Below are 56489 nucleotides of genomic sequence, written 5' to 3' on the forward strand. Positions count from 1 at the left end.
ATTTCTGCGACCTCCGAGAAGATGGCGGCCAGCAGTTCTGAGCCGAAGAGTTCGTCACCTCCCTGGCCTTTCAGTTTCCGCCGTTCGCGCTGCAGATAGGTGTCGACGACGAATTGCAGAAACTCGAGCGGTTTCTCGGATCGTGCCCAAGCCGCGAAGGCCAGACAGAAGAACGGTGTGGTCAATAGCTGCCGGACCTCCGGGGACGTAGCCTCCCCCGTCACATGGAGTGACAGCCTACTGGTGAGCTCCTCTAACTGCTCCGGTTGCCACGGCAACAGCTCGAGCGTCGTTACGTAAGGCGGCCAGTCTAGCGTGGCGTGAAACTCCAAATTCTGACGGAGCCGGGCTTCCGAGTAGCTTGATCGCGCCGACAAGACGACTGTCCCCTTGCCACGCAGCGGATCCAGAATTTGCTTCAAGCCAGTCAGCGGATTGTCGTAAGTACGGAGACCGAGTAGCTCGTCGAAGCCGTCGATCACTAGGATCGCAAGACCCACGCGGCACAACGCCAGCACGGAGCTCTTGTTAAGGATCAGAGTGGGAGCCATTCGAGCTTCGAGAAGGGTGTCGAGGCTGTTCGCGCTGGTCCCACTCGACGAAATGTAGATCGCAATAGGACGGAGCTCGCCACCGGGGGAGAGTGACTCTCGAGCGAACTGAAGCAGGCTGTGTGTCTTGCCCGATCCGGCTTCGCCGGTCAGCGTAATAAGGTTCGTGTATGAGCTGTAGATGCCGGTCCGAGCAGTGATCCGCTCACACGCCTGCGTAATCGTGATGTCGCCGCCATCCCCAAGCGGGCCGTCGGCAATACGGACCCGAGCGGGAACATCGGGAACATGCCGCTTGAGATCCGGGAATAGCTCGTCACTAATCAGACCTTCGGCCTTGATTCGCTCCTCAAGCTCCTCCAAGAGCCGCTCCTTGAGGAGATCCCAATTGCAGATATCCGCCAGGAAAGCCTTGTACGGCTTCGGGCCCGACTCGGTGCACCAAATCCGGTCATGGTCAACACCTATTTCGAATCGATCGACGCGTTGGATCGTCCCGCTGGAGGTGCGCAGATCCCAGCGCGCCACGATCGGCTCGGGCGGAACGACGAGGGTCTGGATGGAATCTCGTTCGGCGAAACCGCGAAGATCCTTCTGGATGTCCAGCGCGAAGCTCTCTAGCAACCGGTCGCCGCTCTGTGGGCCCAGCTTTTGGAGCGCTTCGAGGATTTCCGGCCGGGTGACATCGGTCACTTGCCCATGGCGGGGCCAGTAGGTCGCAGAACCCTCGGAGTAATCGTTCAGGGCGGCGAGCTCACCGTCGATCAGAATAAACAATGGCTCCAAGTGAGTGACGTGCCCGTGCTCGTAGATCGCCACGATTCGGTCCGCGTTATCCGAGACCACCCGATAGAGAGCGTCGAGGTCAACGTTCTCTGGGTCTGGGCCGCCGTGGAACACCTGATTGCGCATCTTCCGGATCGATGTGCCCGTAGCCACTTCGACATCAAGGCTGTCGGCGACGTCGAGTGCAGCGCGCTCGCAAGCAGCACAACCCAGAGAGCCGCGCTGCAGCGTGATGTAGCGGGACCACACATCAAGGGATCCCGGTGTGGTCAACTTGGTTGGTCCCTCGGCTGCGGCAGCACAGAGCAATCCCAGTACCCGCAGTTGATACTCAACGTGGGCCAGAGTCTTGAGCGGCGTCTGCCGCCGGGTCGGCGCAGCTACGAGTTCGGCGATAGTCACATCGTCTCCTCTGGGCACGGCACCGGCCGGGGCAGCATGTCGCAAGCCAATGTCAGTGTACGAGCCAGCGAGACTCACGACGGCATTCAGAGATCCTTGATGCGGAGTGCGACTGAGGAGCAGTAGGAAGCCACTGGTAATGCTGGCGCTGGCCACACGCGACCCCCCAGGTACAGGCTGGCCCAGAGGTTCTCTACGTCGACAGCGGCACCGTGCTCACTTCCGCTGGGCAAGCCCGCGGCGATGGATTTGTGCCGGCATCTGGTCCGATGCGACCCCGGCTCGTCGATTGCTAACGTGGCGCCCGCCGCCTGGCGTGCCGCCGCACCGGAGTTTTGATCGTACCTGGCCGCTGAGGACTGCAGCCTCATGCTCGGAACGTACGGCGGTAGGCGTCCGGCGGTACGCCGATCGTGCGATGGAAGTGGCGTCGTCGTCGCCGTCCACACGCCCGCAGCCGAGGCGACGGTGTAGACGCTGTCACCGTGCTCTCCAGCAGCCCCTGCGCGCGGCGGATCCGCTGCGTCAGCCGCCACAGTAGTGAGGTGGTGCCGGTTCTGAGTGGAAGGGCCGGGCCAGGTGGCGCGAGTTCATGTTCGCCTGGCGGGCGGGATCCTCCACGGTGAGCGGCTGGGCCCAGCCGCCGCATCCCCCACGGCAGCAATTCGGCCAGTAGATGGCCGTCCTGGTCGGGTGCCGGTGTGGTGACGACTGGGCCTGGCCCCTGTGGCACCTGCTGTAGGGGAGCGTGGGCAGAATCGCCAGCTCACTTGGTTTTACTGCTGGAACATTGCAGATGTCTCGAGCCATCGCTTGATCATCTCGCGCATGTCCCCTTCCCGAAGTTCGTTCACCGTCTCCGTGCAAGCGCTGAGCAGGACCTGGCGCTGGCCCTGCTGCGGCACGGCTTCGTGGGCTACTCGCGCGACTACCAGCTCGTGGTCCTCCCGATGCCCGATCCCCGGACCGGGACCACACCGCCGCCGCTGCGTTACCTGTTCCGGTACTGCGTGCAGGCCACCTGCACCACCGCGCTACCGGCCCGAACCTGGCGGGTCTCGCTCGATGACCGGCTCACCACCTGCGAAACCAGGGTGGAGTACGACGGATACGTCTGGGGCGTCAAATGGCAGGCGCTTTATCCCGGCGCCACGCTCATCAGCGACTCACCCACCGCCCGCAGCTGGGCCGCAGCCATCGGCATCGACTTCCATGAAGTCCGGTTCGAGACCAACGTGCACGTCCTCACCCTGGTCTTCTCCGACCTGCACATCGAAGAACTTCCGCCCCCGCCACCGGGACACGGCCACCAATTCCCGGTTCAATAGGCACCAAGAGAACGACAGATCACCTAGCCGGAGTGTCACCCACCTCCCGAGCCGGATCTGTCACACGGGTCCTGAGACCTGACAAAAGATGTGTTGTCCCGGGACATGCTTGACGCAGGGGTCCCAAGACACCGATGACAGGTGCCGCTGTCGGCGAGCCTGGCGGATATATCCGTTGTCGAGCAGCGCTATCGGCCTGTGGTGGTCCGCAGCGTACTCGCACGCGCCCCGGACGGGACCGAACCTTTCGACGCGTCGCCGGCGTCCGTAACGGTCGAGAGGAGTCATTTTGGATCGCAATGACAGCTTCCGCGAGTTCGTCGCCGCCCATCAGCAAGGGCTGATGCGCACCGCGTACCTGCTCACAGGAGACGCCCACCAGGCCGAGGACCTGCTGCAGAGCGCCCTGCTGAAGGTGTTCGGCCGCTGGTTCAGGCTGTCGCGCGTCGAGTATCCCGAGGCGTACGCGCGCAAGGTGCTGCTGAATCAGTACATCTCGTGGCGACGGCGCCGGGTCAGAGCCGAGCTTCCGACCGCCGACCCGCCCGACCGGCTGTACTCGAGCGAGGACTCCACCATCGTGCGGCTCGTCATGCGCCGGGCTCTCATGCGGCTGCCGCCCCGGCAGCGGGCGGTGATCGTGCTGCGTTACTACGAGGACCGGACCGAACGCGAGACGGCCGAGCTGCTGAACTGCTCGGTCGGCACGGTGAAGAGCCAGGCCCACTACGCGCTGGCCCGTTTACGCGAGCTGGCGCCCGAACTGGCGCCGAAACTCTCAGACCTGGAAGCAGAGGAGGCCCGCCGATGACCTGGCTACGGGACGTGCTCGTCGATCTGGCCGACGACTCTCCGCAGGTGGACCTGGCAGAACGTACGATCGCGGCACATCACCGCAGGCGGCGTACGGTGGTCTCGCTCCTCGCGGCGGGCATGGTCGTGGTCGTCGCTCTTGGTGCGACGGCCGCCGTCCGGCTGCTGCCCGACAGGCGGCAGGAGGCCGCTTCCACGGGCGACCTGCCGGCGCGCGGGGTGGGGCCGCTGAGCCACGCGTACAAGACCTTCTGCGAGCCTGCCCGCGGGGAGGCGCCGAAGGGCTGCAGAGACGGAGGCTGGCGGGTGGTCACCCGGAGCGGCGAGACCTACCACGTGCCGGACGCGCTGCGCAGCCTCGCTCCCGGCCGCACCGGCCTGCGCGACAGCCCGCTGGCGATCAGCCGCGACGGCCGCAAGATCGCCTACTACAGCGCCGATGAAGGCACCTTCCAGGTCCGCGACCTGGCCTCGGGCCGGAAGACGACGGCCGCGCAGAAGGTGCCCAAGAGCCTGCTGGGCAGCGTCTCGCGACTGATGCTGTCGGACGACGGGCGGTTCGTCGCCTTCAGCAAGGTTCCGGACTTCAAGGATCCCGCGCTGCTCATCGACATGCGTGGCGGGGCCGTCCGCGAGTTGCCCAACCGCTGGGTCCCCATCGGTCTGTCCCCGGACGGCGCGACCATCACCCTCGCGGAGTACTCGCCGCGATCACGGCTGCGGACGATCTCCAACCTGTGGCCCAGTTCTTCCAAGGGCGACACCACGTCGGTCATCCTGCCGGTGGACTACCACTTCAGCCCTCTCGCCCCCGATGGCAGAACCGTCGCGGTGATCGAGAACCTCAGCACCGCCGAGCGGCCGTGCCGCCGCGGCGACCTGGCCCTCATGGACACGCTCACCGGTGAGAAGCGGAAACCGACCGTCATCAGCGGCCTGCCCGCCGATGTCTCCCAGATCTCGCTGCGCACCTGGCTCAGCGCCGAGGAGGTCACCGCTCTCACCATGTCCGTGCGGTGCAGGCCGGCGTCCGACGTGCCGGACGACGAGCCCGCGGTGATCGACCAGCCGTACCGGACCATGACCGCGTACGCGGTGAACGTCAGGACCGGCAAGGCCAGGAAGCTCGCCACGTACAGAGCGCAGGGCTTCTTCGAGATCGTCCTGCCCGGCCCCCCCGGGGCGCTATGACCTCAGGTGTGAACCGGGATCCCGGGACGACGAACCCCGCCCGTCCAGCGAGGCAGGCGGGGTTCGTGCACGTCAACGGCTACTTGAGGAGCTGCCGCGCCATCACCATGCGCTGGATCTGGTTGGTGCCCTCGTAGATCTGCGTGATCTTGGCATCGCGCATCATGCGCTCCACCGGGAAGTCCTTCGTGTACCCGTACCCGCCCAGCATCTGCACCGCGTCCACGGTGATCTCCATAGCCGCATCGGAAGCAGCGCACTTGGCCGCGCTGGACAGGAACGTGAGGTCCTTCTGCGGCTCACCCTTCATGGCCCGCTCCGACTTGGCCGCCGCGTGATAGGTGAGCTGCCGCGCCGCCTCCAGCTTCATCGCCATGTCCGCGAGCATGAACTGCACGCCCTGGAAGTCGGCGACGGCCTTGCCGAACTGCTTGCGCTCCTTGACGTACCCGACCGCGTAGTCGAGCGCCCCCTGCGCGATGCCCAGGGCCTGCGCGGCGATGGTCACCCGGGTGTGGTCCAGGGTGGCCAGGGCGGTCTTGAATCCAGTGCCGGGTTCGCCGATGAGACGGGACGCGGGGATGCGCACGTCCTCCAGGATCACCTGACGCGTCGGGGAGGCCTTGATGCCGAGCTTGCGCTCCTTGGGCCCGAACGAGACGCCCTCGTCCGACTTCTCCACCACGAAGGCGGAGATGCCGCGCGCCCCGGCCGACGGGTCCGTGACGGCCATGACCGTGTAGTACTCGGACACGCCCGCGTTGGTGATCCACATCTTGGTGCCGTTGAGCACGTAGTGGTCGCCGTCGAGGACGGCGCGGGTCTTCATGGCGGCGGCGTCGGAGCCCGCCTCCGGCTCGGAGAGCGCGTACGAGAACATGGCGTCGCCGCGGGCCACGGCGGGCAGGTACTGCTGCTTGAGCTCCTCGGAGGCCGACAGCATGATCGGCACGGTGCCGAGCTTGTTGACGGCGGGGATCAGCGAGGAGGAGGCGCAGGCGCGGGCGACCTCCTCGATGACGATGACGGCGGCCAGCGCGTCGCCGCCGGCTCCTCCGTACTCCTCCGGGACGTGAATGGCGTGCAGGTCGGATGCGACCAGGGCCTTATAGACGTCCCAGGGGAACTCCTCGGCCTCGTCCGCCTCCGCGGCGCGGGGGGCGATCTTCTCGTCGGCGAGGGCCCTGACCGTCTCCCGGAGCATGTCGTGCTCTTCGGCGGGCGCGTACAGAGGAAAGCTCATGCACAGATAGTAGGACGTCCGAGCATCTTGCTACCAACCGGTACGGTTTGTGCTTGAGAAGAGGTGGCACGAAGAAGGGTGGGCGCGGGCCTGTAGCATTCCTCCGCAATGGAAAGGAGCTCACTCGTGCCATATCGCCTGACGGTGATCGGGACCGGCTACCTGGGCATCACGCATGCGGCCTGCATGGCGGATCTCGGCTATGAGGTGCTCGGCCTTGACATCGACGCCGACAAGGTCCGCTGCCTCAACAACGGCGAGCTCCCCATCCACGAGCCTGGGCTCGAACCCGTGCTCCGCCGCGGCCTCGAGTCCGGCCGCCTGCGCTTCACCACCTCCTACGAGGAGGCCGGCGCGTTCGGCGACGTCCACTTCGTCTGCGTGGGCACGCCGCAGAAGAAGGGCGAGTACGCCGCCGACGTGTCCTACATCGACGCCGCGATCGACTCGCTGGCCCCCCATCTCGACCGCGCGTCCCTGGTCGTCGGCAAGTCGACGGTCCCGGTCGGCACCGCGTCCCGGCTGGCCGACCGGCTGGCCGCGCTGGCTCCGGCGGGCGAGCAGGCCGAGCTGGCGTGGAACCCCGAGTTCCTGCGCGAGGGCTTCGCCGTGCAGGACACGCTCCACCCCGACCGCATCGTGCTGGGCGTGCGCTCCGAGCGGGCCGAGAAGGTGCTGCGTGAGGTCTACGAGCCGCTCGGCGACGTGCCGATGGTGGTGACCGACTTCCCGACGGCCGAGCTGGTCAAGACCGCCGCCAACTCCTTCCTGGCCACCAAGATCTCCTTCATCAACGCGATGGCCGAGGTGTGCGAGGCGGCGCACGCCGACGTGCAGCAGCTCTCGCTCGCGCTCTCGTACGACGACCGCATCGGCGGGCGTTACCTGAACCCGGGGCTCGGGTTCGGCGGCGGCTGCCTGCCGAAGGACATCAGGGCGTTCATGGCGCGGGCCGGCGAGCTCGGCGCCGACCAGGCGCTGACGTTCCTGCGCGAGGTGGACGCGATCAACATGCGCCGCCGCGCCCGCATGGTCGACCTGGCCCGCGAGCTGGCCGGGGGTTCCTTCCACGGCTGCACGGTGGGCGTGCTCGGCGCCGCCTTCAAGCCCAACTCCGACGACATACGCGACTCCCCCGCCCTTGACGTGGCGGTGACGATCGGGCGGCAGGGCGGGCGGGTCACGATCTACGACCCGATCGCGCTCGACAACGTCCGCAAGGCACACCCCCAGCTCGCCTACGGCGAGTCGGCCCTCGACGCGGTACGGGGCGCGCACGTCGTGCTGCTGCTGACGGAGTGGCAGGAGTTCCTGGACCTGGACCCGGAGGCGCTGGGCGAGGTCGTGGCCACCCGCAAGATCGTCGACGGGCGCAACGCGCTCAATGCTGAGGCGTGGCGCTCCGCCGGGTGGCACTACCGGGCGCTGGGCCGCCCCTGACGCACCCACTGGGTGTGCACCGGCCGGTAGCCCTGGCGCGCCCAGAACGGGCCTGACAGCGGGTTCGCCACCGCGTGGTGCAGCAGCGTCGTCGCCACGCCCCACGCGTCCAGCCGGGCGTGCGCGGCGGCGGCCAGCGCCGCGCCGACACCCCGGCCCCGTACGGCGGGGTCGGCGTACATGACGCCCAGGTAGGCGGCCGGCATCCGGGTCACCATGGAGGCGATCCACCGCGACCGGGGCGGCGGGTCGACGATGACGACGCCGGTCACCGTGCCGTCGTGCTCGGCCACCCAGGCCCAGGAGCGGGGCAGCGTGCCGGTGAGATGCTCCCTGATCCTGGCGGGCGTCGACGGCCGCGGCGTGACCCAGCCGAACTGCGCGTCGTACGCCACCAGCGCCTCGTACAAACGCGCGATCCCGTCCAGGTCGTCAGCGGTGGCGGGCCGTACGCGCGGGTCCGTGGCCTGCCCGGCCGGGGGCCTGCGGGGGCGGGCGGCGACGGTGACCGTCGGGGCGAAGCCGCGGACGGCCAGGGCGCGGACGGCGGCGGTGTCGCGGCTGGGCCACAGCACCGCGAGCGGGCCGGGCTCCCGCCGGGGCGCTGCCGTCCACGCGTCCAGCAGCGCGCCGAGCGCCGCCTCCGGGTCGGGGCCGCCGACGCGGGCGTGCAGCCGGTGGACGACGAGCGGGCCCCAGGTGGCGTTGAGTGTGTCGAGGCCGGAACGGTCCATCGAGGCCAGGCCGACGGCGCCGGGCACCTCGACGAGCTGCTCCCCGAGGCCGGGCTTGGGCAGCCGGTCCTGACCGCCGGCCAGCGGGTCGGCGGCGCGTACCCGGGCGGCGTGGCCCGCGAGCACGTCCAGCACGGCCCTCTCCCGGGGCGGGCGGATCAATCGGCCGGCTTCAGCGCCGCCGCCTCGGCGCGCAGCCGTTCGCCCTTGGCGTGCGCCTGCTCCTTGAGCCGCTCCTGGAACTCGACCATGCGGGCGCGCAGGGTGGCGTCGGTGGCGGCGAGGATGCGTACGGCGAGCAGTCCGGCGTTGCGGGCGCCGCCGACCGCGACGGTCGCGACGGGCACCCCGGCCGGCATCTGGACGATCGACAGCAGGGAGTCCATGCCGTCGAGGTACTTCAGCGGCACCGGCACCCCGATCACCGGCAGCGGCGTGACCGAGGCGAGCATGCCGGGCAGGTGGGCGGCGCCGCCCGCGCCCGCGATGATGACCTCGACGCCGCGGCCGGCCGCCTGCCTGCCGTACTCGATCATCTCGGCGGGCATCCGGTGGGCGGAGACGACGTCGGCCTCGAACGGGATCCCGAACTCGGCGACCGCCTCGGCGGCGGCCTTCATCACCGGCCAGTCGGAGTCGCTGCCCATGACGATGCCGATGCTCACGTGTACTCCCCGGTCATCAGGTAGACGGCGGCGTGGCGGGCGCGGGCCCTGACCTCGTCGAGGTCGTCACCGACGGCGGTGACATGGCCGATCTTACGGCCGGGGCGCACCTGCTTGCCGTAGAAGTGCACCTTGACGGCCGGATCGTGGGCCATGACGTGCTCGTACCGCTTGAACAGGTCGGGGTCGTCGCCGCCGAGCAGGTTGGCCATGACGACCACCGGCGCCGTCATGGCGGGCGTGCCGAGCGGCAGGTCGAGCACGGCCCGCAGGTGCTGCTCGAACTGGGAGGTGCGGGAGCCCTCGATGGTCCAGTGGCCGCTGTTGTGCGGGCGCATGGCCAGCTCGTTGACGAGCAGCCCCTGCCCGGTCTGGAACATCTCGACGGCCAGCAGGCCGGTGACGCCCAGTTCGTCGGCGATCCGCAGGGCGACGCGCTGCGCCTCGGCGGCCTCCTCGGGGTCGAGCCCGGGGGCGGGGGCGAGCACCTCGACGCAGATGCCGTCGCGCTGCACGGTCTCCACGACCGGGTAGCTGACGCCCTGGCCGTGCGGGGAACGGGCGACGAGCACGGCGAGCTCGCGCTCGAACGGCACGAACGCCTCCGCGAGCAGCGGGCCGCCGGCGGCGGCGAACGCCTCGGCCGCGGCCTCCTCCGAGTCGCACACCCACACGCCGCGGCCGTCGTAGCCGCCGGTGATCGCCTTGAGCACCACCGGCCAGCCGTGCTCGGCGGCGAACGCGGCCGCCTCGCCGGGGCCGGAGACGCGGGCCCAGGCCGGGCACGGGGCGCCGATCGCGGTCAGCCGCTCACGCATGACGGCCTTGTCCTGGGCGTGGACGAGGGCGTCGGCGCCGGGGTGGACGGCGTGGCCGTCGTCGATGAGCGCCCGGATGTGCTCGCCGGGAACGTGCTCGTGGTCGAACGTGATCGCGTGACAGCCTTCGGCGAACGCGCGCAGGTCGTCGAGGGAGCGGTAGTCGCCGACGCGGGTGTCGACGATGACCCGGGCGGCGCTCTCGTCAGAGGACCCGGCCAGCACGCGCAGTTCGACGCCGAGAGCGATGGCGGGGGGCTGCGACATCCGGGCGAGCTGTCCGGCGCCGACGATGCCGACGACGGGGCCGATGGGACTGTATGCGTTCACGTGAGGTGAGCATACCGGCCGCATTCCGGAGCGCTCGCAGGTAGAGCGCCCTCCGTGCGAACCGCGTTATAACGGGCAGTCTTCAGGAAGGAAGATGCTGACACGCCACGGTAAGGTACCCCGGTACGCTGAAGTGGTCATGGCGTGACGAGGCGGAAGGGCCGAGCAGACACGTGCGGTTCGTCAAGAGCTTGTACCAGCGGTTCGCCGCCCTTCTGCATGAGCTGACGAAGTTCGGCATCGTCGGAGGGCTCGCCTTCCTGATCGACCTGGGCGCGCTCAACCTGTTCCACCTGGTCGTCGGCATCGGGCCGATGACCTCGAAGGTCTTCGCCACGACGATCTCGACCACCTTCGCGTACGCGGGCAACCGCTTCTGGACGTTCCGCCACCGCGAGCAGAGCGGGCTGGGGCGCGAATACTTCCTGTTCTTCCTGATGAACGGCATCGCGCTGCTGTTCGGCGTGCTGGTGATCGGGTTCACCACCTACACGCTCAAGCTCGACGACCCGGTGAGTCTCAACGTCGCCAACATCGTCGGCGTCGGCCTCGGCACCCTCTTCCGCTACTGGTCCTACAAGAAGTGGGTGTTCCTGGAGGCGACCACGCCGATCCCGGCCGAGCTGCCCGCGGTCGAGCTCAGGCAGGACCGCTGACCACGCGGTTCCTGCCCGTGGCGTCGGCCGGGCGCAGGAAGACGGCGAACGTCGCCGGCCTCCTCCGTACCAGCTCCAGCCGTCCGCCGTCGGCGGCGGCCAGCGCGCGGGCGAGCGTCAGCCCGAGACCGGTGCCGCCGCCCCCGCTCACGTTCCTGTCGAAGATCTTGGGTGCGATCTCGTCGTCGATGCCCGGCCCCTCGTCGGTCACCTCGGTCACCACGTAGTTGTCGCCGCTCGTGGTGGTGACGGTGACGGTGCCGCCGCCGTGGCGCAGGGAGTTCTCCAGCAGCGTGGCGATGACCTGACCGAAGCCGCCGGTGGTGGCCAGCGCCTTGAGGTCGCGGGTGCCTTCGAGCACGAGCCTGCGTCCCACGCCGCGGAAGACGGGGTCCCACTCCGTCACCTGCTGGACCAGCACCTGGTCGATGGAGGTCGGCTCGGCCTGGGAGTGACGCTGGCGGCGGGCCGCGGCGAGCAGCTCGTCGATCACCGCCGTGAGCCGCTCGGCCTGCACGATGGCCGCCTCGCCCTCCTCGCGCACGACCTCCGGGTGGTTGGAGGCGGCGACGATCTCCTCCAGGCGCATGGTGAGGCCGGTCAGCGGGGTGCGCAGCTGGTGTGAGGCGTCGGTGGCGAACTCGCGCTCACGGGTGAGCAGGTCGGAGATGCGGGTGGCGCTGCGGTCGAGGACCTGGGCCACCCTGTCGAGTTCGGGGATGCCGTAGCGGTGCTTGCTCGGCCGGGCGTCCCCGGAGCCGAGCCGCTCGGCGATCATGGCGAGGTCGCGCAGGGGCAGCGTGAGCCGGCGTGTCTGCACGATGGCCAGGCCGACGGCGACGGCGAGAGCCGCGACGGCCAGGGCGACGATCAGCAGCAGGCGCGCGTACACGTCCTGCTCGACCTGTGCCCTGTCGCGGCTCACCCGGACGAAGATGCCGCTGTCGGACTCCGCGTCCTCGGTCATCTGCTGACCGGACGGCGGTGGCGTGCCGACGACGGTGGCCTTCGGGGGGTTCCCGCGTTCGAATATCTGGATGTAGCGATCCGGATATTTCTGCTCCAGTTGCTGCGGGTCGAGCGGCGTCTCCTGGATCCGGGCGTACTCGACCTCGCCCACCAGGCGCGTCGCCTCCGCCCTGAGCTGCTGGGCGGCATCATCGACGATCAGCCGGCTGACGACGACGCCCAGGGGCACTCCGAGCAGAAGGACGGCGATGCCCGCGACGAGGAGGGTTGAAGTGAGCAGGCGTCGGCGCATGCCTACTCGCGTTCGAAGCGGAAGCCGACTCCCCGGACGGTCGTGATGTAACGAGGCTTCGCCGCGTCGTCTCCCAGCTTGCGGCGCAGCCAGGAGATGTGCATGTCGAGCGTCTTGGTCGAGCCCCACCAGTTGGTGTCCCACACCTCGCGCATGATCTGCTCGCGGGTGACGACCTTGCCCGCGTCGCGCACCAGCACGCGCAGCAGGTCGAACTCCTTGGTGGTGAGGTGGAGCTCCTTGTCGCCCATCCAGGCGCGGCGTGAGTCGGCGTCGATGCGGACACCCTGGACCACCGGGGTCTCGGACGTGCCGCGCCGCAGCAGTGCCCGCACCCGGGCGAGCAGTTCGGCGAGCCGGAACGGTTTGGTGACGTAGTCGTCGGCGCCGGCGTCGAGGCCGACCACCGTGTCCACCTCGTCAACGCGTGCGGTGAGGATCAGCACCGGAGTGCCGTGCCCCTCCGCACGTATGCGGCGCGCCACCTCCAGGCCGTCCATCTCCGGAAGGCCCAGGTCCAGGACGATGAGGTCGATGCCACCCGACAGTGCCCTCTCCAGGGCCTGCGGGCCGTCGGGGCTCACCTCAACCTGGTAGCCCTCGCGGCGCAGGGCGCGCGCGAGCGGCTCGGAAATCGAGGTGTCATCCTCGGCGAGAAGTACGCAGGTCATGAGGCGATCGTAGGTCCTTAGGCGATCGTTTCCCGGGCACAGCGCGCGGTTTGACTCGTAGTTGACCTATCTATTGACCTGGGCAAACGCGACTAAATGTCGGTTAGTCGTGATTAAATTACCGCGATACTCGGGGCTAAACCCTTACGTCCCCCAGAAACGCGCGCACCCGCCGGGAAAACCGGCGGGCGGGGGTCGCATTGACGGAAGTTCGGGCGCGGGCGGCGGGCTCAGTCGTCGCTGGACGGCGGCTCGGCGTAGCGGGCGAGGTAGAGCTGCTCACCGAGCGTCTGGATGAGTTCGAGCTCGGTCTCCAGGTAGTCGATGTGCTCCTCCTCGTCCTCGAGGATCTCCTCGAAGATGCGGGCGGAGGTGATGTCGCCCTTCTCGCGCATCAGCGCGATGGCGGGCCGCAGCCGCTCCACGACGCCCAGCTCGACGTCCAGGTCGGCCCGGAGCTGCTCGGGCACCGTCTGCCCGATGTGGAGCGTGCCCAGCCGCTGGTAGTTGGGCAGTCCCTCCAGGAACAGGATGCGATCGGTGAGCCGCTCGGCGTGTCGCATCTCGTCGAACGACTCCGCGCGGGTGTGCTCGGCGAGTTTCGTGTAGCCCCAGTTCTCCTGCATCTTGGCGTGCAGGAAGTACTGGTTGATCGCCGTGAGCTCCGCGGTCAACTGCTCGTTGAGCAGCTCGATGATCTGCCTGTCACCCTGCATGAAACAAGCCCCTTGTGCTATGCGGTCGTGAGTTCCTCCGACCTTTTCAGCATCGCACAGATCTTTCGTACACACCGGGCGCAGTCGCCCCCGGCGCCCGTGGTGTCGCGTACCTGCTTCGCGCTCTTGGCGCCCGCGGCGATGCAGTCGTGAACCTCGTTCTCGGTCACGGCACGACAGACACACACGTACATCCGGGGCAGCCTCTCAGGGGAACAACTCAGGTAAGGCACACCTAAGGTAGCCCACTGAGGTAAGGCTTGCCTATGTGAGGTCCGCCATAAGGCGGATTCAGTGACCTCGGGTGATCCACTCCTCCAGGTGCGGCGCCTCCGCGCCGATCGAGGTCGAGTCGCCGTGACCGGTGTGCACGACGGTCTCGGGAGGCAGCATGAGCAGCCGCTCGCGGATCGACGCGATGATCGTGTCGAAGGACGAGTAGGACCGCCCGGTCGCCCCCGGCCCGCCCTTGAACAGCGTGTCGCCGCTGAACAGCGCGCCCACCTCGGGCGCGTACAGGCAGACCGCGCCGGGCGCGTGGCCGGGGGTGTGCAGGACCTGCAGCTCGATCCCGCCGGCCTCGAACTTGTCGCCGTCGGCGAGTGGTTCGTACGCGACCTCGTCCCCGTAGACCTGCTCCCAGAGCACCTGGTCGGCGGGGTGCAGCCGGATCGGCGCGCCGGTGCGGCGGGCCAGGTCGGCGGCGGCGTTGATGTGGTCGTTGTGCGCGTGGGTGCAGACGATGGCCCGCACGCTGCGCCCGCCGACCCGCTGGGCGATGGCCCCGGCGTCGTGGGCGGCGTCGATGACGACGACCTCACGGGCGTCGCCGACCAGCCAGACGTTGTTGTCGACGTCCCAGGTGCCGCCGTCGAGCGAGAAGGTGCCGGAGGTGATGACCTTGTCGAGCATTTAGAGGATCACCACCGACCGCAGCACGTCGCCGCGCTCCATCTTGTGGAAGGCCTCTTCGACCTGGTCGAGCGCGATCGTCTCGGCGACGAACTTGTCGAGCGGCAGCCGGTGCTGCAGGAACAGGTCGATGAGCATCGGGAAGTCGCGGGTCGGCAGGCAGTCGCCGTACCACGACGACTTCAGCGCGCCGCCCCGGCCGAACACGTCCAGCAGCGGCAGGTCGATGCGCATCTCGGGGGTGGGCACGCCGACCAGCACCACGGTGCCGGCCAGGTCGCGGGCGTAGAAGGCCTGCTCGTACGTCTCGGGCCTGCCGACCGCCTCGACCACCACGTCGGCGCCGAAGCCGCCGGTGAGGTCGCGGATCGCCTCGACCGGGTCGTTCTCGCGGGAGTTGACGGTGTCGGTGGCGCCGAAGCCGCGCGCCCACTCCAGCTTGCGCTCGTCGACGTCCACCGCGATGATCTTGGATGCGCCGGCCAGGGACGCGCCGAGGATGGCCGCGTCGCCGACGCCGCCGCAGCCGATGACCGCGACCGTGTCGCCGCGGGTGACGCCGCCGGTGTTGATGGCGGCGCCGAGGCCGGCCATCACGCCGCAGCCCAGCAGCCCGGCCACGGACGCGGGCGCCTCGGCCGAGACCTTCGTGCACTGCCCGGCGGCGACCAGCGTCTTGCCGAGGAAGGCGCCGATGCCGAGCGCGGGCGACAGCTCGGTGCCGTCGGTCAGGGTCATCTTCTGGGTGGCGTTGTGGGTGTTGAAGCAGTACCACGGCCGGCCGCGCAGGCACGCCCGGCACTGGCCGCACACGGCCCGCCAGTTGAGGATGACGAAGTCGCCGGGCTCCAGGCCGGTGACGCCCTCCCCGACCGCCTCCACGACGCCGGCCGCCTCGTGCCCGAGCAGGAACGGGTAGTCGTCGCTGATGCCGCCCTCGCGATAGTGGAGGTCGGTGTGGCAGACCCCGCACGCCTGCACGGTCACCACCGCCTCGCCCGGGCCCGGGTCGGGGACGAGCACCGTTTCAAGTGAGACTTCCTGGCCCTTACCTCGGGCGATGACACCCTGAACTTCGTACGGCATGCCAGCCATCTTGTGTCCAGGAGGGTGATCTCCGCAAGACATGGGGCCGCACCACGCCGAGACCTCTCACCGGCCGCTGCCCGAGCCGCTGCACAGGCTACCGGCCGTCGATCTCGCCGTCGGAGGCGTCCTCCAGGAGCCGGAACAGCTCGGTGCGGACCTCCTGGATCCGCGGGATGTCGCGCAGCACGATCTCACCCCGCTCGCCGGCGGACTCGACGGTGAGGGTGCCGCAGCCCAGCAGCCGCTCGAAGAGCGTCTGGTCGGAGCTGACGGTGTTGACCTTCGCCATCGGGATCTCGTCGGTCGACTTGTTGAGCACGCCGGTGCTGATCGAGAACCGGTGGGTGGTGAGGACGTAACCGGTGTTCTTCCACTGCAGGTACGGGACGAACGACCAGATCGTCATGAGGATCAGCCCGATGACGACGACCGCGATGCGGGCGTAGGAGGCGTACTCCCAGGTGTCCGGGACGAAGTAGATCGCCGCGCCGGAGGCCGCGGCGATCAGGAGGAGCGCGATGAAGGGGACGACCAGCCGCTTCCAGTGCGGGTTGAAGGACCGGACGCGGCGCTCACCTTGTGTCAGGTGGTGGTCGGGAATGGTCATGGGCAAATGGTGCCACCTCGGCCGATCGGCGGCTACGTCGTGGCCCGAACATGCACGACGTCGCCCGCGCTCAGCGCGTAGGCCCGGTCCTCGGCGCTCACCTGAAGGTGGCCCGACCGGTCGACGCCGGTGGCGCGTCCGGTGAGCACGCTGCCGCCGGGCAGCTCCACCCGCACGTCGCGGCCGACGGTGGCGGAGCGGGCCAGGTAGGCGGCGCGCAGCCCGCAGGCGTCGGCGTCGCCGCCCGCCTCGTCCCACTCGCGGTAGTGGGTCTCGACCTCCCGCAGCACGGCCCGCAGCAGCGGGTCGCGGTCGACGCAGGCGGCCTTCTCCACGGCCAGCGAGGTCGCGGTGGCGACGGGCAACTCGTCCTCGCTCAGCAGCACGTTCAGCCCGATGCCGATCACTACCCCGCCCTCGACCCTCTCGGCGAGCACCCCGGCCAGCTTCCGCTCGCCGATCAGCAGGTCGTTGGGCCACTTCAGGCGCACGTCCACCTCGGCCAGGCGGCGCACCGCGGACGCGGCGGCCACGCCGAACAGCAGCGGCAGCCACCCGTACGCGGTGACCGGCGCCTCGGGCCTGAGCAGGACCGAGAACGTCAGCCCCACGTACGCCGGAGCGGTCCAGGGGCGGCCCAGCCTGCCGCGGCCCGCCACCTGCTCCTCGGCGGCCAGCACCGCGCCCTCGGGCGCGCCGTCCCTGGCGGCCTTGGCGAGGTCGGCGTTGGTGGAGCCGGTGCTGTCGACGACCCTGATGCCCGTCCACAGCGAGCCGGGGCGGACCAGGGCGCGGTTGAGCGCCGCCTCGGACAGGGGTGGCCGGTCGAGGTCGTGGTAGCGAGACATCCTCCCATCCTGTCGCATCCGCCTGCCGGACTCCGGAAGGGCCGGGCGGAACCACGGATCGGCCAGGAGCAAGATGGACGCATGAGCAAGCGACTGGATCCGCGCAACTGGGCCTCGTGGCGGCCGTTCGGCCTCGGGCTGCGCAAGCCGAACAACTACCTGGAGCTGATCAAGGCCTTCCGGTCGGTCAAGGGCAACAGGCGCTACGCGTGGCGGATCCTCACCCGGGGGACGTGCGACGGGTGCGCGCTCGGCACCAAGGGCATGCGTGACTGGACCATGCGGGAGGTCCACCTGTGCAACATCAGGCTGCGGCTGCTGCCGCTCAACACGATGCCCGCGCTCGACGTGTCGGTGCTGGCGGACGCTTCCCGGCTCGCCGGGAAGAGGAGCGCCGAGCTGCGGGAGCTGGGGCGGCTGCCGTACCCGATGCTGCGGCGCGCCGGCGAGCCCGGCTTCACCCGCGTGTCGTGGGACGAGGCGCTGCGGGTGGCGGCCGGCGGGCTGCGCGACGCGCGCTTCGGCGCCTACCTGACCAGCCGCGGCATGCCGAACGAGAACTACTACGCGGCCCAGAAGGCGGTGCGGGCGCTCGGCACCAACAACGTCGACAACGCCGCCCGCATCTGCCACTCGCCGTCGACGGTGGCGCTCAAGGACACCATCGGGGCGGCGGCCACGACCTGCTCGTATCAGGACTGGATCGGCTCCGACCTGATCGTGTTCATCGGGTCGAACCCGTCGAACAACCAGCCGGTGGCGATGAAGTATCTCTACCACGCCAAGAAGGCCGGCACCCGGATCGCGATGGTCAACGCCTACCGCGAGCCCGGCATGGAACGCTACTGGGTGCCGTCCAACGCCGAGTCGGCCCTGTTCGGCACGAAGATCACCGATGAGTTCTTCGGGGTTCACCAGGGCGGCGACATCGGCTTCCTCAACGGGGTGCTCAAGCACCTGATCGAGAACGACTGGATCGACGAGAAGTTCGTCGCCGGGCACACCACCGGCTTCGAGGAGGCCCGCCGGGCCGTGTCGGAGCAGTCGTGGGAGGTGCTGGAGGCGCTGTCGGGGTCGACCAGGGACGAGATGCTGCGGCTGGCCAGGATGCTGGGCGAGGCCCGCTCGGCCGTGCTGGTGTGGTCGATGGGCATCACCCAGCACACCCACGGCGAGGACAACGTACGCGCGATCGTCAACCTGGCGCTGGCCAGAGGCTTCGTGGGGCGCGACGGGTGCGGGCTGATGCCGATCCGCGGCCACAGCGGCGTGCAGGGCGGGGCCGAGATGGGGGCGTACGCGACCGGGCTGCCGGGCGGGCTGCCCGTCACGCCGGAGAACGCGGCGAAGTTCTCCGGGATGTGGGGGTTCGAGGTGCCTTCTTCGCCGGGGCTGACGGCGACTGACATGATCGACGCGGCGCACGCGCGGGAGCTGGACGCGCTGGTCTCCTCCGGCGGCAACTTCCTGGAGGTGCTGCCCGACCCTGACTACTGCCGGGAGGCGCTGTCCCGGCTCAAGCTGCGGGTGCACATCGACATCGTGCTGTCGTCGCAGATGCTCGTGCCTGCCGAGGGCGACGTGCTGCTGCTGCCCGCGCAGACGCGCTACGAGATGGCGGGCGGGGTGACCGAGACGTCGACCGAGCGGCGGGTGATCTTCTCGCCGGAGGTGGAGGGGCCGCGGATCGGCGAGGCGTGGCCGGAGTGGAAGATCTTCACCGAGCTGGCCGCCACCACACGTCCCGAAATTTCAAGACTCGTGAGGTTCACCGGCACGCCCGCGATCCGCGAGGAGATCGAGCGCGCGGTGCCCTTCTACGAAGGCATCGCCGGGCTGCGGCGGTTCGGCGACAGCGTCCAGTATGGCGGCCGCCACCTCTGCCCCGACGGCCGCTTCCCCACCCCCGACGGGCGGGGCGGGTTCTCGGCGGTCGATCCACCGGCGCTGGAGCGGCCCGACGGCGCGTTCTCCGTCGCCACCCGGCGCGGCAAGCAGTTCAACAGCATGGTCCACGAGCGCATGGACGGCTTCAACGGCGCGATGCGCGAGGCCGTGCTGATGAGCCCGTACGACGCCGACCGGCTCGGCCTGCCCGACGGCACCCCGGTCGAGCTGCGCGCGGGCGAGCGCTCGTACCGGGGCAAGGTGCTGCGCGCCCCGCTCGTGCCCGGCAACCTGCAGGTCCACTGGCCGGAGGGCAACGTGCTGCTGGACGAGACGCGCCGGTCACCGCAGGCGCGGATCCCCGACTACAACGCCGTCGTCACCGTGCGGGCACTGTGAGCAGGCCCGGCCCCACCAGCCGCGCCCGGATCCGCGAGCTGAACGGGCGCACGGCCCGCGAGCGCCGCGACAACCTGGCCACCGAGGAGCCGCTGGAGATACGGCTCGTCGGGCTCGGCGGGGCGCGCAAGACGGTGGCGATCACCATGCGCACGCCGGGGCACGACTTCGAGCTGGCCGCCGGGTTCCTGCACGGCGAGGGCCTGGCCGGGCCCGGGGAGATCGCGTCCATCGCGTACTGCACCGACGAGGACCTGCCGCCGGAGGAGCGCTACAACACCGTCACCGTGCGGCTGCGCGGGCCGATCCCCGACCTGCCCGCCCTGGAGCGTCACTTCGTGACCTCCAGCGCGTGCGGCGTGTGCGGCTCGGCGAGCCTGGACCGGCTGCACGAGCGGTGCGCCCCGCTCCCGCCGGGCGGGCCGCCCATCGACCCCGAGGTCCTGTACGGGCTGCCGGACGCGTTGCGCGCGGGCCAGGGCGTGTTCGGCAAGACCGGCGGGCTGCACGCGGCCGGCCTGTTCACCGCCGACGGCGCCCTTCTGGCGGTACGGGAGGACGTCGGCCGGCACAACGCCGTCGACAAGCTCGTCGGCTGGTCGGCCATGAACGACCGGCTGCCGCTGGCCGGGCACGTGCTCATGGTGAGCGGCCGGGCCGGCTACGAGATCATGCAGAAGGCGCTGGCGGCCGGGGTGCCGGTGGTGTGCGCGGTGTCGGCGCCCTCGTCGCTGGCGGTCGACCTGGCCATGGAGTTCGGGCTGACGCTGGTGGGCTTCCTGCGGGGGGAGCGGTGCAACGTCTATGCCGGCCATGAGCGGATTCTTATGGAATGAAGCATTCCGTTCTGCTATAGTTGGGGAACAGAACAAGCCGTTCCGTTCTCTTCCGAGGAGCCTCCCGTGATCCGTCCCTTCCGCATCGAGATCCCCCAGGCCGACCTCGACGACCTGCGGGCCCGCCTGGCCCTGACCCGCTTCGCCGACGAGATCCCCGGCGCCGACCAGGGCGTCCCGGTCTCGCGGGTCCAGCGGCTGGTCTCGTACTGGCGCGACGGTTTCGACTGGCGGGCCGTCGAGGCCCGCCTCAACGCCCACCCGCAGTTCGTCACCGAGATCGACGGGCAGGACATCCACTTCGTCCACGTCCGCTCCGACAACCCGGACGCGCTGCCGCTGATCCTCACCCACGGCTGGCCGGGCAGCTTCGCCGAGTATCTCGACGCCATCGAGCCCTTGTCGCGCCACTTCCACCTGGTCGTCCCGTCGCTGCCCGGCTACGGCTTCTCCGGCCCGACCAGGGAGCTGGGCTGGAACAACGTGCGCATCGCCCGCGCCTGGGCCGAGCTGATGGCCCGCCTCGGCTACACCCGCTACGGCGCGGTGGGCAACGACGCCGGCTCGATGATCTCTCCCGAGATCGGCCGGGTGGACCCCGGCCACTGCGTCGGCGTCCACGTGACCCAGCTCTTCTCCTTCCCGTCGGGCGACCCGGCCGAGTTCGCCGGCCTCTCGGAGGAGGACCAGCAGGGCCTGGCCGTCCTCGACTGGTTCTGGAAGGAGAAGGGCGCCTTCAACGTCCTGCACTCGCAGCAGCCGCAGACCCTGGCCCACGCCCTCATGGACTCCCCCTCGGGCCTGGTCGGCTGGCTGGCCCAGCTCTTCGACGAGGACCTGGACGACGACTTCGTGCTGACCCACGCCGCCATCCACTGGTTCACCGGCACCGCCGCGTCGGCGCTCCGGCTCTACTGGGAGAACGCCCGCGCCGAGCAGCCCAAGGAGCCCACGACGGTGCCGATCGCGCTGGCGATGGGCGAGGGCGACTTCAAGTCGATCCGGCCGTTCGCGGACCGCGACCACACCCGGATCGTCTCCTGGAAGACGCTGCCGGCCCCGGCCCGCGGCCACTACACGGCCCACACCGCCACGGACGCCCTCACCTCGGACGTCCGCGACTTCTTCCTCAGCCTGACCTGACCCCCGGCATCAGCCCGTGTTCTGCAGACCTGCCGCCACCCCGTTGACGGACAGCAGGAGGAGCGTGGACAGGCGGTCGCGTTCGTGGTCGGACGGGTCGCCGGTGCGCAGCACCGTCAGGGCACGCAGTTGCAGGTGTGACAGGGCGTCGACGTACGGGTCGCGGAGCTGGACGGCGCGCGAGAGGACCTTGCGGTTCTCCAGGAGGCGCTTGTGGCCGGTGACCTTCAGCACCAGCCTGCGGGTGCGGTCGTACTCCTCCAGGACCTGCTCGGCGAAGTCGTCCCTGCCGCCGAGCGCCAGGTAGCGGGCCGCGATGGAGCGGTCGGTCTTGGCCAGCGACATCTCGGCGTTGTCGAGCAGCGAGTTGAACAGCGGCCACTCGGCGTAGGCGGCCTGCAGCTCCTCCAGGGAGTCGGCGGCCGCCAGGCCGGTGCCGATGCCGTACCAGCCCGGCAGGTTGACGCGGGTCTGGGCCCAGGCGAACACCCACGGGATGGCCCGCAGGTCGTCCAGCGAGCGCGGGGCGCCCAGGCCCCGGCGGGCCGGGCGGGAGCCGAGGCGCAGGGAGCCGATCTCCTCCAGCGGGCTGACCAGGGCGAACCATTCAGGGAAGCCGGGGGCCTCGGTGAGCGCGCGGTACGCCTCCTCGGACGCGCGGGCGACCCGCTCGGCGAGCGGGCGGAAGCGTTCGGCGGCGGCGGCGGTGCGGGCGCCGACCGCCGGGGAGGAGGCCAGCAGGACGGCGTTGGCGACCTGCTCCAGGTGGCGGCGGGCGATCGCCATGTGGGCGTAGCGGGCGAAGATGACCTCGCCCTGCTCGGTGACCTTGAATCGGCCGGCGACCGAGCCGGGCGCCTGGGCGAGCACGGCGCGGTTGGCCGGGCCGCCTCCCCGGCCGAGCGCGCCGCCGCGGCCGTGGAACATCCGCAGCTTGACGTCGTGCGCGGCGGCCCACGCCGTGAGCTGCTCCTGCGCCTCGTACAGGCGGAGGGTCGCGGCGGCCGGGCCGAGCTCCTTGGCCGAGTCGGAGTAACCCAGCATGATCTCCATGCGCCGCCCGGTGTCGGCCAGCCGCTGCTGGACCTGCGGGATGTCGAGCATGCCCGTGAGCACGCGGGGCGAGTTGACCAGGTCCTCGCCCGACTCGAACAGCGGCACCACGTCCAGCGCCAGCGGGCGCGCGCCGAGGGCGTGCGACACCAGCTCGTGCACGGCGGCGACGTCGTCGGCGGAGCGGGTGAACGAGACCACGTAGCGGGAGCAGGCCTCGACGCCGAACCGGTCCTGGATCCAGGCGATGACCCGGATCGTGGCCAGCACCTCCTCGGTGCGCTCCGACAGCTCGCCGCCCGCGCGGATCTCCTCCAGGGCCGCCGCGTGCACCTGGGAGTGCTGGCGGACCTCCAGCTCGGCCAGGTGGAAGCCGAACGTCTCCACCTGCCAGATCAGGTGCTGCAGCTCCCCGTACGCCTGGCGTACCGCGGTCTTGGCGAGCGAGTCCTGCGCGAGGCGCAGGTCGGCGAGCAGCTCGGCGGGGCCGCGGTAGGCGAGGTCGAGGTCGCGGCTGCGGGTGGCGGCGACGCGGGCGGCGACGAACAGCAGCCACTGCCGGTGCGGCTCCCGCGGCGACCGGGTGGCCAGCTCGGAGACCAGGTCGGGGTGGTGGTCGACGGCGGCGGCCAGCGCGGCGCGCAGCTCGGGCGAGGCGGGGGCGAACTGGGCCGAGGCGGTGAGCGTGCGGCCGATCCGCAGGCAGGCGTTCTCCAGGGCGGTGAGCACGTGCTCGGCCTGGATCTGGATGGCCTCGCGGGTGACCTTGGCGGTGACGTTGGGGTTGCCGTCGCGGTCGCCGCCGATCCAGCTGCCGAAGCGGATGAACGGCCGGGCGAGCGGCTCGCCGACGCTGTCGTGCAGCGCCGCGTCCAGCGACCGGTAGACCTGCGGCACCACCCTGAACAGGGTCTCGTCGAAGGCCGCCATGGCGGTGCGGACCTCGTCGAGCGGGTCCAGCCGGGTGTTGCGGAGCTGCGCCGTACGCCAGAGCAGGTCGATCTCCTCCAGCAGGCGGCGCCTGGACTCGGCCCGCTCGGAGGCGCCCCGCTCGGGCGCGTCGTACTCGGTGAGCTGGTGGCTGACGCGCTGGATGGCGGTGGCGACGGCGCGCCTGCGCGCCTCGGTCGGGTGGGCGGTCAGCACGGGGTGCAGCTCCAGGTCGCGGACGAGCTCGGCGACGCGCTCGGCGCCCAGCTCCTGCACGGCGTGCGCCAGCGACTCGCGCTGCACCCCGTCCTCGGTGTCGCGGCGGCGCAGGGAGCGGATGCGGTAGTGCTCCTCGGCCAGGTTGGCCAGGTGGAAGTAACACGTGAACGCGCGGGCGATCTCCACCGCCCGGTCGATCTCCCACCCGGACACCATCTCGACGATCTCGTCGCCGGACACCTCGCCTCTGCGGGCGGCGATGACGGCCTTGCGCAGGCGTTCGACGTCGGCCAGCAGATCTTCGCCGCCCTGCTCGGCGATCACCTCCCCGAGCAGGCTGCCGAGCAACCGCACGTCTCTGCGCAGCTCGTCGGGCATCTCGGTCACTGCGGCACTGCGATGCTCCAGCCCCTGGTCAATCATGCTTCGAAGCGTATACACCGCTTCCTGGACGCCGCAGAGGGGTCTCACTTATTGGACTAGACCACTGGTCAGGCGGGCTTCGAGACGGCGGCCAGCAGCTCGGGCATCCTGGCGAAGCCGATACGCGCGCCGAGCCTGCGGCCGAGCACCTCCGCGGCCAGGCCGTAGAAGGGCGCGAGCGCGCACACCCAGAGCAGGCCGAAGAGCATCGGCACGATGAACGGCAGCGTCAGCAGGGAGATGCCGACCATCGCGCCCATGGACGAGGCGAACGCCTGCCCGCCCTGGCCGGGCGCGGCGCCGGTGAAGGCGTTGAGCCGCTCGGGGATCGTGTACGGGATGACGACGCTGGTCACGGCGCCGACGCCGCACCCGATGCCCAGCGCGCCCAGGCCCGCGAAGACCGCCCAGACGATCGCGCCCGGACTGCCGGTCAGCACCCCGGTGACGACCGCGATCGCCACCAGCATCGGCGCCGCGACCAGCGCGTTGGCCAGGTGGCGGCCCGCCAGGTCGACGCTGAGACCGCGCTCGGAGCCGATCGCCACGGCGTTCATCCACAGGGAGCGGCCGTCGATGCCGAACGCGTTGCACAGCTGCAGCGACACCATCAGCCCGCCGGCCGCGGTGAGCATGATCGGCACACCGGGCCCGCTGGGGCCGTCACCCCGGCCGAACGAGATCGCCAGCACGGCGGTCACCACCACCGCGGTGAACCAGACGACGCGGTAGCGGGGCTCGCGCCGGATGTACTTGAGCTCCTTGGTCACCACGGCCGCCAGCGGCCCGTCGGGCACGATCCGGTCGACGAGACCGCTGTCACGGCGTACGGTGGCGGCCTCGTTCGACACGTCGGGCGTGACCAGGGCGCGGCTCAGCGCCTTGATCCACAGCCAGGCGGCGGCGACCACCACGAGCGCCACGACGGCCAGCTCGGCCACGCCCACCAGGCCGCCGTCGGCGATCGCGTGCGCGGCCATGCCGGAGGGCGTCCAGCGCAGCACGGCGGCGGTGCCGTGCAACAGCGACAGCGGGTCGCCCAGGTCGCTGTTGATCAGCAGGTTGGGCAGCTGGAAGAGCAGCACCGCGCCGATCGCGGCCACCGCGAGCACGTCGCGCCCGCGCCGGGTGCGCAGCGCGCTGGACAGCGAGGTGGTCACCAGCCGGGAGGCGACCAGGCAGAGCGCGAACTGCAGCAGCACGGCCGGCACGCCGATCAGGAACCCGCCGGCGCCGGAGGCCAGCCCGGCCAGCGCGCCGGCCGTGACGATCAGCGTCGCCGCCGGCCACACGCCGGTGGCCGAGGCGGTGAACATGCCCACGGCCAGCCGCGCGGTCGGCAGCGGGAACAGCGCAAGCCGCGCCGGGTCGAGCGTGTCGTCCAGGCCGAACGCCAGCAGTGGCACGATCATCCAGCTCACCAGGAACAGGGTGAACACCACGATGACGATGTCGGCGGCGATCTCCGGCTGCGCCAGCCGGACCAGGCTCATCAGGAAGAAGCCGAGCGCGGCCAGGAACGCGGCCATGACGAGGGTGAAGACGAAGCCGAGCTTGCGCGCGAGGTCTCCGCGCAGGTTGCCGGCCAGCAGGCGGAGCTTGAGCTCGGCGAAGAGGCGGACGGTGGTCACGGCGTGTCCCGCTGCCCGAGCCAGGTCAGCCCGGTGCCGCCGCCGGTCTGCGGGCCGCCGACGAGCTCCAGGAACGCCTGGTTGAGACTGCGCCCGTCGCGCACCCGCTCCAGCGGGCCCTGGGCGACGATGTGGCCGCCGTTCATCACCGACACCCAGTCGCACAGCCGCTCGACCAGGTCCATGACGTGGCTGGAGAAGATCACGGTGGAGCCGGAGGCGGTGAAGGCGCGCAGCACCTCGGTGAGGGTGTTGGCGCTGACCGGGTCGACGCCCTCGAACGGCTCGTCGAGGAAGAGCACGGACGGGTTGTGGAGCAGCGCCGCCGCCAGGCCGATCTTCTTGCGCATGCCGGTGGAGTAGTCGACGACGAGCTTGTCGGCCGCGCCGGCCAGGTCCATCAGCTGCAGCAGGTCGGTGGCGCGCCGCTCGACCTCCGCCTTGGGGATGCCGCGCAGCCTGCCGTTGTAGAGGAGCAGCTCACGGCCGGACAGCCGCTCGAACAGGCGCAGCCCCTCGGGCAGCACGCCGATGCGTGCCTTGACCGCGACGGGGTCGCGCCAGACGTGGAAGCCGTCGATCTCGGCGTGGCCGCCGTCGGGCCGGAGCAGGCCGGTGATCATGCTGAGGGTGGTGGTCTTGCCGGCCCCGTTGGGCCCGACCAGACCGGCGAAACTGCCCGCCGGCACGACCAGGTCGACGCCCGCGACTGCGATCTGCGGCCCGTATCTTTTGAACAGGCCGCTGGTCCGAACGGCATCCTTCATGAAGCCACTCTATGAGCAGGGTTTACTCTTGCGCGCATGAGCGCTGCTGAACCTGTGCCGGCCATGCCGGACATCCACACCACGGCTGGGAAGATCGCTGACCTGGAACGGCGGCGGGACGAGGCGCTGCACGCCGGGTCCGCCGCCGCTGTCGAGAAACAGCACGCCAAGGGCAAGATGACCGCGCGCGAGCGGGTGCTCGCGCTGCTGGACGAGGACTCGTTCGTGGAGTTCGACGAGTTCGCCAGGCACCGGTCGAGCATGTTCGGCCTGGAGAAGAAGCGTCCCTACGGCGACGGGGTGATCACCGGTTACGGCACCGTCGACGGCCGGCAGGTGTGCGTCTTCTCACAGGACGTCGCCGTGTTCGGCGGCTCGCTCGGCGAGGTCTACGGCGAGAAGATCGTCAAGGTGCTCGACATGGCGCTGAAGACCGGCTGCCCGATCATCGGCATCAACGAGGGCGGCGGGGCCCGTATCCAGGAGGGCGTGGTCGCGCTCGGCCTGTACGCCGAGATCTTCAAGCGCAACGTGCACGCCTCGGGCGTGATCCCGCAGATCTCCCTCATCATGGGCGCCGCCGCCGGCGGCCACGTCTACTCCCCCGCGCTGACCGACTTCGTGGTCATGGTCGACCAGACCTCCCACATGTTCATCACGGGCCCCGACGTCATCAAGACGGTCACCGGCGAGGAGGTCACGTTCGAGGAGCTGGGCGGGGCGCACGCGCACAACTCCAGGTCGGGCGTGGCCCACTACCAGGCGTCGGACGAGACCGACGCGCTGGAGTACGTCAAGGCGCTGCTGTCCTACCTGCCGACCAACAACCTGGACGAGGCTCCCGCGTACGAGGCCGCCGAGGACCTGGAGCCCGACCAGGAGCTGGACGAGCTGATCCCGGACTCGGCCAACCAGCCGTACGACATGCGCCGGGCGATCGAGCACGTGCTCGACGACGGGGAGTTCCTGGAGGTGCAGGAGCTCTTCGCGCAGAACATCGTCGTCGGGTTCGGCCGGGTGGACGGGCGGCCGGTCGGCGTCGTCGCCAACCAGCCCATGCATTTCGCCGGATGTCTGGATATCAACGCATCCGAGAAGGCCGCCCGCTTTATTCGAACATGTGATGCCTTCAATATTCCGATCCTGACTTTTGTTGATGTCCCGGGTTTCCTCCCCGGCACTGATCAGGAATGGAACGGAATCATCCGCCGCGGCGCCAAGCTGCTGTACGCCTACGCCGAGGCGACCGTCCCGCTGGTCACCGTCATCACCCGCAAGGCGTACGGCGGCGCCTACGACGTCATGGGCTCCAAGCACCTCGGCGCCGACGTGAACCTCGCCTGGCCCACCGCGCAGATCGCGGTCATGGGCGCGCAGGGCGCGGTCAACATCCTCTACCGCCGCGAGCTGGCCGCCGCCGACGAGCCCGACAGCGAGCGCGCCAGGCGCGTCACCGAGTACGAGGACACGCTGGCCAACCCCTACATCGCCGCCGAACGCGGCTACGTGGACGCGGTGATCCGCCCCTCCGAGACCCGCGCCCAGGTCGTCAAGGCGCTGCGCGCGCTGCGCAACAAGCGCGCCTCCCTCCCGCCCAAGAAGCATGGGAACATCCCGCTATGACCGAGCAGTCACGTCCCCACCTGCGCATCGTGCGCGGCGACGCCACGCCCGAGGAACTCGCGGCACTGGTCGCCGTGCTCGCCGCCCGCCCCGCCGCGCCGGAACCTCCGGCGCGGCCCCGGACGCAATCTTGGCGAAACCCTGCGCGAAGCATGCGTAACCCACTCACACCGGGGAAGACGGCTTGGCGGATGAGTGCCCTGCCCTAGATCGATCCCGAGAATCGGGTGTCAAGTTCTCCGGTAGTTGGGACTATCTAGAGAAAGTAGGCGTATATAGTCGGCCGATCAACTAATGCTCCGGCCTGGAGGACATCATGGCCATCCCAGACCTGGTGCCGCACCCTGTGGCAGCGAAGTACGCCGTCCTGGTGGACGTCGGTTATCTCTACGCTGCCGCGGGTGAAGTGCTCCTTGGCGCCAAGGAACGCAAGGAATATCGTGTGGCCGCCGATGAGCTCATCCAGAGCCTTCAGAAACATGCAGAGGAACGTATTTCTGGTGAGCTGTTGCGGATCTATTGGTATGACGCCGCCCGTGACCGCGTGCCCACCGTCGACCAGCGGGTCATCGCCCAGCTGCCCTGGGTGAAGGTGCGGCTGGGCAACCTGAACGCGCGCGGCCAGCAGAAAGGCGTCGACGCGCAGATCAGGAGCGACCTGGAGGCGCTGGCCAGGCACCACGCGGTGACCGACACCATCCTGCTGGCCGGCGACGAGGACATGGTCCCCGCCGTGGAGGCCGCGCAGGCGTACGGGGTGCGCATCCACCTCTGGGGGGTGGAGCCGCCCTACGGCACCAACCAGGCCGAGCGCCTGGTGTGGGAGTCCGACACCGTGGAAGTGATCAGCGCTGATTTCCTGAGGCCCTTTTTCAGCCGTGCTCCGCAGCCCGTGGCGGTCGCCCCGCCGGCGGCGGCGCCGTCGCCCGCCCAGGTGTTCGCGGGCCGCTCGCCGGTCAAGCCGCACGTCAAGCCCGGCCAGGTGGCCAAGCTCGGGCCGAGCCGGCCCCGGGTGGAGGACGTCGGCGAGCACGTCGCGCAGAAGTGGATCCTGACGCGGGGCCGCGACAACATCCGCGACCTGCTGCCCGGCCCCATCCTGCCCACCGTGATCGACACCGAGCTGCTGATCGAGGCGGAGAAGGAGCTGGGCCACTCGCTGCGGCCCTACCCTGAGGCCCGGGTGTGGCTGCGTGACGGGTTCTGGGCGCGCGTCTACCGCGAGTTCGATCTCGGGGTGGGCGTCTCGTCCAAGTAGCTGACCTGGGCCTTCGCGGTCAGGTCCGATTCCCGCCAGTCGGTGCCGGTGAGCAGGCATAGTCTCGAAGCATGTCGCCCTTGGAGCTCGACTTCGACGCCTGCTACCGAGCCGTCTCGGCGCGGGACGCCCGGTTCGACGGGCGGTTCTACACGGCGGTGAAGACGACGCGGATCTACTGCCGTCCGATCTGCCCGGCGCGCACGCCGGCCGCCCGCAACGTGCGCTTCTACCGGCATGCCGCCTCGGCGGAGGCCGCCGGGTACCGGCCGTGCAAGCGCTGCCGGCCCGAGCTCTCGCCCGGCGACCCCGGCTGGGACACCCGCGGCGACCTCATCGGCAGGGCGCTGCGGCTGATCGACGACGGGGCCGCGGACGAGGACGGCGTCGCCGGCCTGGCCAGGCGGCTGCACATCACCGAGCGCCACCTGCACCGGCTGTTCGTCGCCGAGCTCGGCGCCGGGCCGCTCGCGGTGGCCAGGACCCGGCGGCTGCTGCTGGCCAAGCAGTTGCTGACGGAGACGGCGCTGCCGGTCACCGACGTGGCGTTCGCCGCCGGTTTCGGCAGCGTCCGGCAGTTCAACGCGACGATGCGGGAGACGTACGGGTTCACGCCGAGCGAACTGCGCGCGACGGCCGGCGGGTGGGCCAGGGTGTCCGCGCCCGTGCCCACCGCCGATCCCGTCCCCGGGGCCGCGTCGTTGCGGTTGCGGCTGCATCGGCGGGAGCCGTACGAGGTGGCAGGGGTCTTCGGCTTCCTCGCCGCGCGTGCCGTGCCGGGGCTGGAGGCGGCGGACGCCACCGCCTACAGCCGCAACATGCCCGGCGGGACGATCACGCTCACCGCGCACCCCGGCCATCTGGCGCTGGACGTGACGGTGGACGACACCCGGCAGCTCGCCCGCATCGTGGCACGCTGCCGGCGGCTGCTGGACCTGGACGCCGACCCGGAGGCCATCCGCGACGCGCTCGGCCGGACCTCGCTGGCCCCGCTCGTCGAGGCCAGGCCGGGGCTCCGGGTGCCGGGCACGTTCGACGGGTTCGAGCTGGCCGTGCGCGCCGTCGTCGGCCAGCAGATCTCCGTGGCGGGCGCCCGTACCCTGCTGGGCCGCGTCGTGGCGCGGGCGGGCTCGGACGGGCGGCTGTTCCCCACCGCCGCCGAGCTGCTCGACGCCGACCTGACCGGCCTCGGGCTGACCGGCAGGCGCGTCACCACCCTGAAAGAGCTGGCCGCCCGCGTGGCCGGCGGACTGATCGACCTCGACGGCGCGCAGGAGCCCGCCGAGGCGGTCAAGGAACTGCTCGCGGTCCCCGGCATCGGCCCGTGGACCGCCGGCTACATCGCCCTGCGCGCGCTGCGCGACCCCGACGCCTGGCCCACCGGAGACCTGGTGCTGGACCGGCGCATGGCCGAGCTGGGCATCCCGAAGGATCACCTTGAGCGGTGGCGGCCCTGGCGGGCCTACGCCGCCCTGCACCTCTGGAGTCATCGATGATCGACGCTCAGGTCCTGCCCACCCCGGCGGGCGAACTGTCCGTGCTGGTTCGCGACGGCGTGCTCGTCGCGGGCGGCTTCACCGGCGAGCCCAAGGAGATGTTCGTCAGGCTCGCCCCCGCCCTCCAGGCCGAGGGCATGACCGTGGTCGACGACCTCGGCCCGGTGTCGCGGGCGGTGCGCGACTACTTCGCCGGCGACCTCGACGCCCTGGACGCGGTCCCGGCCGAGCAGCCGGGCTCGCTCCGGCGCAAGGCGCTCCACCAGGCCCTGCGCGAGGTCAAGGCGGGCACCACGGTCACCTACGCGGAGCTGGCCGAACGGGCGGGGATGCCCAGGTCGGCGGCCAGGGCGGCGGGGGGCGCCTGCGCCCAGAACCTGATCGCCCCGTTCGTGCCCTGCCACCGCGTCCTGCCCAGCACGGGCGGCTTCGGCGGCTACTACTACGGCGTCGCCGTCAAGGAGTGGCTGCTCGCCCACGAGTCCGGACGTCACTGACCGCGTAACTAACAGCCGGGCAGCCGGCCCGGCGGCGCCGATTCCCGGCGGCGCCGCCGGACCGCGTCCTAGGGCCGGACGTTGCTCTGCACCTCGCCGACCGGAACGTCCCTGGTCGCCTCCACCTGGACCGGGTCGAACTGGATGTCGGCCCCGCCCGTCACCGTCACCGGCCACACGCTGGTCACCGTCAGCTCGTACACCTCGCGCGGCCGGTCGATCGAGGCCCGCAGGTAGCGCACGCCGCAGGTGAACTCCGCTCCCCGCGCGTACGGCCGGCCGGCCGCGCCGCAACCGTCCTCGCGCACCTCGGCCCGGTCGGAACCGGTGCCGGCGTCGATCCTGATGTCGCTCAGGGTCGCGGTCACCGTGGCGCTCATGACGCCGGGCAGGGTCGCGGTCACCGACCGGGTGGTGTCGCCCACGCCCTCCAGCCAGACGAACGTCGGCAGGTTGACGTAGCTCTTGGCGTCCGGGTTCAGCTCGACCTTGCCCTCCGGCACCGTCAGCGCGGCCCTGGCGATCTCGGCCAGCTCCTGGAACGTGATGCCACTCGGCGGCGTCTCCCCCGGCGGCACGAACACGAACTGCTCCAGCCCCGCCCAGCAGGCGGCGCCCCTCCGGTCGCCGCTGTTGTACGCGGGAGACCACCACAGCCCGGGTTGCCCCAGCTTGTCCTTGAACTGCTGGATGAAGGCGCGGAAGCCCTCCTCGTCGGTCTGCGCCCTGCCACGGTTGGCCACCGGGTCGGACATCTGCTCGAACATCTTCTCCGCGTCCAGGCCCGGCTCATACCAGCAAGGGCTTCTCATCTGGTAGCCGTCGTTGCGGCCGTTTCGCACGTCACCGGAGATAGTGATCTTGGAATGTTCGAGGACGACCGTGGACGTGCGGTCCTTCTGCGAGCCTCCGACCCTGACGTCCTCGCTCGGCGGGTCGAGAGCGCCGAACAGCAGCGACCCCGCGACGACCACGGCGACCAGCGGTTTCATCTCCCGCACCCTTCTTTGCCGTAACCGATCTGCTTGACGCGCCACACGCCGTCGTCGCCCTTGCGGGCGAGCACCCTCTGCAGGTACGGCGTGCGGATGGAGGTGGGCTGCGGCTTGACCGGCTCGCCCGTCTCCGCGGAGACGACCTTCATGTCCGTCTCGTCCACGCAGACGTCGACCTCGGCGCCCCGGCCGACGACCGCGTTCACCTTCATGCGGTAGAGCCGCGACCGGCCCGCCACTTCGAGCTTCTTGTCGGTGAAGGCCCGCGCCCATTTGATCGCGTTGACCCGGTACTCGAGCTCGACGTGGTCGAGGAAGCCGTCGTCACCGGAGATCACCGCCTCGTACTTGCCGAGGTAGAACGCGGGGAACAGCCGCAGCAGCGCGGTGTCCTTGGCGGGCCAGTCGAACCGCACCCGCAGGTCGCCGACCTCGGCGGTCGCAGGCCGCGCCCCGGTGGGCGCCGCCTGCGACGGGGTGGGTTCCGGCCGCGTCGCGCCGGGCTCCGCCCGCGCCGCACCGGTGGCGGGCGCGGGTTCTTCGCGCGGCTGGTAGGGCCGCTCGGCGGGCTGCCCGCAACCTGCCAGCAGCAGGAGTACGAGCGCGGCCGTGATCCTTTTCATGCCGTGGACTCCCTGACGAGGTGGACGCGCCACGACGGCAGCAGCTCGTCGATGAGCGCCTCGGTTTCCGGGGCGAAGCTGCCGGCGGCGCGCCTGGTCAGCCCCTCGATGACGGCCCGCAGCCGGACCAGGTCGCCGGTGGCGTGGGCGGCGCGCAGCAGGTCGCGCCAGAGACTCTGGTCGTCGGGGGCGAGCAGCAGCGCGGCCCGCACGGCGGCGATCGCGGCCTCCGGCTCCCCTTCGGCGAGCCGGAGCTCACACAGCCGGCGGGCCGCGTCGGCGACTTCCGCGGCCACGTCGTACTCCAGCTCGTCCGCCGCCAGCCACGCGTACCGGCCCCGCGGGCGGTCCCTCAGCAGCGGGCCCCTGACCAGGCCGAGCGCCTTCTCCAGCAGGACGGTCCTGGCCATCTGGTCGCCGTGCGAGCGGCGTACCAGCTCGCGGAAGAGCGCCCAGTCGGTGCGCACGCCGGGCCCGAGCGAGAGCCGGCCGGACTCGTCGGCGCGCAGGTGCTCGCGGCCGAGCCAGGACGCGACGCGGGCGATCGTGGCGTCCCTGACCGAGGGCTGCACGCCGCGCGGCCACAGCACGCCGCCGAGCACGACGGGGTGCACGCCGCCCGGGTGGGTGGCCAGGTAGACGAGCAGCTCGGCGGCGAGCGCCATCCGTCCTTCTTCGAGCGGCTGCGGGCCGGTGACCTGGACGGGGCCGAGGATCCTGATCTCGACCGCGGGCGGGCGGAGGTCGGCCAGCGGCTCGGGGCCGGGGATGGGCTCGCCGTCGACCCGGTCGGCGGTGCGGAACAGGTCGACCAGCGCCCGGTAGTGGCGGCGCGGCAGCAGCTGGGCCTTCACCTCGAAGCCCAGCTCCGGCAGCCTGGCCGTGCCGTCCTCGGTGATCTCCCAGGTCCAGGTGGCGTGCGGCACGTCGCCCGCGACCACGTATCCGGCCAGGTCGTTCCTGGCGAGCAGGGCCAGGCGGCGGGCCTCGTCGTGGGTGGGCGCCACCGCCGACAGCAGGTAGTGGGCGACGCCGGGGCGTCCGGTGACGCGACCGGTGAGCACCGCCTCGCGGGGGGCGGCGGTCGCCTCCAGCTCCGGCAGCACCTCGGCCAGGCCCCCGACGGCTCTGATCCGGTCGGGGGCGATCGCGGTCAGCTCCTCGCCGAACCCGACGAGCGTGACCCGCATGCGGTCGGACCACCGGTTGGTGGCCAGCTCCACGGCGAGCGCGGCGAGCGCGGCCGTGGTCTGCGGGCCGCGGATGTTGATCAGGCCCTGCGCCGCCTCCAGGTCGACCAGCACCCGGCCGCTCCGGTCGGTGCCGATCGACACCAGTCCGGGGTACGGTGCGCCGCCCAGGTGTGTGTGCCTGTTCGCGGGATCGTCTCCGGCCGGGCTCCCGTGGTCGGGCAGCAGGCGACCCTCCCGTGCGGGCAGCCGCCAGACCTGGCCGCCGTCGTCGGCCGTCCATGGGGCGGGCGGGTGGTCATCCTTGGGGTGGATCCACAGGTCGAGTGAACGGGCCGACAGGTGGGCGGCGTAGACGGTGGGCGGGGTGCGGCCCTGGGCGCCCAGCTCGGCGCCGAGCAGCCGGAGCCCGAGGTCGAGGATGCGGGCGCCGGGCATGTCCGCGCCCATCCTGAGCGCCACCTCGGCGTCGGCGGCGTCGCCCTGCGGGCGGGCCACCCGGCGGCCGGTCAGCCGGCGCCAGAGCTGCTCGCGCCGCCGCACGGCGAGCAGGGCCAGCAGGCCGGCGGCGGCCAGCGACGCCCCGGACAGCACGTCGAGCAGCGCCGACCCGCCCGCCTGCGCGTCGGCCGCGCCCTGCTCGCCGGAGCGCTGGTCGTTCGAACGCTCGTCACGCGCGCCCTGCTCACTCGAGCGCTGGTCGCCCGTGCCCTGGTCACCCGAGCGCTGGTCGCCCGAGCCCCGCTCGCCCGGCCGTTCGCCGGCCGAGCCGCGTTCGCCCTTCCGCGCGTCCGTGGACCCGCCCTTGCCCGCACGCTCGTCGCCGGAGCCTCGCTGGTCGCCCTCGGTGGCGGACTTCTTGGGCGGGCCGGGGTGCTCCTTGAGGGTCTGCGCCCTGGCCTGGCCGGCGGGGACGATGTGCGTGTTGCGCGCGTCGTCGGGCATGTCGAGCACCCATCCGGGCCTGATCAGGTCGGCCATCCGCAGGCGCGCCCCGTCGGGCTGCTCCTTGTGCTGGTTGAGCCGGAAGATCTCGGGATAGCGCCGGCCGTCGCCGAGGCACTTCTCGGCGATCTCCCACAGGCTCTCGTGGTGACGGCCGTGCGGGGGCTGCACCACGTACACCTTCTTCGTCCGCTGGTTGTCGACCACCTGCTGCTCGACGACCGGGGCCGTGAACGCGACCGCCGTCACCGGCGGCATGGTGGGCGGCGGGGTGGCCAGCCTGGCGATCGGCGCCATCGCGGCGCCCGTGGTGAACAGCACGAGCGCGGCCGTGACCAGCTTGTTCACCAGCGCCTGCGTGCCGCCCGACAGCGGCACCCTGGCCGGCATCCCGACCCGGCGCACGCCCGCGTACACCTCGACCACCACGCACGCGAACAGCTGCAGCCAGGCCAGCCAGACGAGCAGGATCAGCACCGCCGTGATCGTGCTGGGCCCGATGCGGGTGGTGAGCAGGTCCAGGTCGAGCAGCTCGGGGCCGATCGGCGGGCCGACGAAGAGCAGCAGCGCGTACGGGACGCCGCCGACGAGCGCCAGCAGTGACGCGAGCGCGCCGAGCCCGGCCAGCACGTCGCCCAGGCGGCGCCTGCGGGGTATGCGCGCGGGCGTCCGCCTGCGCGCATGCTGGGCCGGACCTGACATCGTCACTCCCCTTTCACGTCCAGCGTCCCGACTCGCCGGTTTCTTCTCCACCGACCGGCCCGAATCGGTCTGGCTCACCGCGCCTCAGGAGCCGCGGCGGCCTCGGCCTCCATCTCGGAGCCAGGAAAGCCGACGGCGCCCAGGAAGAAGGCCGTCCAGGGCACCCGGACGGCGACCACGGCCTGGTCGCCGTCGACGGTGCAGCTCGCCAGCGCGATGCCGTCGTCGCCGTGCGCGTCGAGCACCTCGCCGGCCCTGGCGCACACCTCGGCCTCGCCGAGCAATCGGACCTGGCCGCCCTCCCGCAACTGGTCGACGTCGACCTGGTCGGCGGCGGCCCTGGCCGCCTGCTCGGCGATGTCGGCGGCGCGCAGCCGGGCGTTGATCGCCGCCCCGCCGTCCACGAGCAGCCCGGCCAGCAGGAACACCACCACGGAGAAGAGCACGGTGAACACCGACATCGACCCGCGCTCGCGCCGCCTCAATCGACCCTCCTGAACTGCTCCAGCGGCACCACCGCGGTGCCGGTCATGGTCTTGGCCGCGCCGAACCCGAGGAAGCCCAGGTCCAGCTCGCAGGTGACCTCGGCGCGCACCTCGCCGCCCTCCTCCCAGCGGGAGCCGTCGAGCGAGACGGCGGGGCCCGCGCACTGCCCTTCGAGCGCGGCGGTGGCGATCTCCTCGGCCGCCGAGCGGGCCTCGTCGAGCGTCCGCTGGACGGAGGCGGCCCTGGCGGCGTCCCTGGCCGCGCCGTTCACCTCGCCCTGGGCCTCGACCAACCGCCCGGCCCCGGCCAGGAACAGCAGGAACAGCACGAAGATCGGGGCCAGCAGCACGGTCTCGACCGCCATCGAGCCGTGGTCCCCGGTGCTCAACCGCAGTCCTCTCCACCGTCGTCGGGCCGGAAGCACTCGACAGGCCCGCCGGCGGTGGCGGTGATCGTGAAGGCCAGCTCCGGCAGCAGCGGGATGACCTGGACGGCGCTGCCGGTCACGGTGACGTGGCGCTCGTCGGGCTCGCGTTCGGCGGTGGTGATCTCGGCACCGGACAGCAACCGCGGGCCGATGGCCGCGACCACGTCCCTGGCCTGGGCCCTGGCCTGCTCCTCCCAGCCGTCCGAGTCGGCGGGGGCGGCGCGCGCCACACGGGCGCCCTCCCGCGCGGCCGCCTCGGCGACCTGGCGGCCGTGGAACCAGAGCGCCACCTGCACGATCAGCAGCACCACGGCGAGCACGACGGGCATCAGCAGGGCGAGCTCGATCACGCTCGCGCCGCCGTCGCGCCGCCGGCTCACTCGTCGCCACCGCCACCGCCGCCGCCGCCCCCGCCGAAGGAGCCCTCGATCTCGGCCTGCTTGCTCTCGACGAGTGACCTGATCAGCGTGGCGAGGCCGAGCGCGACCCCGGCGACGATGGCCGTGATGATGACCCACTCCACGGCGGAGGCGCCGCGGCTCGGGGCGGTGCGGGCGCGGTGGATCCGCACGTGCAGCAGCGCGACGGTGTAGACGATCCACGGATGGTTCATTTATGACCCCAACATCTTCATAGCGGCCGGGAAACTGAGAAAGATCACGAAGCCGGCGCAGAGCAGGAGCTGGGCGACCAGCATCGACTGGGAGCGCTCGCCGGCCCGGCCCTCGATCTCCGCCAGCTCGCGGCGGCGCAGCGTGGCCGCCCGCGCCGTCAGGGAGGAGCGCACCTTGGCGCCGTCGTCGGCGACCAGGCCGAGCGCCGCCGACAGGTCGCGCAGCTCGTCGATGTTGATCTCCTCGCCGAGCTGGCCGAGCGCCTGCCAGGGGGTGATGCCGACGATCCTGGCGCCGCTGAGCGCGTCGCGGATGCGGGCCATGGCCCAGTTGGGCTGGTCGCCGCTGACGGAGACCGCCATCATGAGCGCCTCGGGCACGCCGCGGCCGCCGGCGAGGTTCATCGACACCAGGTCGAGGAACGCGCCGACGACGTGGCGGAAGTCGCGCCGCCGCGCCGCGGCCTCCTTGCGGACCTGCAGGTCGGGCAGGAAGAAGAAGACGGCCGCCGCCAGCACCGCCACCCAGAACGGGACGGCGGGCGACGCGCCCCACCCCATGAGCAGCAGCCAGCCGAACAGCAGCGGGAACGCCAGCAGCCCGCTGGCCGCCAGCAGCGCCTTGGTCGCCAGGAAGCCCTCGAACGAGCGGCCCACCAGCGCCAGGTCCGCCCTGACCGACCGGGCCTCCCAGCCGCGCGCCGCGTACAGCGCCGCCAGCCGCGCGCCGAGCCCGCGGCGGAACGCGCCGACCGACTCCTCGGGGAGCAGCAGGCTGATGCGCGGGGCGTCGGTGCTCTCGCGGACCGCGTCCAGCGCCAGCAGCCGCGCCACCAGCCCAGGCCGGGCCGGGAAGATGGCCCGTACGAGCAGGAAGAGGCCGAGGCCCGCCAGGCCGCCGGCCAGCACGCCCTCAACCATGGTCGCCTCCCATCAGCAGCCGGCTGGGTTTGTCGAACCTGGCCAGCCGCCGCATCCAGGCGAACCCGGCGCCGAACAGGCCGGCGACCACCACGAGCACGGCCTGGCCGAGGGCGTTGTCGTACTCGTTCACGTACGAGGGGTTGAAGACGACGAGCAGGGCCGCGAAGGCGAGCGCGGTGCCCACCACGATCTGCACGCTGCGGCGGGTGGCGCGGCGTTCGGCCTCGACCCGGCGGCGCATGTCGAGCTCCTCGCGGGCCGACACGGCGAGCGCGCCGAGCACGTCGCGCAGGCCGGGGCCGCGCAGCTTGGAGTTGAGCACGAGCGCGGCGACGACCAGGTCGGCGGACGGGTCGTCGAGGTCGTCGGCGAACCGGCTGAGCGCTTCGGGCAGCGCCATCCTGGTGTGCAGGCGGTCGATCAGCGCGCGCAGATGAGGGCGGAGCGAGGGCGCGGCGGCCCTGATGGAGGCCGGGATGGCCTGCTCCAGCCCCGCAGCGCCGGCGATGGTGTCGCGCAGCGACTCGGTCCAGGCTGCCAGCGCCTCCAGGCGGCGCATGGCGGCCCGCTCCTCGGCGGCGCCGCCGGACAGGCCGCGCCAGGCGAACACCAGCAGGACCGTGCCGACGGCCACCACGGGCCAGCCGGTGACCACCAGGACCACGAGGGCGGCGATCGCGGCCACGGCCGTGCGGGTGGTCAGCTTCTGTACGAGGTGGCGCTTGGGCTGCGCGGGCCGGGGGCGCATCCCGTACAGGGAGACGATGAGCAGGAACAGGCCTCCCCCGGCGGCGGCGCCGGTCAGCAGGGCGAGCGGGTCGAGCCCCGGCATGGTCACCAGCCTCCCGGGTGGTAGCCGTGCGCCATGAGCTCCTCCAGGCAGGAGACCGGCGCGTGCGGCAGCCCGGCGCCGTCGGGGCCGGGGACGAAGATCTCGCTGGACAGCACGCGGCCGTCGCAGCCGTTGACCTCGCGGATGCTGGACACGTAGCGGCGCAGGGTGCCGCCGCGGTGGTAGTCGTTGCGCTTCTCGATGAAGACCACGAAGTCGATCGCCCCGGCGATGAGCATGTGGGTGGCGTCGATCGGCAGCCGCTCGCTCGCCTGGAGGGCGTAGGTGGCGATGCGGTTGAAGACCTCCATGCTGGAGTTCGCGTGGATGGTCGACAGGCTGCCGTCGTTGCCCTGGGTCATCGCGTTGAGCATGGTGACGATCTCGTCGCCGAGGACCTCGCCGACGATGACCCGGCTCGGGTTCATCCGCAGGGACCTGCGGACGAGCTCGGCCATGGTGATCTCGCCCTGGCCCTCGGAGTTGGGCAGGCGCTGCTCGAAGGCGACCACGTTCGGGTGGAGCTCGGCGAACTGGTCGAGGCCGAGCTCCAGGGCGCGCTCGACGGTGATGAGGCGCTCGCCCGCCGGGATCTCGTTGGCCAGCGCGCGCAGCAGGGTGGTCTTTCCGGCATTGGTGGAGCCGGCGATCATGATGTTTTTCCTGGCGGCGACGGCGGCCGTCAAGAAACGCCCGATCTCCGGGCTTATTGTGTTATTTCCGACTAAGTCGGAAAGAAAGACTTTGCCGAGCCGGGCACGCCTGATCGACACCGCGGGCCGTACCGTCACGTCCATCACCGCGCTCAACCGGGACCCGTCGGGCAGGCGCAGGTCGAGTTGCGGGTTGGCGGTGTCGAACGGCCGGCTCGACAGCCCCGAATAGGCCGCGAGGATCTGGATGAGCTCGGTCAGCTCCTCGTCGGACTCGGCCACCGGGTCGTGCATCAGCTCCTGGCCGTCGGCGTAGCTGACGAACACGCGGTCGCAGCCGTTGATGTCGATGTTCTCCACCTCGGGGTCGTCGAGCAGCGGCTGCAGGCGGCCCACGCCGAACAGCGCGGCGTGGATGCCGGCCGCGAGCGCCTCCTCCTCCTCGACGGTGGGCGGGGTGCGGCCGAGGCCGATCTCACCGCGCGCGTGCTCCTCCAGCACCTGGGAGATCAGCGCGCGGGCGAACTGGCGCTCGTCCTCCCCGGTCATCGGGGGCATGCCGTTGGCCTGGTCGAGCCTGCGCTGGTGGGCCAGCCGGTCGCCGACCTCCTGGCGGAACCGCTTGACGAGGGCGTGGTCGATCATCGGGTCACCAGCCGTCCGGCGAGGTCGCGTGCGGTGCGGATGAGCAGCGAGCGGTCGAGCCTGCCGCCCCACTGGCCGCGCAGCAGCTCGGCGCCCTTCGGGTCGTGGGCCAGGCCGTGCACGAAGCCGACGTGCGGGCCGACGATGCGGCGCACCTCCTCGATCGAGGCGCGGTAGCTGCGCGGGTCGGCGATCACCACGACGCCGTGGGCCTTGCTGATCGACAGGCGCTCGCGCAGGTGGGCGACGTGGTCGAGGGTGGCGCGGGCGAGCAGCACCACCTGGTCGGCCTCGGCCATCAGGTCGCCGAGCTGCGGGTGGGCGCCCAGCCGGCCGCAGTCGGCGATCACGTCGGCCTCGGGGATGCCGGCCAGCGCCCGGCCCAGCGGGCCCCACAGCCAGGTGAGCCCGGCGGCCTGCTCGCCGTGGGTGAGACCGACCAGCACGTCCAGCCCTCCGATCACCTTCTGCGTGTGTGCGGGGATCTGCGCGGGATCCAGGCCGCGCCGGGCCGTCGCGCCCAGCGTGAGCAGGCCCTTGCCCGGGTTGAGCACGCCGCCGTCGACGGCCGGCAGCCGGTAGGCCAGGTCGCCGCCCGCCGGGTCGCACTCGGCCAGCAGCACCGGGCGCGGCCACACCGCGGCCAGCGCCGTGGCGGCGGTCGTCACCCCGGGCGCGCCCTTGTCGGCGGCCAGCACGATCAGGGCCACCTCAACGCTCTCCCGGCAGCTCGGCCACGGCGACCTCGCCGCTGGAGGCGAAGCGGAGCACCACCGGCGACACCTGGGTGTCGACGATCACGGTGATCTGCCCCGCGCCGGTGCGGCCGCGGTCGCCGACGCTGTGGACCAGGGCGTTCTGTACGAGGACGCGGCTCTCGTCGGCCGAGCCGCGGGCGGGCACGTACACCACCTGGACGCGGTCGCCCTCGCGCAGGCCCGTGGGCATCTGGCCGGGCTTGAGCGCCAGGCCCACCACGGCCTTGCCGGGGCCCAGCTCGGCGCTCTCCTTGACGCCCATCGCGTTCGTCAGGAGCGTGCCGGGCAGGATCGTGACGGCCGCGAAGCTGTCGAGCACCTGCTCGCGCTGCGACCAGCTGACGAAGTCGACGCCGGTCTCGGCGACCTGGACCTCTTCCAGCGCGTCGGCGGTGAACTGCTGGCCGGCGCCGATCTGCTGGGTGACGCGGATCGCGGAGACGCGGTCGCCGCTGCGCAGCACGAGGAGAGTGGTGGCCAGCGCGCCGCCCAGGATGAGGAGCACGGCGAGGGCGGCCAGGGCGGGCTTGCGCTCGCGCGGCGGCACGGGAAGCTTGCGCGAGGCCGGGCCTGACAAACCGGCCGTGGTGGCGGCGGGCTTTTCACTGGTCCTCAATCGGGCTCCCACGGGTGAATTGTCGAATGTCCGCCATTATGTGCATTGGGTTGGGGAAGCGGGGGGTGAATGCGAGGAACCATGCTGGTTTCGCAGGAGTAGGTGTGTCAACCAGTCATAATCAATGCCTATTGTTTCTACCGGGTTGACGGCTGTGATTGATCTGGCTATGGGACGCGAAGATATTGATCGGTGCTTTATTGCGGGATTTTTTGTGTTTTATCCCTACAACGTGCTCTGGCGTCGGCGGCGGTTGTCCACAGGGGCGGGAATCCATGCCATTGCCGTCAACCCGGGGGTCTAGCCTCGCTCCGGGCGTTACCTTGGCGCCCGAATCCGACCGAGGAGACGGCCCATGCGGATCATGCTCACCGTGCTCGGCGAGCAGGGCGACCGTGACGTCGTGATCGACGGCGACGACGACGCCACCGTGGCCACGGTGAGCGAAGCCCTCGGCGACCGGGGGCCGCTCGCCCCCGTCGTCCGCCTGCCCCGAGCCCGCGCCCCCTACGGCATGTCGCCCGCCGACGATCCACTGGGCCAGGTCCCCGGGCAGCGACGTCCCGCCCACGACGACCACCACCGCCCACCCACCCCCGACTGGCCCCCAGGCGCCCCGGGCCACTTCCCCGGAAACCCCTTCCCCGGACATTCCGGCACTGGGACCCCGTTCCCGGGCGATCCCGGCAGGTCTTCTGCGGACCCACCCGGCAGGTCTCCTGGGGACCCGTACGGGAGAGCTCCCGGAGCGGCCTCCGGCAGTCCCGGCCGTCCTCCCGGGCACCGCCGCCCCGGCACCTCCCCTCCCTACTCCGGCTCCCGCAACGGTTCAGGCGGCGCACCCCCGCCGAACCCCCAACGGCCGGACAGTGCGTCCCCGCCGGGCTTCCCCCGACGGCCGGACGATGCCACGCCCCCGCCGGGCTTCCCGTACGGACCGGACAGGGCCTCGCGTTCGCCGGAGCGTCCCCACGCGCCGGACGGGGCCGCGTCCTCGACGGGCCTGCCCTACTGGCCGGACACGGGCTCGCGTTCGCCGGATGGTGCCGCGTTTCCGCCGGACTTTCCCTATGGACCGGGCGAGAGCTCGCGTCCGGCGGATGTTTCCGGTGCGGGGGCTGTCCCTTCGGGGCCCTTGGTGTTGTGGCGCAATGGGCGGCCTCTTGATCCTCGGGCTCCGGCGCGGGCCGTGCTGCGGGACGGCGACAAGGTCACGCTCGATGCGCGGCTGGCCCGTACGACGATCGTCGAGGAGCCCGCGGGGGTCGCCGAGGTGCGCGTGGTCGGCGGGCCGGCCGCCGGGGCGGTGCACCGGCTCGGCCTGGGCGCTCACGTCATCGGCGCCGACCCGTTGTGCGCCATCGCCGTGGCCGATCCCGAGCTCGCCCCCGAGGCGGTGACCGTCCGGGTGACGCCCGACGCCATCACGGTGGAGCGAGCCCTGCGCGCGGCTCCCGAACAGGCGCGGCTCAAGCTCAAGGGCCGCTGGGCCGACGAGGTCGCCGAGCTGTCGGCCCGGGTGGCGGAGCGTGAGGCCGCCGAGTTCGCCGCCGAGGCGAGGCGGCCGGCGCCCGAGCTGGGCTCCCTGCCGCTCGGCGAGGCCGTCGAGTGGCCGGAGGACACGCTGCTGGCCTGCGGCTCGTCGCTGTTCACGCTGACCGCCATCGAGCCGCGCGACGCCCACCTGACGCCCCGGCTGGAGGGCGGCGTCGCCTACAACCGCCCGCCCAGGCTGCGCCGTCCCGAGGGCCGCCGCACGTTCAAGAAGCCCAAGGAGCCCACCCGCGCGGAGGGCATGCGGCTGCAGTTGCTCGCCGCGTTCCTGCCCGCCGTGATCGGGGTCACGCTCGCGTACGTGCTCGACCAGTGGTACTTCCTGCTGTTCGCGCTGATGACGCCGGTCATCATGGTCGGCCAGTGGTGGAGCGACCGCCGCCACGGCAAGAAGCAGCACAGGAAGGCCATGAAGGAGTACCGCGCGATGCTGGCCGCCCACGACGAGGAGGTGGAGGCGGCCAGGGCGGACGACGAGCGGCGGCGACGGTCCGACTCGCCCGACCCGGCCCAGGTGCTGCTGACCGCCATCGGCCCGCGCAGGCGGCTGTGGGAGCGCAGGATCCACGACGAGGACGCGCTCAGGCTGCGGATCGGGCTCGCCGACCTGCCCGCGAACCTGGAGCTGAGCGAGGAGCAGGGCGGCCCGATCGACCCGCCGGTCTGCCGCGCGGTGCCGGTCTGCCTGCCGATGCGCAGGCTCGGGGTCGCCGGCGTCACCGGCCCGCGCGACGCCGCCACCGGCCTGGCCGGATGGCTGGTCGGCCAGGCCGCGACCCTGCACAGCCCGCGCGACCTGGCCATCGTGATCCTCTCCGCGCACCCCGACGGCGAGCGCCGCTGGAGCTGGGCGCGCTGGTTGCCCCACTGCGCCCCGCGCGGCGGCGAGGAGTGCGTCGCGCTGATCGGCGCCGATCCGGAGTCGGCGGCCAAGCGGGTGGGCGAGCTGGCCGCCCTCATCGACGAACGCCAGAACACCTCGATCCCCGAGCTCGGCAAGGTCCCGACGGGCTGGGACGACCTGGGCGGGCCGGAGCCTCCGGCGTTCGCCGCGTTCGACACCCGCCCGTACGACGTGCTGGTCGTGGTCGACGGCGCCCAGGCGCTGCGTGGCCTGCCGGGCATGCCCCAGGTGCTGCGGCAAGGGCCCCGGGCGGGCGTCTACACGGTGGCCGTCGACGAGGACCAGCGGCTGCTGCCCGAGGAGTGCGCCACGGTCGCGGCCTGCGGTTCCGACGGCCGGGTGGTGCTGCGCGGCGGCGGCCTCGACGTCATCGGGCCGGTGCTGACCGACCTGGTGTCGGCGTCCTGGTGCGACCGCCTGGCCAGGTCGCTCGCCCCGATCCGCGACGTGAGCAGGCAGGACACCGAGGGCAACCTCCCCGACGCGGTGCGCCTGCTCGACCTGCTGGGCCTGCGCTCCGCCACGGGCCGCGAGCTGGCCGCCCGATGGCGCGGCCGGGGCTCCACCGAGGTGGTGATCGGCATGGACTCCGAGGGCCCGTTCGCGGTCGACCTGCGGCTGGACGGGCCGCACGCGCTGATCGCCGGCACCACCGGCGCGGGCAAGTCGGAGCTGCTGCAGACGCTCATCTGCGCGCTGGCCGCCGCCAACCGGCCCGACCAGCTCACGTTCGTGCTGATCGACTACAAGGGCGGCGCCGCCTTCAAGGAGTGCACCCGCCTGCCGCACACGGTCGGCATGGTGAGCGACCTCGACGGCCATCTGACGCAGCGCGCCCTCGACTCGCTCGCCGCCGAGCTCCGTCGGCGCGAGCGTCTCCTGTTCACCTCCGGCGCCAAGGACATCGAGGACTACGCGGGCTCCGAGCCCCTGCCCCGCCTCGTGCTCATCATCGACGAGTTCGCCGCGCTGGTGGCCGAGCTGCCGGACTTCGTCACCGGCCTGGTCGACATCGCCCGTCGTGGCCGGTCGCTGGGCATCCACCTGATCCTCGCCACCCAGCGGCCGGCGGGCGTGGTCACGGCCGACATCCAGGCCAACACCTCGCTCCGGATCGCGCTGCGGGTGACCGAGCCGGCCGAGTCCTCCGACGTGATCGACCTGCCCGACGCGGCGCACATCTCGAAGACCACGCCGGGCCGCTGCTACGTGCGTTCGGGGATGGGGGCGGCGAGCGCCGTGCAGACGGCCCGGGTCGGCGGCCGTGCCCCCGCGTCGGTCACGGGCCCCCACGACAGGCAGTCCGCCGCCGTCCGCGTGATCGACGTCGGCTGGCGCATGGTGGGGCGGCCGCTGCCCCGGCCTCCGGAACCCGAGGAGGAATCGACCGTCACCGACCTCACGCTGCTGGCCGACGCCCTGATCGAGGCGGCCCGCCTGGCGGGCGTCCCACCCCAGCCCAGCCCGTGGCTCGAACCTCTCCCCAGCCAGTTCGTCCTTCCCCTGCCGACAGACAGCGCTCGTGACCTCGGTACGGGTGACGGCACTGCGGCCCTCGGCCCGAGGAGCGGAGCCGACACCGCTCGCGGCCCTGGAGCGTCCGGAAGTGCGGGACCGGTCTCCCTCACGGAAGGAGGGGGTGCCCAGAGTCCGGGTGGCCGCCAGACGGCGGCCCCCCACCTCGCGGGGAGCGGGGACGCTCGCGGTCCCGGTGCGGGCGACAGGGACGCCGCTCGGGGTCGCGGTGCCGGTGACCGGGAGGTGGCGGCTTCCTCGGGCGGTGGGCGGGGGGTTCCGTTGCAGGCTTCGGGGGTTCCGTTCCGGGAGTTCAGTCCTGGCCGGGTGAAGGGGGGCGGGGTGGTCGCCGAGGTGGCGCCGGTGGCGTTCGGGATCACCGATCGGCCGTGGGCGCAGGATCGGCAGCCGCTGGCGCTGGACCTGGCGCACGGCGGGCATCTGCTGATCGCGGGCGCCGCGCGGAGCGGCAGGTCGACGGCGTTGCGGACGATCGCCGGGTCCATCGCGGCGCACGTGTCCCCCGCCGACGCGCACGTGCACGCGATCGACTGCGGGTCGGGGGCGCTGCTGCCGCTGGTCGCGATGCCGCACTGCGGGGCGGTGGTGACCCGTGACCAGCTCGACCGGGTCGAGCGCCTGCTCGCCAGGCTCAGGGCCGAGATCGGCCGCCGCCAGCAGCTCCTCGCCGAGGCCGGGCACGCCTCCCTGGCCGAGTACCGGCAGGCGGGCCACCGGCTCCCCTGGATGGTGTTCATGCTCGACCGCTGGGAGGGCTTCGTGGCCGCGTTCGAGGGCTACGACTACGGCCGCCTGATCGAGGCGCTGCTCCAGCTCCTGCGTGAGGGACCGGCCGTGGGGTTCAGGGCGGTGATCACCAGTGACCGGTCAGGGCTGCTGGGCCAGGTGTCGACGGTGTTCGACGACCGGCTGCTCCTGCGCCTGTCCGACCCCTCCGACTACGGGCTGGCCGGTTTCCCGATCAAGGGCCTGCCCGCGTCGATACCGCCGGGCCGGGCGTTGTCCCTCGGCGACCACGGCATCGTCGAGCACCACATCGCCCTGCTCTCCCCCGATCCGGCCGGTCCTGCGCAGGTGGCGGCGTTGCAGGCGCTCGCCCGTACCGTCGGCGACCGGATGCCGGCGGGCGGCCAGCCCCGTGCCGCACATGGCGGTTCCGCAGGCGCCGGGGCCGGGCAGTCCCGTGCCGCAGGCGGCGGCTTCGCAGGGCAGGGGCCGCTGCGTGTGGACGCGCTGCCGATGCGCATCACCGCGGCGGAGGCCCTGGAGCTCGATCCGTCGTTCAGCCCGCCGTCGCCGCTGTGGGCGCTGGTCGGGGCGGGCGGCGACGCGCTCGCGCCGCTGGGGCTCGACCTGCTGGCGCACGGCCCGGGCGCGGTGATCGCGGGCCCGGCCCGTTCCGGCCGTTCGTCGGCGCTCATGACGGCGGCGCGGTCCCTGATCGCGCGCGGCACCCCTGTCGTCGCCGTGGCACCGCGGCGCAGCCCGCTGCGGGAGCTGGACGGGGCGCTGGCGGTGCTCGACGGGAACGCGGACAACCTCGCCGAGGTGGTCGCCGACCAGCGTCACTACGTCGTGCTGGTGGACGACGCCGAGCTGGTCAACCCCGACTCCCCGCTGGGCACCGCCCTGGAGGAGGTGCTCCGGTCCGGGAGGGACGGTGACCACGGCCTGCTCATCGCCGGCACGACCGGGGATCTGGCGGTCGCCTACCGCGGGTTCGCGGCCGAGACCAGGAAGTCCCGTACGGGGCTGCTGCTGGCGGTGCAGGGCCAGGCCGACGGCGACCTCTTCACCATCCGGCTGCCCCGCGGCACGGTGGGCGGGCCGCCCGGTCGGGGGTTCCTCGTGACGACCGGCACCATCACGCCTGTCCAGGCGGCTCTGCCGGGCGACGCCTGAGGGGTCAGCCGATCCTGCTGTTCACCGAGCCGGTGTCGTCGCCCCACACGTCGTCGTCCTCGTGCAGCCACGTGGTGGACTCCCGGTCCCGGGAGTCGCCGCCGCCGCCCCCTCCGCCCATGCCGCCCATCGGGAGGAAGGGCATCCCGGCGCCGGTGCCGGAGCGGGTGCCGAGGCTGGTGCCCTGGCCGGGGCCGAGGGCTCCGCCGGTGCCGATGCCGGTGCCGCCGTAGGTGACGGGCGTGGCCGACGTGGTGGGCGTGGTGTATCCGGGGGTGGTCGCCGTCGTGGGCGTGGCGCCCGTCGGGGAGTAGCCGGACGTGGTCGGGTTGTAGTCCGCCAGGCTGGTGGTGCCGTCGGTGCCGGACGGGTTCCGGTTCAGGCCGGCCGTGTCGACCGACGGCTGCGTGCCGTTGTTCGGGCCGGTGGTGGAGCCGACGGGGACGGTGCCTCCCGGGACGCTGGTTCCGGGGGGATAGTTGCCGTTCGGGTCATAGCCGTTGGGGTTCGTGCCGTTCGGGTCCACGCCGTTCGGGTTCGGGAGGCCGGTGCTCGGGTCGTAATCGGCGAAGGAGGGGCCGCCGGGGTTGCCCGTGCCGTCGGTGCCGCCGTTCAGGCCCAGGCCGGTGTTCGAGTACGGCGAGGGGTTGCCGGTGGGCAGGCCCGTGGGGTAGTCGACCTGCGTGGGATCGTCCTGCGGCATGCCGGGAGGCTTGATGTCGCGCAGGCTCTTGTCCACGGTGTCCGGGATGGCCTGGTGGACGACGACGAGGTCGTTGGTGAACGTCTGCAGGTGGAGTCCGGCCAGTTCGTCCGGGGAGCCGAAGTCGGTCTTGGCCTCGTTCAGGACCTTGCCGTCGCCGCCGTAGTAGCCCGCGTAGGCACTGTAGATGTCGGGGATGCTGTCGTCCCAGGTGGCGCCGGTTCCTCCCCTGTTCGTCCAGGTGTTCAGGATGCCCTTGCTGTGGTCCTCCATGAACGCCTGGTGCTCGCGGACCACGCTGGCGAGGTTGTCGACGGGCGTGTGCATCGCGCCGAGCTTGGTGGCCAGCTCGCCCATCGTCACGTAGAGGATGCCGAGGGCCGTCTGCGCCTCGACCGACGCCTCGCCCTCCCACACCTCGGCGAGCTTGATGGCCTGGGTCTTGATGGCCTCCCTGGCCGTCTCGACCGCCGTCTTGGCGTCCTCGTACGAACTCGCCGCCTGCGTGATGCTCGTGAGGTTGAAGCCCTTGATGAAGGTCACGACCTGCTCGACGCTGCGGCCTCCGGTCTCGACGGCCCAGCTGCCGCAGGAGGGCTTGATCAGGTGGATCTCGTGCTTGGTCCCACCCATGCCCCTCACACCCCCTGGTTGACGATGTCCGTCACTCTGTAGGTGCCGGCTCCGGCTTCCACCAGCGCGATCGCGGTGGAGAAGTTCTCCAGGACGTCCTCGTAGACGTCGAGGAACTCCCGGTGTGCCGTCTCCAGCGTCGTGGCGAACGACTCGGTGCCCTGGTTGCGGTCGATGCTGCGCAACTGGGTGCGCACGTCGGAGAGCGAGCCGTTGATGCTGAGGTCCTGGATCGAGCCCTGGTGCTCGCCGTAGCCGCCACCGTTGATCGGCTTCATGATCTCTCGCAACGCCTCGGCGACGTTCGTGATCTTCGTGGCGTCGTACCCGACGCCGTCCCGTTCGGCGACCAGGCCCGGCCAGTCCTCGGGCGGTTTTGCTGCTCCCACGAGACCTCCCCCCTTAGGGCACTCGATCATGCACCTTACTCGAACAGTTCCTTTTCCGTACAGAAGACACAGAGTCAACTTGCGTAACATATGGCGCTATGCAGACCCAGAAGGATCTCTATCAAGCGCATCGCCTCATGACACTGCGCCTGGGTCTGGCGCTGATGCAGGGGGAGCCCGATCTGCCCGAGTCGCCGATGCGCCGGCAGACCGTGGCGACGTTCGGAGGGATCCTGATCGCGATCCTGGTCGTGGCCGCGTTCGGGATCTGGGGGCTGCTCAGCCCGGGGAACGCCACCAAGCTGACCGACGCAGGGCAGCTGCTGATCGAGGAGGAGACCGGCGCCTCCTACGTCTACAACCAGCAGAGCCGCAAGCTGCAGCCGGTGGCCAACTACGTGTCCGCGCGGCTGCTGCTCGGCAATGACGAGATCAAGGTCAGGACGGTCTCGGCCGAGTCCCTGGCCGGTTTCGCCCGCGGGCAGAAGGTCGGCATCCAGGGGGCGCCGGACTCGCTGCCGGACAAGGAGCGGCTGGTCAAGGCCCCGTGGTCGGCGTGCGTCGCGGAGGGGACCGACGCGGCCGGGACGCGCAAGCCGTTCGTGACGCTCGTGGCCGGCACCGACCTCGGCGGGACGCCGGTGGGCGACGAGGCGCTGGTCGTCAGCGACGGGCAGCAGAACTGGGTGCTCTGGGCCAACCACCGCATGCGGGTGGCGAACGTGGCCCGGCTCACCGACCAGACGCCGCGCCGCGTGCCGGCCTCGTGGATCAACGCCATCCCGGCGGGGGTGGACTTCGCCGCGCCGAAGATCGCCCAGCGCGGCGACAAGGTCCGCGGGCCTGACGGCAGGGCGTCCCGGGTGGGACGGGTGTACAAGGTGGAGTCGGTGGCGGGCGCGGCCGAGCGGTGGTACGTGCTGCTCGCCGACGGCCTCGCGCCGATCGACCACACGCAGGCCATGCTCCTGCTCCTGGACCCGGCCAGCAAGCCCGCCTACGGCAGGCTCCCGGTCCGCGAGACGGTGATCGACGCGGCGACCGCCAACGCGGCCAAGGCGTCCGCGCGCCGCCTGCTGGACAGCGGGCTCCCGGCCACCATGCCGAGCTTCCGCTCGCCCGGCATGTCGGCCCCGCTCTGCGCGGTGTACGAGGACACCGTGAAGGGCTCGACCAAGGCGGTGCTGACCACGGGCAGCCGGATGGGCCTCCCGACCCCGGGGACGAGCGCCGGCGCGGACAAGGTCGACCAGGTGCTGCTGCCGCCGGGCAGCGCCGTGCTGGCGGGGACCCTGCCGGGCGAGGGGCAGCTGTCGTCGGTGCAGCAGTACTGGCTCGTCACCGACCAGGGCAAGCGGTTCCAGCTCACCTCGGCGGACACGGTGGGCAAGCTCGGGTACGAGGCCGCGGACGTCGCGCCGGTGCCCGCCCACCTGCTGCGGCTGATCCCGGACGGCCCCGCCCTGGACGAGGCGGCGGCCCGCACGCCGGTGCAGGACGTGCAGCCCATCCAGTAGGCCAGCCAGTGACGGCTAGACCTGCAGGTTGGTGTCCGGGCGGAGCTGACCGGTGTCCTCGTCGTAGACCAGGCCGTCGTTGGTGAACGGCTGCCGCATGCTCGTCGGGTCGCCGGTGTTGAGGACCGACATCTCCGACGGGATGGGGTCGACGGTGGGGAACATCTGGCCGGTCATCTGGGTGTACTGGACCGCCAGGAACATGATCCCGGCCAGGACCGCCGTCTTCTTCCAGTTGCTCGCCACGATCTTCTTGGTCGCGGCGAGGATGGCCTTACCCAGAGCGGCGCTCATCCCGTACACGGTCACGGCGGAGACCGGATGCCATCGGGTCGCGAAGCAGAAGATGCCCCAGGCGAGCATGACGCCGGCGATGGCGAGCACGATGTAGGAGACGATCTTCATGAAGTCGGCGGTCGAGGAGACGGCGTTACCGGTCTCGTCGCGGATGTTCTTGAGCTGCCCGATCGACTCGACGAAGCTGCCGTGGACGCCCGAGAACGACTGGAAGGCGCCCCCCTCCCACTTGCCCTCCTCCTTCAGCTGCGTCTTCAGCGCCTCCAGCTCCGTCACCAGGTTGTCGAGCTCGGTGGTCACCCCGTTCTGGTCCGTGGAGCGCCAGTTCGTGGCGGAGTCGTCCATGCCTTCGGGGTTGGAGACCAGCGTGCCGAAGGCGGCCGCGACGTAGAAGGCCCACGGTTGGGCGATCATGACCGCCGCCGTCAGGGACATCATGGCGGCGGCGCTGAAGGCGTCCTTCCCGTTCACAGCTCCTCCTGGCCGATCACCTGAGGCGCGATGTCCTCGTCGCCGCCCCAGACGCCCTCGTCCTCGGACAGCCCGACGGTCTTGTCGCGGTCGCGTTCCTCCCCGCTGCCCGCGCCCCCGCCGCCCATCGGCATCATGGGCATCATCGGCATGCCCGGGGCGCCCGCTCCGCCGCGCAGCCCGGCCGCGGCGCCCGGGGCGAGCCCGCCCCCGCCGGAGCCCGCGCCCATGCCGGTGCCGGTGCCGGGCACGCCGCCGAGCTGGTTCCCCGTACGGGTGCCCAGGCCGGTCGCGTTGGGGTCGAGGGACGGCACGTTCGGCGTCGTGGGCTGGTAGGACGACAGGTCGGTCTTGTTGGGGTTGTTCAGGGCCGAGTCGAGGTCGGGGACACGCGTGTCCACCTGGTCGGTGTTGGGCAGGCCGGTGTTCGGCAGGCCGGTTCCCGGCAGATCCGTGCCCGGCAGGCCAGCCGACGGGTCCTGGGTTCCCGGCAGGTCGGTCCCCGGGAGATCGGTGCCCGGCAGGTCCGTCCCCGGCAGGTCCGTACCGGGAAGATCGGTGCCGGGGAGGTCGGCGCCGGGAACGTCGAGGCCGGGCACGTCGGCGCCCGGGATCTCGGGCTGAGGGCCGTCGAGTCCCGGCATCTTGGGGGCGGAGACCGGGCCGGGGCCGCCGGGGAGGTCGGGACCGCCGCTGTTGTCGTCGGCTTCCTTGTAGTTGTCGTCGGCCGCCCTGAGCGCGGGCTCCCAGCTCGCCAGCGCCTCCCTGGCCCGCTGCAGCGCCTCGCGCTGGGACTCGATGGCCGATTCGTGCGCGCCGTGCACGCCCATGCCGAGCACGCCGAAGTGGGGCCAGGGCACGCTCAGGTCGCCGGTCCTGCCCCCGAGGGTCTCGAGATAGGTGACATGGCCGCCGATCTGCCCCCCGGCGCGGTCGAGCTCCCCCTTCGTGAAGGAGACCCCGGACGACGGCGGGCCGTCGGAGCCGGGCGTGGGGAAGGTAGGCCAGGTGTTGCCCATCAGCTCATCCGATCACGGGTTCCGTCGTGTCATGGCCGGTCGTCCAGGAGTTGGGATCCTCGGAGAGGTACGTGGTGCGCTCGACGTCGCCGTAGTCACCACCGCCGCCGCCCGCGCCCCCCGCGCCGCCCATGAACGGCATGAGCGGCATGCCGCCCATCGGCCCGCCGATTCCGCGCCCGGCGGCGCCCAGCGCGGACTGGCCGCCGAGCATGCCCGGGGAGCCGATCACCGAGGGGACGCCCGGGGTCGAGCCCACGGGAGTGAGGACCGAGGGCGGGGCCACCGTGGTGGTCACGGGCGCGAGCGTGGTGGGCGTGAACGTCAGGGTCTGCGGCGTGACGGTCGCGAGGTCGGTCTGGCGCGGGTCCGTGCGGGTCCCGCCGTCGGTGGTCGTACGGTCCTCGTTGCCGATGACCGACGGCGCGGTGCCGTCGCCGGTGCCGGAGCCGGGGTTCCGGCTCGGGTCCTGGTTCCCCGGGGCGCCGGGGTCAGGGGAGCCGGGGTCCGGGTTGTTCGGGTTGCCGGGGTCGTTCGGGTCCGTCCCGCCGGGGGTGGAGCCGTCCGGGTTGGTGCCTCCGGGGTCGGAGCCGCCGGGGTTCGTCCCGCCGGGGTTGGTGCCGCCCGGGTTGGTGCCGCCCGGGTTCGTCCCGCCCGGGGCTCCTGCCCAGCCGCCGGAGCTGTCGTACGCCGTCGAGCCGAAGGTGGGCCCCCGCGTGCCGGAGCCGGTCGGGTAGCCGGGGTTCTCGTACCCGCCGCCCGTGCCGGGGAGGCTGACCGTCGGGAGCTCGTACATGATGTAGTCGGGGACTTCGCTGTCGAAGATCGTGACGATCTCCGTGTTCAGCTTGTGGATCGCGTCCTGCGCGATCATGTTCTTGGCGGCCTGCTCGATGTCGGGCTTCTCGGCGCCGGTCCCCTGCAGATGGTTGCCGTCGATCTCCGCGTCCGTCGGCGCGCGCTTGGCCTCCTCCCTGGCGGTCTCCAGGTGGCCCGCGTACGACTGCAGCGCGGTGCCCATCTGCTGCATCTTGGTCGACAGCTCCTGGCCGGAGGCGTGCAGGAGCTGTAGCGCCTGGCGGGCCTTGGAGGCGTCCGGGCCCTTCCAGATCTGGGCGATCCGGCCGGCGTGCTCCTCCAGGGAGCTGATCGCCTGCTCGACCTTGCTCGACGCGAAGGTGTACGTCTGACCGGCGCCCCGGACGTAGGCCGGATCGGTGCTGTTCAGCCAGGAGTTGATCTCCTGGCTGGTGGAGCAGGGCCGATCGCCGAAAGGCGCGCTGGCGTAGGACGTGATGGTGACGATTTCCTGCTTGCTCACCAGGCGATCATCCCTCGTTGGCCTGGCGCGCGCCGTCGTGGTTCGCGGCGCTGGCCTCCACCGCTTCGACCACGTCCCGGTACGCGTCGATGAACTTCTGGTAGACCTCGGCGAACTTCTGGCCCGCGTTCTGCGAGCCCACGGTCGCGGCGAGGGCCGAGGCGTCGTTCCACTGACCGATCTGGGAGGTGGTCAGCGGGATCTCCTCGTCCGCCGGACGGTCGCCGGTCGCGATCTGGTTGACGTTGCCGTTCGGCCGCTCGCCGTTGCCCAGCATGGCTTCGAGGCTGGCCCGCAGCTCCTGGGCGATGACCCGCATGCTGGCCGGCGAGTTCTCCCTCGCGTCGAACAGGTTGGGGTCGACCGGCAGCTCGGCACCGCGTTCGTCCGGCAGGGCCATACCCGTCATTCCTTTCCGCTAGCAGCAGTCCTCCCGGCCACCGCTCCGCGACGATGACCGAGAGGGGGTACGAGCCGGGCTAGTCCATCCAGATGCTGATGTTGCGCTGCTCGGCGGACTGGTAGTTGCCCTTGGCGACGTTGACGGCCTCGGCGGCCTTGAACAGCTGCTCGCCCATGGCCTTCTCGTGCTGGTTCCACTGCTGGCGCTTGGTCTCGAAGTAGGTTTCGGCGTCACCCTGCCAGCTCGCCCCGAGCTCCCGCTGGATGTCGGCGTAGAGGTCGTCGGTGGCCCTGTCGAGCTCGGTGATGACCTTCTTGAGCTCCTCGTAGGCCTGCTCCATGGAGCCGAACCGGACAAAGGTGTAGTCGTCAGGCATGGTCATGGCGTTGTCCGTCCTGCTCAGCGGTTGGCGTTGATGAGGGAGTCGATGCGACCGGCGCCGCCGTCGCCGACGAAACCGCCCGCGATGTCCATGTTCTGGTCGGCCGCGTTGCGGTAGACGCCGGCACCGATGTTGAGCCGGTCGTAGATGTCCTCAAGGATCTTGATGACGCCCTTGAACTCCCCGTCCCACTGGTCCAGCGCCGCGCCGAACCGCTGCGCGGCGCCACCCTGCCAGCCCTGGCTGGTCAGGTCGGCCTTGATCTGCTGCACGCGCTGGCGCATGCCCTCGATGTACTGCGCGGTGTCCTGGCAGTAACCCGCCGCGTTGGTCAGCTGAGTCGGACTTGCCCCGTACAGAGCCACTGGACCTCCAAGTCGACATGGCGTTGTCCGTCACGTGGGCGCAGCATGCAACTGACCCCCATGAACAACATCAAATGCCATGTTAGTCAACATCAACCCCAGGATTCCCAGAAATATCAGATTACGGATTGGTCGCGCTGTAGCGACGTTCGAGTGAACGCCCTGGTGGCGGAACCGCGGCTTTCTGACCAGGAGGACGTGCGGCTGTGGTGATCGGGGTCAGATCTCCAGCCGGCGGCGGATGCGGTCGAGTTCGCCCATGACGTCGGTGAACGCCCGGTCGTAGGCCGCCTCCGCATTCTTGATGTCGTTCAGCGCCGAGCTCGGGTCGGTGGCGAGCTTCATGGGGTTGCCCCGCTCGCCGAACGCCTCGCCGGCCATCTCGGTGAACTTCACCTGGAAGTCGGCCACGGCCTCGGCCAGCACGACCTTGATCAGGTCGGCCAGCTCGCCCGACGCCAGCCGCATGGCCTTGGGGTGCAGGTTCAGCTCGCGCAGGCCGGTCTGGTCGTACTCCACCGTGACCAGGCCGTCCTCGTCCTCGGCCCGGCCCACGCAGTCGCCGGCGCCGCGCTGGAACTTCTCCAGGCGGGCGATCTGGTCGTCCATGCCCTTGAGCAGCTTCTCGATGTCGATGTTGGCGAAGTCGCCGAACTCCTGCATGCCTTCAACCTCCCGTACGAGATCAGCCGGACAGTCCGCGCACCCACGTGTAGACCTCCAGGACCCCCAGCGCGAGCGGGAAGAGCTGGACGATCAGCGCCACGTCGAGGATGTCGGCCGCGCGCCCCCAGAACGGCGACGGCCTGCCCGTCGCCAGCCACAACCCGATGCCCACCGTCATCAGCGCCAGCCACAGGATCCCGGTGGCCACGGCCACCGAGCCGACGATCTCGCCCTGGCCGACCATCGACATCGCCAGCATGGCCAGGCCCGCCAGGCCCGTGCTGATCAGCCAGACGCGCTGGCCGAGCCCGCGGAACACCCGGGCCCGCATGATGAGCGTGAGCGACAGCGACACCGTCATGACGTCCGCCACCCAGCCGTCGGCGAGCACCAGCAACGCCAGGGCGATCAACGCCGAGAGCGCGATCGCGGCGACCATGCCGGTGGCGTAGCCCTGCGCGATCCGCGTGCGCTCCTGGATGGCCGGCGCGTCCAGGCGCTGGTTGTCGTTGCGGAGCTCCTCCGCGGTGGTCGGCATGGCCGGCAGCGGCACCTTGGCCAGCCGGAACGACAGCGTGGGCACCAGCGGGCTGAGCGCCAGCAGCAGCGCGATGGCCACCGCCGCCACCCCGGCCGGCGGCGGCGACCACACCATCACGACCGCCGAGCAGATCCCGCCCACCGTGGCCACCCCGGCCGTGCCGAGGAAGCCGGGCACGCCGTCGGAGATCAGCGCGCCGCCCACGGCGGCCACCAGGGCCAGGCAGGCCAGCGCCGCCAGCAGGTGCGGCGCGC

53 protein-coding genes (2 of these 53 only partly in view) are annotated in these 56489 nt (G+C 71.3%); 15 read left to right on the forward strand and 38 right to left on the reverse strand.

Features of this window, described 5'->3' with window-relative positions:
* On the reverse strand, window positions 1-1739 hold the 5' portion of the coding sequence (locus ABD999_RS19075; protein ID WP_271278378.1) for an NACHT domain-containing protein. Its footprint begins 967 nt before the window's first position; 1739 of the gene's 2706 nt are visible here — the first part of the coding sequence; the start codon lies at window positions 1737-1739; the stop codon falls past the left edge of the window.
* Window positions 1740-2509: 770 nt separating this feature from the next.
* On the opposite strand from ABD999_RS19075, the gene ABD999_RS19080 reads away from it, so the two are divergent.
* The 3 genes from ABD999_RS19080 to ABD999_RS19090 all read left to right on the forward strand — a co-directional run bounded on the left by ABD999_RS19080 (window position 2510) and on the right by ABD999_RS19090 (window position 5071).
* Entirely contained in the window at window positions 2510-3067 is a 558-nt protein-coding gene (locus ABD999_RS19080; RefSeq protein WP_271278377.1) for a YxiG-like protein, read from the forward strand.
* Window positions 3068-3356: 289 nt separating this feature from the next.
* A complete protein-coding gene (locus ABD999_RS19085) occupies window positions 3357-3878 on the forward strand; it encodes a SigE family RNA polymerase sigma factor (protein WP_271278376.1) in 522 nt (173 codons plus the stop codon).
* Window positions 3875-5071, forward strand: a complete 1197-nt coding sequence (locus ABD999_RS19090) for a hypothetical protein (protein ID WP_219543614.1) — start codon at window positions 3875-3877, stop codon at window positions 5069-5071. Before ABD999_RS19085 ends, ABD999_RS19090 begins: the two co-directional genes overlap by 4 nt.
* A gap of 79 nt (window positions 5072-5150) precedes the next feature.
* Here ABD999_RS19090 and ABD999_RS19095 read toward each other — a convergent pair whose 3' ends face one another.
* The gene (locus ABD999_RS19095; protein ID WP_271278375.1) at window positions 5151-6314 is read right to left on the reverse strand and encodes an acyl-CoA dehydrogenase family protein; all 1164 of its coding nucleotides are present in this window, start codon (window positions 6312-6314) and stop codon (window positions 5151-5153) included.
* Window positions 6315-6440: 126 nt separating this feature from the next.
* On the opposite strand from ABD999_RS19095, the gene ABD999_RS19100 reads away from it, so the two are divergent.
* Window positions 6441-7754 carry a UDP-glucose dehydrogenase family protein gene (locus ABD999_RS19100; protein ID WP_271278374.1) on the forward strand — a complete coding sequence of 438 codons (1314 nt, stop codon included), beginning with the start codon at window positions 6441-6443 and terminating at the stop codon, window positions 7752-7754.
* On the opposite strand, the gene ABD999_RS19105 is transcribed toward ABD999_RS19100, so the two are convergent.
* From ABD999_RS19105 to ABD999_RS19115, 3 genes are read right to left on the reverse strand one after another with little or no spacing between them, the layout of a single operon-like run.
* Window positions 7730-8623 carry a GNAT family N-acetyltransferase gene (locus ABD999_RS19105; RefSeq protein WP_271278373.1) on the reverse strand — a complete coding sequence of 298 codons (894 nt, stop codon included), beginning with the start codon at window positions 8621-8623 and terminating at the stop codon, window positions 7730-7732. The genes ABD999_RS19100 and ABD999_RS19105 overlap by 25 nt on opposite strands.
* 23 nt (window positions 8624-8646) lie before the next feature.
* Complete coding sequence (purE, locus tag ABD999_RS19110; RefSeq protein WP_219543700.1) at window positions 8647-9135, reverse strand: 5-(carboxyamino)imidazole ribonucleotide mutase; 489 nt, start codon at window positions 9133-9135, stop codon at window positions 8647-8649.
* A 14-nt stretch (window positions 9136-9149) separates the two neighbouring features.
* Complete coding sequence (locus tag ABD999_RS19115) at window positions 9150-10301, reverse strand: 5-(carboxyamino)imidazole ribonucleotide synthase (protein WP_345482813.1); 1152 nt, start codon at window positions 10299-10301, stop codon at window positions 9150-9152.
* A gap of 173 nt (window positions 10302-10474) precedes the next feature.
* Between ABD999_RS19115 and ABD999_RS19120 the strand changes: the two genes are divergently transcribed.
* Window positions 10475-10957, forward strand: coding sequence for a GtrA family protein (locus ABD999_RS19120; protein ID WP_271278371.1), 483 nt, complete (start codon window positions 10475-10477; stop codon window positions 10955-10957).
* Here ABD999_RS19120 and ABD999_RS19125 read toward each other — a convergent pair.
* The 8 genes from ABD999_RS19125 to ABD999_RS19160 all read right to left on the reverse strand — a co-directional run bounded on the left by ABD999_RS19125 (window position 10941) and on the right by ABD999_RS19160 (window position 17061).
* Window positions 10941-12218: an ATP-binding protein gene (locus ABD999_RS19125; protein ID WP_271278370.1), complete on the reverse strand. Its 1278-nt coding sequence runs from the start codon at window positions 12216-12218 to the stop codon at window positions 10941-10943. The two genes, ABD999_RS19120 and ABD999_RS19125, sit on opposite strands and share 17 nt — an antisense overlap.
* A 2-nt stretch (window positions 12219-12220) precedes the next feature.
* Window positions 12221-12889, reverse strand: a complete 669-nt coding sequence (locus ABD999_RS19130; RefSeq protein ID WP_012888073.1) for a response regulator transcription factor — start codon at window positions 12887-12889, stop codon at window positions 12221-12223.
* A gap of 230 nt (window positions 12890-13119) precedes the next feature.
* Window positions 13120-13605 carry a bacterioferritin gene (gene bfr, locus ABD999_RS19135; RefSeq protein ID WP_148037022.1) on the reverse strand — a complete coding sequence of 162 codons (486 nt, stop codon included), beginning with the start codon at window positions 13603-13605 and terminating at the stop codon, window positions 13120-13122.
* 17 nt (window positions 13606-13622) lie between these two features.
* Complete coding sequence (locus tag ABD999_RS19140) at window positions 13623-13799, reverse strand: (2Fe-2S)-binding protein (protein ID WP_148037021.1); 177 nt, start codon at window positions 13797-13799, stop codon at window positions 13623-13625.
* A gap of 97 nt (window positions 13800-13896) precedes the next feature.
* Window positions 13897-14517, reverse strand: coding sequence for an MBL fold metallo-hydrolase (locus tag ABD999_RS19145; RefSeq protein ID WP_271278369.1), 621 nt, complete (start codon window positions 14515-14517; stop codon window positions 13897-13899).
* On the reverse strand, window positions 14518-15603 hold the full coding sequence (locus ABD999_RS19150; protein ID WP_271278368.1) for an S-(hydroxymethyl)mycothiol dehydrogenase: 1086 nt from the start codon (window positions 15601-15603) through the stop codon (window positions 14518-14520). It abuts the gene before it with no gap.
* A 97-nt stretch (window positions 15604-15700) separates the two neighbouring features.
* Complete coding sequence (locus tag ABD999_RS19155) at window positions 15701-16213, reverse strand: PH domain-containing protein (RefSeq protein WP_148037018.1); 513 nt, start codon at window positions 16211-16213, stop codon at window positions 15701-15703.
* Between the two features lie 32 nt (window positions 16214-16245).
* Window positions 16246-17061, reverse strand: a complete 816-nt coding sequence (locus ABD999_RS19160; protein ID WP_271278367.1) for a biotin--[acetyl-CoA-carboxylase] ligase — start codon at window positions 17059-17061, stop codon at window positions 16246-16248.
* Window positions 17062-17142: 81 nt separating this feature from the next.
* Here ABD999_RS19160 and ABD999_RS19165 point away from each other — a divergent pair, with 81 nt between their 5' ends.
* From ABD999_RS19165 to ABD999_RS19175, 3 genes are all read left to right on the forward strand, one after another.
* Window positions 17143-19347 carry an FdhF/YdeP family oxidoreductase gene (locus ABD999_RS19165; protein ID WP_271278366.1) on the forward strand — a complete coding sequence of 735 codons (2205 nt, stop codon included), beginning with the start codon at window positions 17143-17145 and terminating at the stop codon, window positions 19345-19347.
* Entirely contained in the window at window positions 19344-20183 is an 840-nt protein-coding gene (gene fdhD, locus ABD999_RS19170; protein WP_271278365.1) for a formate dehydrogenase accessory sulfurtransferase FdhD, read from the forward strand. Before ABD999_RS19165 ends, fdhD begins: the two co-directional genes overlap by 4 nt.
* Window positions 20184-20249: 66 nt before the next feature.
* Window positions 20250-21326, forward strand: coding sequence for an epoxide hydrolase family protein (locus ABD999_RS19175; protein ID WP_271278364.1), 1077 nt, complete (start codon window positions 20250-20252; stop codon window positions 21324-21326).
* 9 nt (window positions 21327-21335) lie between these two features.
* On the opposite strand, the gene ABD999_RS19180 is transcribed toward ABD999_RS19175, so the two are convergent.
* From ABD999_RS19180 to ABD999_RS19190, 3 genes are all read right to left on the reverse strand, one after another.
* A complete protein-coding gene (locus ABD999_RS19180; RefSeq protein ID WP_148037013.1) occupies window positions 21336-23951 on the reverse strand; it encodes a phosphoenolpyruvate carboxylase in 2616 nt (871 codons plus the stop codon).
* A gap of 68 nt (window positions 23952-24019) precedes the next feature.
* Window positions 24020-25582, reverse strand: coding sequence for a hypothetical protein (locus tag ABD999_RS19185; RefSeq protein ID WP_271280398.1), 1563 nt, complete (start codon window positions 25580-25582; stop codon window positions 24020-24022).
* Window positions 25579-26349: an ABC transporter ATP-binding protein gene (locus ABD999_RS19190; RefSeq protein WP_148037011.1), complete on the reverse strand. Its 771-nt coding sequence runs from the start codon at window positions 26347-26349 to the stop codon at window positions 25579-25581. Before ABD999_RS19190 ends, ABD999_RS19185 begins: the two co-directional genes overlap by 4 nt.
* 36 nt (window positions 26350-26385) lie before the next feature.
* On the opposite strand from ABD999_RS19190, the gene ABD999_RS19195 reads away from it, so the two are divergent.
* The 5 genes from ABD999_RS19195 (at window position 26386) to ABD999_RS19215 (ending at window position 31223) form a co-directional block, all read left to right on the forward strand.
* A complete protein-coding gene (locus tag ABD999_RS19195; RefSeq protein ID WP_271280399.1) occupies window positions 26386-27972 on the forward strand; it encodes an acyl-CoA carboxylase subunit beta in 1587 nt (528 codons plus the stop codon).
* The gene (locus ABD999_RS19200) at window positions 27969-28181 is read left to right on the forward strand and encodes an acyl-CoA carboxylase subunit epsilon (protein ID WP_148037009.1); all 213 of its coding nucleotides are present in this window, start codon (window positions 27969-27971) and stop codon (window positions 28179-28181) included. The genes ABD999_RS19195 and ABD999_RS19200 overlap by 4 nt, the downstream gene beginning before the upstream one ends.
* Before the next feature lie 107 nt (window positions 28182-28288).
* On the forward strand, window positions 28289-29230 hold the full coding sequence (locus ABD999_RS19205) for an NYN domain-containing protein (protein WP_148037008.1): 942 nt from the start codon (window positions 28289-28291) through the stop codon (window positions 29228-29230).
* Between the two features lie 71 nt (window positions 29231-29301).
* Complete coding sequence (locus ABD999_RS19210) at window positions 29302-30726, forward strand: AlkA N-terminal domain-containing protein (RefSeq protein WP_271280475.1); 1425 nt, start codon at window positions 29302-29304, stop codon at window positions 30724-30726.
* Complete coding sequence (locus tag ABD999_RS19215) at window positions 30723-31223, forward strand: methylated-DNA--[protein]-cysteine S-methyltransferase (protein WP_148037006.1); 501 nt, start codon at window positions 30723-30725, stop codon at window positions 31221-31223. Before ABD999_RS19210 ends, ABD999_RS19215 begins: the two co-directional genes overlap by 4 nt.
* 68 nt (window positions 31224-31291) lie before the next feature.
* On the opposite strand, the gene ABD999_RS19220 is transcribed toward ABD999_RS19215, so the two are convergent.
* The 12 genes from ABD999_RS19220 to ABD999_RS19275 all read right to left on the reverse strand — a co-directional run bounded on the left by ABD999_RS19220 (window position 31292) and on the right by ABD999_RS19275 (window position 41632).
* Complete coding sequence (locus ABD999_RS19220) at window positions 31292-32215, reverse strand: hypothetical protein (RefSeq protein ID WP_271280474.1); 924 nt, start codon at window positions 32213-32215, stop codon at window positions 31292-31294.
* Window positions 32212-32841 (reverse strand): hypothetical protein, encoded by a 630-nt coding sequence (locus ABD999_RS19225; protein WP_345482815.1) that lies wholly within the window; start codon window positions 32839-32841, stop codon window positions 32212-32214. Before ABD999_RS19225 ends, ABD999_RS19220 begins: the two co-directional genes overlap by 4 nt.
* Window positions 32838-35678 (reverse strand): BTAD domain-containing putative transcriptional regulator, encoded by a 2841-nt coding sequence (locus ABD999_RS19230; RefSeq protein WP_271280030.1) that lies wholly within the window; start codon window positions 35676-35678, stop codon window positions 32838-32840. Before ABD999_RS19230 ends, ABD999_RS19225 begins: the two co-directional genes overlap by 4 nt.
* 74 nt (window positions 35679-35752) lie before the next feature.
* Window positions 35753-36163 carry a pilus assembly protein TadG-related protein gene (locus tag ABD999_RS19235; RefSeq protein ID WP_271280031.1) on the reverse strand — a complete coding sequence of 137 codons (411 nt, stop codon included), beginning with the start codon at window positions 36161-36163 and terminating at the stop codon, window positions 35753-35755.
* Window positions 36160-36552 carry a TadE family protein gene (locus tag ABD999_RS19240; RefSeq protein WP_271280032.1) on the reverse strand — a complete coding sequence of 131 codons (393 nt, stop codon included), beginning with the start codon at window positions 36550-36552 and terminating at the stop codon, window positions 36160-36162. Before ABD999_RS19240 ends, ABD999_RS19235 begins: the two co-directional genes overlap by 4 nt.
* Entirely contained in the window at window positions 36549-36971 is a 423-nt protein-coding gene (locus ABD999_RS19245) for a TadE/TadG family type IV pilus assembly protein (RefSeq protein WP_219543630.1), read from the reverse strand. Before ABD999_RS19245 ends, ABD999_RS19240 begins: the two co-directional genes overlap by 4 nt.
* Window positions 36968-37204 (reverse strand): hypothetical protein, encoded by a 237-nt coding sequence (locus tag ABD999_RS19250; RefSeq protein WP_148037002.1) that lies wholly within the window; start codon window positions 37202-37204, stop codon window positions 36968-36970. The genes ABD999_RS19245 and ABD999_RS19250 overlap by 4 nt, the downstream gene beginning before the upstream one ends.
* A complete protein-coding gene (locus tag ABD999_RS19255) occupies window positions 37205-38125 on the reverse strand; it encodes a type II secretion system F family protein (protein WP_148037001.1) in 921 nt (306 codons plus the stop codon).
* Entirely contained in the window at window positions 38118-38960 is an 843-nt protein-coding gene (locus tag ABD999_RS19260) for a type II secretion system F family protein (protein ID WP_148037000.1), read from the reverse strand. The genes ABD999_RS19255 and ABD999_RS19260 overlap by 8 nt, the downstream gene beginning before the upstream one ends.
* Window positions 38961-38962: 2 nt before the next feature.
* Window positions 38963-40258, reverse strand: a complete 1296-nt coding sequence (locus ABD999_RS19265; RefSeq protein ID WP_148036999.1) for a TadA family conjugal transfer-associated ATPase — start codon at window positions 40256-40258, stop codon at window positions 38963-38965.
* Window positions 40255-40968, reverse strand: a complete 714-nt coding sequence (locus ABD999_RS19270; protein WP_271280033.1) for a CpaE/TadZ family protein — start codon at window positions 40966-40968, stop codon at window positions 40255-40257. The genes ABD999_RS19265 and ABD999_RS19270 overlap by 4 nt, the downstream gene beginning before the upstream one ends.
* Window position 40969: 1 nt before the next feature.
* Window positions 40970-41632, reverse strand: a complete 663-nt coding sequence (locus tag ABD999_RS19275) for a CpaB family protein (protein WP_219543632.1) — start codon at window positions 41630-41632, stop codon at window positions 40970-40972.
* A gap of 1189 nt (window positions 41633-42821) precedes the next feature.
* Here ABD999_RS19275 and ABD999_RS19280 point away from each other — a divergent pair.
* Window positions 42822-47528: an FtsK/SpoIIIE domain-containing protein gene (locus ABD999_RS19280; RefSeq protein WP_345482816.1), complete on the forward strand. Its 4707-nt coding sequence runs from the start codon at window positions 42822-42824 to the stop codon at window positions 47526-47528.
* Window positions 47529-47532: 4 nt separating this feature from the next.
* Here the strand turns inward: ABD999_RS19280 and ABD999_RS19285 are convergent, their stop codons facing one another.
* On the reverse strand, window positions 47533-48864 hold the full coding sequence (locus tag ABD999_RS19285; protein WP_271278992.1) for a WXG100 family type VII secretion target: 1332 nt from the start codon (window positions 48862-48864) through the stop codon (window positions 47533-47535).
* Window positions 48865-48869: 5 nt separating this feature from the next.
* Window positions 48870-49253 carry a hypothetical protein gene (locus ABD999_RS19290; protein ID WP_148036996.1) on the reverse strand — a complete coding sequence of 128 codons (384 nt, stop codon included), beginning with the start codon at window positions 49251-49253 and terminating at the stop codon, window positions 48870-48872.
* 98 nt (window positions 49254-49351) lie between these two features.
* Here ABD999_RS19290 and eccB point away from each other — a divergent pair, with 98 nt between their 5' ends.
* The gene (gene eccB, locus ABD999_RS19295) at window positions 49352-50770 is read left to right on the forward strand and encodes a type VII secretion protein EccB (RefSeq protein WP_271278993.1); all 1419 of its coding nucleotides are present in this window, start codon (window positions 49352-49354) and stop codon (window positions 50768-50770) included.
* A 15-nt stretch (window positions 50771-50785) separates the two neighbouring features.
* On the opposite strand, the gene ABD999_RS19300 is transcribed toward eccB, so the two are convergent.
* The 8 genes from ABD999_RS19300 to eccD all read right to left on the reverse strand — a co-directional run.
* Window positions 50786-51538, reverse strand: coding sequence for a WXG100 family type VII secretion target (locus ABD999_RS19300; protein ID WP_271278994.1), 753 nt, complete (start codon window positions 51536-51538; stop codon window positions 50786-50788).
* A complete protein-coding gene (locus ABD999_RS19305; protein ID WP_271278995.1) occupies window positions 51535-52557 on the reverse strand; it encodes a pentapeptide repeat-containing protein in 1023 nt (340 codons plus the stop codon). The genes ABD999_RS19300 and ABD999_RS19305 overlap by 4 nt, the downstream gene beginning before the upstream one ends.
* 4 nt (window positions 52558-52561) lie before the next feature.
* Window positions 52562-53878 (reverse strand): WXG100-like domain-containing protein, encoded by a 1317-nt coding sequence (locus ABD999_RS19310; RefSeq protein WP_271278996.1) that lies wholly within the window; start codon window positions 53876-53878, stop codon window positions 52562-52564.
* Between the two features lie 7 nt (window positions 53879-53885).
* Entirely contained in the window at window positions 53886-54278 is a 393-nt protein-coding gene (locus ABD999_RS19315) for a hypothetical protein (RefSeq protein ID WP_148036991.1), read from the reverse strand.
* A 79-nt stretch (window positions 54279-54357) separates the two neighbouring features.
* Window positions 54358-54663, reverse strand: a complete 306-nt coding sequence (locus ABD999_RS19320) for a WXG100 family type VII secretion target (RefSeq protein WP_148036990.1) — start codon at window positions 54661-54663, stop codon at window positions 54358-54360.
* Between the two features lie 17 nt (window positions 54664-54680).
* Complete coding sequence (locus ABD999_RS19325; RefSeq protein WP_148036989.1) at window positions 54681-55028, reverse strand: WXG100 family type VII secretion target; 348 nt, start codon at window positions 55026-55028, stop codon at window positions 54681-54683.
* A gap of 219 nt (window positions 55029-55247) precedes the next feature.
* Window positions 55248-55691, reverse strand: coding sequence for a YbaB/EbfC family DNA-binding protein (locus ABD999_RS19330; protein WP_148036988.1), 444 nt, complete (start codon window positions 55689-55691; stop codon window positions 55248-55250).
* Window positions 55692-55713: 22 nt separating this feature from the next.
* A protein-coding gene (gene eccD / locus ABD999_RS19335; protein ID WP_148036987.1) for a type VII secretion integral membrane protein EccD crosses the window boundary here: on the reverse strand, window positions 55714-56489 show its 3' portion. Its footprint extends 697 nt past the window's final position; only the last 776 of its 1473 coding nucleotides appear in the window; the start codon falls outside the window, past its right edge; its stop codon occupies window positions 55714-55716.

This window comes from Nonomuraea ferruginea, from assembly GCF_039540635.1.
Classification (GTDB): Bacteria; Actinomycetota; Actinomycetes; order Streptosporangiales; family Streptosporangiaceae; genus Nonomuraea; species Nonomuraea ferruginea.

Excerpts from the sequence above, each read along its gene's own strand:
- ABD999_RS19090 (WP_219543614.1), top strand. The coding sequence starts at position 3,875 with ATGACCTGGCTACGGGACGTGCTCGTCGATCTGGCCGACGACTCTCCG.
- ABD999_RS19095 (WP_271278375.1), bottom strand. The coding sequence starts at position 6,314 with ATGAGCTTTCCTCTGTACGCGCCCGCCGAAGAGCACGACATGCTCCGG.
- purE (WP_219543700.1), bottom strand. The coding sequence starts at position 9,135 with ATGGGCAGCGACTCCGACTGGCCGGTGATGAAGGCCGCCGCCGAGGCG.
- ABD999_RS19125 (WP_271278370.1), bottom strand. The coding sequence starts at position 12,218 with ATGCGCCGACGCCTGCTCACTTCAACCCTCCTCGTCGCGGGCATCGCC.
- ABD999_RS19130 (WP_012888073.1), bottom strand. The coding sequence starts at position 12,889 with ATGACCTGCGTACTTCTCGCCGAGGATGACACCTCGATTTCCGAGCCG.
- bfr (WP_148037022.1), bottom strand. The coding sequence starts at position 13,605 with ATGCAGGGTGACAGGCAGATCATCGAGCTGCTCAACGAGCAGTTGACC.
- ABD999_RS19140 (WP_148037021.1), bottom strand. The coding sequence starts at position 13,799 with ATGTACGTGTGTGTCTGTCGTGCCGTGACCGAGAACGAGGTTCACGAC.
- ABD999_RS19145 (WP_271278369.1), bottom strand. The coding sequence starts at position 14,517 with ATGCTCGACAAGGTCATCACCTCCGGCACCTTCTCGCTCGACGGCGGC.
- ABD999_RS19150 (WP_271278368.1), bottom strand. The coding sequence starts at position 15,603 with ATGCCGTACGAAGTTCAGGGTGTCATCGCCCGAGGTAAGGGCCAGGAA.
- ABD999_RS19155 (WP_148037018.1), bottom strand. The coding sequence starts at position 16,213 with ATGACCATTCCCGACCACCACCTGACACAAGGTGAGCGCCGCGTCCGG.
- ABD999_RS19160 (WP_271278367.1), bottom strand. The coding sequence starts at position 17,061 with ATGTCTCGCTACCACGACCTCGACCGGCCACCCCTGTCCGAGGCGGCG.
- ABD999_RS19165 (WP_271278366.1), top strand. The coding sequence starts at position 17,143 with ATGAGCAAGCGACTGGATCCGCGCAACTGGGCCTCGTGGCGGCCGTTC.
- ABD999_RS19180 (WP_148037013.1), bottom strand. The coding sequence starts at position 23,951 with ATGATTGACCAGGGGCTGGAGCATCGCAGTGCCGCAGTGACCGAGATG.
- ABD999_RS19190 (WP_148037011.1), bottom strand. The coding sequence starts at position 26,349 with ATGAAGGATGCCGTTCGGACCAGCGGCCTGTTCAAAAGATACGGGCCG.
- ABD999_RS19195 (WP_271280399.1), top strand. The coding sequence starts at position 26,386 with ATGAGCGCTGCTGAACCTGTGCCGGCCATGCCGGACATCCACACCACG.
- ABD999_RS19200 (WP_148037009.1), top strand. The coding sequence starts at position 27,969 with ATGACCGAGCAGTCACGTCCCCACCTGCGCATCGTGCGCGGCGACGCC.
- ABD999_RS19205 (WP_148037008.1), top strand. The coding sequence starts at position 28,289 with ATGGCCATCCCAGACCTGGTGCCGCACCCTGTGGCAGCGAAGTACGCC.
- ABD999_RS19210 (WP_271280475.1), top strand. The coding sequence starts at position 29,302 with ATGTCGCCCTTGGAGCTCGACTTCGACGCCTGCTACCGAGCCGTCTCG.
- ABD999_RS19215 (WP_148037006.1), top strand. The coding sequence starts at position 30,723 with ATGATCGACGCTCAGGTCCTGCCCACCCCGGCGGGCGAACTGTCCGTG.
- ABD999_RS19220 (WP_271280474.1), bottom strand. The coding sequence starts at position 32,215 with ATGAAACCGCTGGTCGCCGTGGTCGTCGCGGGGTCGCTGCTGTTCGGC.
- ABD999_RS19225 (WP_345482815.1), bottom strand. The coding sequence starts at position 32,841 with ATGAAAAGGATCACGGCCGCGCTCGTACTCCTGCTGCTGGCAGGTTGC.
- ABD999_RS19230 (WP_271280030.1), bottom strand. The coding sequence starts at position 35,678 with ATGTCAGGTCCGGCCCAGCATGCGCGCAGGCGGACGCCCGCGCGCATA.
- ABD999_RS19250 (WP_148037002.1), bottom strand. The coding sequence starts at position 37,204 with ATGAACCATCCGTGGATCGTCTACACCGTCGCGCTGCTGCACGTGCGG.
- ABD999_RS19255 (WP_148037001.1), bottom strand. The coding sequence starts at position 38,125 with ATGGTTGAGGGCGTGCTGGCCGGCGGCCTGGCGGGCCTCGGCCTCTTC.
- ABD999_RS19260 (WP_148037000.1), bottom strand. The coding sequence starts at position 38,960 with ATGCCGGGGCTCGACCCGCTCGCCCTGCTGACCGGCGCCGCCGCCGGG.
- ABD999_RS19265 (WP_148036999.1), bottom strand. The coding sequence starts at position 40,258 with ATGATCGACCACGCCCTCGTCAAGCGGTTCCGCCAGGAGGTCGGCGAC.
- ABD999_RS19285 (WP_271278992.1), bottom strand. The coding sequence starts at position 48,864 with ATGGGTGGGACCAAGCACGAGATCCACCTGATCAAGCCCTCCTGCGGC.
- eccB (WP_271278993.1), top strand. The coding sequence starts at position 49,352 with ATGCAGACCCAGAAGGATCTCTATCAAGCGCATCGCCTCATGACACTG.
- ABD999_RS19305 (WP_271278995.1), bottom strand. The coding sequence starts at position 52,557 with ATGGGCAACACCTGGCCTACCTTCCCCACGCCCGGCTCCGACGGCCCG.
- ABD999_RS19315 (WP_148036991.1), bottom strand. The coding sequence starts at position 54,278 with ATGGCCCTGCCGGACGAACGCGGTGCCGAGCTGCCGGTCGACCCCAAC.
- ABD999_RS19320 (WP_148036990.1), bottom strand. The coding sequence starts at position 54,663 with ATGACCATGCCTGACGACTACACCTTTGTCCGGTTCGGCTCCATGGAG.
- ABD999_RS19330 (WP_148036988.1), bottom strand. The coding sequence starts at position 55,691 with ATGCAGGAGTTCGGCGACTTCGCCAACATCGACATCGAGAAGCTGCTC.